Genomic DNA, 55,306 nt, shown 5'->3' on the forward strand with positions numbered 1-55,306 from the left:
TCGCTGCGCCGCGCGCGCTGTACTTCAGCACCGGCTACATGGCGAACCTGGCCGTGCTCACCGCGCTCGCGGGGCGCGGCACGACGATCTTTTCCGATGCGCTCAACCACGCCTCGCTGATCGACGGCGCGCGGCTCTCGCGTGCCGACATCCAGATCTATCCGCATGCCGACATGGCGGCGCTCGCCGCGCTGCTCGAAGCCTCCGACGCGAGCGCAAAACTGATCGTGAGCGACACGGTGTTCAGCATGGACGGCGATGTCGCGCCGCTCGCGCGTCTCGTCGAACTGGCTGAACAGCATGGCGCGTGGCTTGTGGTCGACGACGCGCACGGCTTCGGCGTACTGGGCCCGCAAGGCCGCGGCGCGCTCGCGCAAGCCGCGCTGCGCTCGGAACATCTCGTGATGGTCGGCACGCTCGGGAAGGCGGCGGGTGTTTCGGGCGCATTCGTTTGCGCGCATGGCACCGTGATCGAATGGCTCGTGCAGCGTGCGCGGCCGTACATCTTCACCACGGCTTCGTCGCCGCCGGTTGCGCATGCCGTGTCCGCGAGCCTGCGTTTGATCGAAGGCGAGGAGGGCGATGCGCGCCGCGCACATCTCAAGCATCTGATCGCGCGCACGCGTGCGCTGCTCAACGATACGTGCTGGCAACCTGTCGATTCGCATACCGCCGTGCAGCCGCTCGTCATCGGCGCGAACGAGGCGACACTCGCGCTGCAGGCCGCGCTGGAGCGCGACGGCCTGTGGGTGCCCGCCATTCGTCCGCCCACCGTGCCCGAGGGCACGTCGCGCCTGCGCATTTCGCTCTCGGCCGCGCATTCGGACGCCGACCTCGACCGGCTCAACGCATCGCTGCAGCGCGCGAGTCTGGAAGCACGCACAAACGCGCCGGAGTTCGCGCAATGACGGTTTCGCTTTTCGTCACCGGCACCGATACCGAGATCGGCAAGACCTTCGTGAGCGCGGCGCTCCTGCGCGGCTTCGCCCACGCGGGGTTGCGCGCCACGGCGCTCAAGCCGATCGCCGCGGGCGCTTACGAGCGCGACGGCGTCTGGCACAACGAGGACGCCGATCAGCTCGACGCCGCCGCGAGCGTGCTGCTGCCGCCCGAGATCCGCACGCCGTTCCTGCTCAAGGAGCCCGCCGCGCCGCACATCGCCGCCGCGCTCGAAGGCGTGACGCTCGACATGGCGCGCATCGTCGATTGCTACGAGGCGGCCTGCGAGCGCGCGGATGCCATCGTCGTGGAAGGCGTGGGCGGTTTTCGCGTGCCCCTCACGGCGACCGAAGACACCGCCGATCTCGCCGTCGCGCTCGCTCTGCCCGTGGTGCTCGTGGTGGGCATGCGCCTCGGCTGCATCAGCCACGCGCTGCTCACTGCCGAAGCGATTGTCGCGCGCGGATTGACGCTCGCGGGCTGGGTCGCGAACCGTATCGACCCGGCCATGACGTTCCCCGAAGAAAACATCGCCGCGCTGCGTGAGCGCCTCGCCGCCCAGTACGGAGCGCCGCTCGTCGGCGTCGTGCCGCACATGCGCGGTGCGAGTGCCGACGACGCAGCCGGACATCTGAACATCGACGCGTTGCTCGCACGCCTGCGCGCCAACGCTTAATGCACACTCAAGCACAGTCAAGCACAGTCACGTAAAGAAGGACCCCGACACCATGACGCAAACCCACATCGACATCACAACGCTTAAGGCCACCGCGCCGAGCGCCCAGGCCGCCGCCGAAGCCGCCGCGCGCTGGAAGGTCGCCGACGTCGCCGCGCTCTACGAGCTGCCGTTCAACGACCTGATGTTCCGCGCGCAGCAGGTGCATCGCGAGCATTTCGATGCGAACGCCGTGCAGCTTTCCACGCTCCTCTCGATCAAGACCGGCGGCTGCGAGGAAGACTGCGCGTACTGCCCGCAATCGGCGCATCACGACACGGAACTGGAGGCGGGCAAGCTGATGGAAGTCGGCGCCGTGCTGGACGCGGCGCGCGCGGCCAAGGCGAACGGCGCGACGCGCTTTTGCATGGGCGCGGCGTGGCGCAATCCGAAGGATCGCCACCTCGAGCCGATCAAGGACATGATCCGCGGCGTCAAGGCGATGGGTCTGGAAACCTGCGTGACGCTCGGCATGCTCGAAGATCACCAGGCGAAGGCGCTGGCCGACGCGGGCCTCGACTACTACAACCATAACCTCGATACGTCGCCGGAGTTCTACGGCAAGATCATTTCGACGCGCACCTACGAGGACCGCCTCGAGACGCTCGAGCGCGTGCGCGACGCGGGCATCAACGTGTGCTGCGGCGGCATCGTCGGCATGGGCGAATCGCGCCGCGAGCGTGCAGGCCTGATCGCCCAGCTCGCGAACATGGAGCCGTATCCGGAGTCGGTGCCCATCAACAATCTCGTGCAGGTCACGGGCACGCCGCTCGAAGGCACGGAACCGATCGACCCGTTCGAATTCGTGCGCACGATCGCGGTGGCGCGCATCACGATGCCCAACGCGATGGTGCGCCTCTCGGCGGGCCGCGAGCAGATGGACGACGCGCTCCAGGCGCTGTGCTTCATGGCGGGCGCGAACTCGATTTTCTACGGCGACCAGCTGCTCACTACGAGCAACCCGCAGGCGGAAGCCGACCGCAGGCTGCTGCAGCGTCTGGGCATCACGGCGCAGGCCGCGCAGCATCTGCCCGCCGACGACCACGCTCATCACGACCATCACGGTCATTCGCACGGCGGCTGCGGCCACTGCGAGTGACGTTTCGCACGTCGCCAGAAGCAAAAACGCCAGGCTGCGAAGCCTGGCGTTTTTTATTGTCCGACAGAAGTAAGGCGGGTTACGCGTAAGCCGCGCGCCGGCGCCCCGCGAGCACGAGATAGCACAGCGCGCCGATCACGAGCGAAGGCAGCGTCGCGCCGAGATTCGGCAGCCACTGGTTGAGCGCCTGATACGCGCCGAAACCGACCACCCACGCGACGAACGCGCTCACGTGCCAGCCGCCCGAATAGCCATAGGCGCCATTCAGATCGGCGAGGGCCTGGGTGTCGATGCGGCGGCGGCGCACGATGAAGTGATCGGCGAGCACCACGCCAAAGAGCGGCGCGAACACCGAGCCGATGAAGAGCAGGAAGTTCTCGTACTTCGCCATCGGCACGACGAGGCCGATCAGCGTGCACAGCGCGCCGAACGCCGCCGAGAGCCAGGGCACGCTGGCGCGCGTCCAGAACGTGCCGGTCGAGACCGCGGCCGAATGGATATCGGCGAAGGCGTTGTCGATCTCGTCGATCAGCACGAGCAGCAGCGCGAGGCCGCCGCCGGCCTGCGCGAGCGCCGTGGTGAGGAGCGCGTCGCCGCCGCCCGCGGCGAGGCCATAGATGGCGCCGAGCGCATAGAACCACAGGTTCGCGATGCCATAGCCGAACAGCGTGCCGCGGAAGGTTTCGCCCGCCTTGCGGCCAAAACGCGTGTAGTCGGCGATCAGCGGCAGCCACGAGAGCGGCATCGCCACCACCAGGTCGATGGCGCTGCCAAACGGCATTTCGCCCGTGCCGGGGCGGCGCATCAGCGCGCCCAGGTCCTGCTTCACGAGCAGGCTCCACGTGAGCCAGGCCGCGCCCGCGAGCAGCAGCCAGATGCCCCACGTGCGCAGGAAGCGCCGCACGAACGAGAGCGGGCCGCTCACGGCGAGCAGCGTGGCGAGCACGCCGAAGATCACGGTCCAGACGAGCGGCATCGACAGGCCGAAGGCTTGTTTGGCGAGCGCATCGGCGGAATCGCGCATCACGATGATCTCGAACGAGCCCCAGCCCACGAGCTGCACCATGTTGATGACGGCCGGCACCGACACGCCGCGCACGCCGAGCGTCGGGCGCAGCGACGACATCGCGGCGAGGCCCGTGTCCGTGCCGATCACGCCCGCGAGCGCGAGCAGCACGACGCCGATCACGCTGCCGATGACGATGGCCATCAGCGCGTGGGGCAGCGAGAGGCCCGGCACGAGCAGCGCGCCCGCCTGCGCGACGAGCAGGCCGATGCCGAGTGAAAACCATAGCGCGAAGGCGTCGCCGGTGCGGAACTGGCGGCGCGCGTCGGGCACGGGCACGTTCGGCGCGTAGGTGGAGCCGGCCTCGCCGGCGTGCGAATCTTGAGTCATGTGGAACGCTTTCCTCTGTATCGTGTGTTTTGTCTGTTTTGTCCGGGTGCTTCGGCTCGAGCGGCTCTGCCCGCGCTTCGCGCCGCGGCGCACGCTGTCATAATGCACGACTGCATCCGGAGCGGCGGGCCGTTTTGTGGTGTCGGGCGCTGTGTCCCCGGATCTGCCACCGAATTTGCCACACACGTGCGGCCAGCCGGTAAGCCGTCATTATCGCGAAAACGTCATGTTTGAAGAAACCCGTGCCAACGTCCCGCTCGCCGAACGGCTGCGCCCGCGCTCCATCGACGAGGTCATCGGCCAGAAGCATCTGCTCGGGCCCAACAAGCCGCTGCGCGTCGCGTTCGAGTCCGGCGAAGCGCATTCGATGATCCTCTGGGGGCCGCCGGGCGTGGGCAAGACCACGCTCGCGCGCCTCATGGCCGATGCCTTCCACGCCGAATTCATCGCGCTCTCGGCGGTGCTTTCGGGCGTGAAGGATATCCGCGAGGCCGTAGAGCAGGCTCAGCTGCATCGCGCGCATGGCCACCAGACGCTCGTGTTCGTCGACGAGGTCCATCGCTTCAACAAGAGCCAGCAAGACGCCTTCCTGCCGCATGTGGAGTCGGGCCTCTTCGTGTTCATCGGCGCGACGACGGAAAACCCGTCGTTCGAGGTGAACAGCGCGTTGCTGTCCCGCGCCGCCGTGTACGTGCTCAAGAGCCTCGACGAGGAAGAGCAGGGCGAACTCCTTGTCCGTGCGAGCGAGGAACTGGGCGGCCTGACCTTCACCGACGAAGCGAAAAAGGCGTTGATCGGATCCGCCGACGGCGACGGTCGCAAGCTGCTGAACAACCTCGAAATCGTTGCACGCGCGGCCGCTCAACAAAAGAAAACCGAGATCGACGGCGAACTGCTCGGCAGCGCGCTGGCGGAAAACCTGCGCCGCTTCGACAAGGGCGGCGACGCGTTCTACGACCAGATCAGCGCGCTGCACAAGTCGGTGCGCGGCAGCAACCCGGACGGCGCGCTCTACTGGTTCTGCCGCATGCTCGACGGCGGCGCGGACCCGCGTTATCTCGCGCGGCGCATCGTGCGCATGGCGTGGGAGGACATCGGCCTCGCCGACCCGCGCGCCGGACGCATCACGCTCGACGCCGCCGAGACCTACGAGCGCCTCGGTTCGCCCGAAGGCGAACTCGCGCTCGCGCAGGCCGTGATCTATCTGGCCGTCGCGCCGAAGTCGAACGCGGGCTACAACGCGTATAACGAGGCGCGGCGCTTCGTGAGCAAGGACCAGTCGCGCGCGGTGCCGATCCATCTGCGCAACGCGCCGACCAAGCTCATGAAGGAGCTGGGCTGCGGCCACGAATACCGCTACGCGCACGACGAACCCGACGCCTACGCGGCAGGCGAGACCTATCTGCCCGACGGCATGCGCGATCCGCGCTGGTATCAGCCCACGCCGCGCGGGCTCGAAGGCAAGATCGGCGAAAAGCTCGCGCGCCTGGCCGACCTCGACGCGCAATGGCGCGACGAGCACCGCGAGGAACTCCGCGAGAGGAAGCGCAAGGGCTGAATCGCCCCGAACAACGGCGATGCCCGCCGCGCCGGGCTGCCCCGGCCGGTGCGCTAAAATCGTCCCTTCACACAACGACACTGCGTCTCACAATCCCATGCTCGACATCCAGCTGCTGCGCAAAGACCTCGACGGCGTCGCGAAGCGCCTCGCCGACCGCGGCTACACCCTCGACGTCGCGGCCTTTTCCGCGCTCGAAGCGGAACGCCGCGCCATCCAGACCCGCACCGAAGAGCTCCAGGCGCGCCGCAACAGCCTGTCGAAGCAGATCGGCGCGATGAAAGGCCGCGGCGAGGACACCTCGGCGGTCATGGCCGAAGTGGGCGGCATCGGCGACGAGATGAAGACGTCGGCCGCCAAGCTCGACGAGATCCAGTCGAAGCTCTCGGACCTGCTGCTCGGCGTGCCGAACCTGCCGCACGAAAGCGTGCCCGCGGGCAAGGACGAGGCCGACAACGTGGAAGTGCGCCGCTGGGGCACGCCGCGCGCGTTCGACTTCGAGGTGAAGGATCACGTGGACGTCGGCACGCCGCTGGGTCTGGACTTCGAGACGGGCGCGAAGCTCTCGGGCGCGCGCTTCACGATGCTGCGCGGCCAGATCGCGCGCCTGCACCGCGCGCTCGCGCAGTTCATGATCGACACGCACACGCTCCACCACGGCTACACGGAAACGTACACGCCCTACATCGTCAACCCGGAAATCCTGTACGGCACGGGCCAGCTGCCCAAGTTCGCCGACGACATGTTTCGCGTGGAAAAGGGCGGCGGCGAGAACACGGTCACGCAGTACCTCATTTCGACCTCGGAAATCTCGCTCACGAACACGGTGCGCGAGAGCATCGTGGAAGGCAGCGCGCTGCCGATCAAGCTCACGGCGCACTCGCCGTGCTTCCGTTCGGAAGCCGGTTCGTATGGCCGCGACACGCGCGGCATGATCCGTCAGCACCAGTTCGACAAGGTCGAGATGGTGCAGATCGTTGCGCCCGAAACGTCGTACGACGCGCTCGAGCAGATGGTCGTCCACGCAGAAACCATCCTGCAGAAGCTCGGCCTGCCGTATCGCGTCATCACGCTGTGCACGGGCGACATGGGCTTTTCGGCCACCAAGACCTACGACCTCGAAGTGTGGCTGCCCGCGCAGAACACCTATCGTGAAATTTCGAGCTGCTCGAACACGGAAGCGTTCCAGGCGCGCCGCATGCAGGCGCGCTATCGCAACGCGCAGGGCAAGCCGGAACTCGTGCACACGCTCAACGGCTCGGGCCTCGCCGTGGGCCGCACGCTGGTTGCGGTGCTCGAGAACTATCAGGAAGCGGACGGCTCGGTCACCGTGCCGGAGGTGCTACGGCCATATATGGGCGGCGTGGCGCGTCTCGAAGGGTCGGCCTGAGCGCGGGAGATTTGCTTGCCCTCGAAACTTTTTGCACAAGAGGGCTTGCGGAACTCAAAAAATGTTCTATAATCTTCGCTTCTCCGGTTGCCGACCAACACCGGGGAGGCAGTAAAAAAGCAGTACACCGGAGAGGTGGCAGAGTGGTCGAATGTACCTGACTCGAAATCAGGCGTACGGTTTCCCCGTACCGTGGGTTCGAATCCCACCCTCTCCGCCAAATTCAGAAAACCCCTGCATGCTTGACCGCTGCAGGGGTTTTTGCTTTTCTGCTCTTGTTCCGGTGTGCATACCGGAGCGCATTTTCACTTGCGCAGGTGGCCGCGCATCTCCAGCGCATGCAGGTAGGTGCCCGAGATCGACGATCCTCCGTGATGCACGATCTTCTCGTCGATGAGCGCCCACACCGACTTGCCCGCCGCGCGCACGCGCCGGCAAAACGATAGATCTTCCGAGAGGTACACGCCTTGCTCGCCAACGGTGTCGAAGAACGCGTGGAACTTGCCGTCCGGCAGGTAGCCCGCGTACTGCGCGGGCGGCCGGTAAAGCGCCGTATGCGCCGCGGTCGCCTCCAGCGCGTCGCGCCGCACGAGGAAGATGCCCGTGCCGACGTGGCTCACCTCGGCCCAGCCGTCGGACACGACACTGCTGCCCGCTTCATCCGCGAGAATCGCCGTGTTGTAGTCCACGGTCTTTTCCTGCCATTCGCGCAGCGTGAGCCCCACGTCGGCGCTCGTGATGCGCTTCTCGCGGTCGAAATAGCGGTACGGGCAGGCAATGCCGGCCACGGGCTTGTTGCCGGCGAGCAGGCGCAGAACCGCTTCGCGCGAGAAGTCCATGTCCGTATCGAGAAAGAGGACATGGCTGAACTCGTGATGGCTCAAAAAATAATTCGCAAAGAAATTGCGCGCGGGGATGATGTGCGACGAGGCCGTATGGATGTACTCGTAGCGGACGCCGCGTTCCTTGAGCGCCTCCATGAGGCGCGCGAGGGCCATGGCGAAGTCGAAATGCACCGAGTTGTCGTAAGTGGGCAGCGCGATCAGGAGGTGGGGCGCCGCGTTCGGCGTGGAGGAGGTGGGGGCGGGATTACTTGGGGTCATGATCGGACTGCCTGCGCGCGATGTAAGATATTTCTCATTCTTGACGGCGGCTTGTGCTCGAACAATCGGAGATCTCTGAAAATTCCGCGTCCGGCGTCATCGGGATGACATGGTTTGCGGGTTGCTGCGCTAGCGACGCCGCAGCGCCGGTACAATCGCTCCTTTGAATTTGCGGCGCAGGGTTCTCTGCCACCGCCGCGCCCACTTCGGTCCATCGATGCCTATCACCTACAAGTCTGCCGACGATCTCGCCCGCCTGCGCATTTCGGGCCGGCTCGCCGCCGACGTGCTCGCGATGATCGGAGAGCACGTGAAGCCGGGCGTCTCCACCGACGACCTCGACGCGATCTGCAACGACTACATCGTCAACACGCTCAAGGCCGTGCCGGCCAATGTCGGCTACCTCGGCTTTCCGAAGACGATCTGCACGTCCGTCAATTCCGTGGTCTGCCACGGCATTCCCGATCGCGGCGAGGTGCTCAAGGACGGCGACATCATCAACATCGACGTGGCCGTGATCAAGGACGGCTATTTCGGGGACACGAGCCGCATGTACTGCGTCGGCACGCCGAGCACGGTCGGCCGCCAGCTGATCGACACGACCTACGAGGCGATGCTCGCGGGCATCCGCCAGGTGAAGCCGGGGGCGACGCTCGGCGATGTCGGCAACGCCATCCAGAAGCGCGCCCAGGCGGACGGCTTCTCGATCGTGCGCGAGTATTGCGGCCACGGCATCGGCAAGGTCTACCACGAGGAACCGCAGGTGCTGCACTACGGCCAGCCGGGGCAGGGCGTGCGCCTGAAGCCGGGCATGGTCTTCACGATCGAACCGATGGTCAACGCGGGCCGCGCCGGCACGTCGGTGCAGCGCGACGGCTGGACGGTCGTCACGAAGGACCGCTCGCTCTCGGCGCAGTGGGAACACATGGTCGCGGTCACCGACGACGGCTACGAACTCCTCACGCCCTGGCCGGACGGCACAGGCCCCTACGAGGCCCCGTGAGCGTGGCTGTGCGGCCTCTGGGGCCGTCTGTCAAGGCTCGCGCGCAGGGCGTCGCGTGCCGGCAATTGTCAAATAAGGATTTGACTCTCAAGCCAGTTCGGTTAAAGCTACGCGTTAGCGCTTTATTGGGGTTTACGACTGCATGAGTCCGTCACTGACCGTTCGCCGTATCGCCGCCGATCAGGGTGCCGTGCTCCGCGAGCTTCGAACAGCTTCGCTGCGCGACGCGCCTTATGCATTTGGCGACACGCTCGAAGACGCGCTATCCGCCGATGCCGCCGTTTTCGACGCCGCGGCGGCCCGGCATGCGGTTTCGCACACGGGCACGTCGTTCATTCTCTACACCGAGGGCCATCCGGCCGGTCTGATCGGCGCGAGCTTCGAAAGCGCGCCGGCGCGGCGCGCGTTCGTCTCGGCGCTGTGGGTCGCGCCTGCGGTGCGTCATCTGAGCGGCGGCGAACTGCTGCTGAACAGCGCCATCGAATGGCTCGTGAGCGAAGGCGCCACGCAGGTCTACGCCTGGATCACCGACACGAACACCACGGCCATGCGCTTCTACGAGCGCCTCGGCTTCGTCGCCACCGGCGACCACGCGCGCAGCCAGCAGCAGCCCGAGCAGTGGGAAACGCTGCTCATGCGACCGCTCGGCGAGCACACGAAGTCCGCTGCCTCGCCGTAACGCCCGACGTTCGCGTTGCCGCGCGCGGCAGCGCCCGCGTTTCGTTTCCCTCCGTACGACACACCGAACCCGATCGTCTATGCACGCGCGGCGCACTCGCGCTTCGCGCGCTTTTTTGCGCCATTTTTGACGGTGCGTTGGTGCGTATCCGGCAGCGAATTTGGCCGAATACACCATTAAAAATAATGGCCGTGTGCGTCCGCGCCTGTAAAATACGCAAAATTTTTAGCCGAACGCCATGTCGCCCAGGAAATCGCCATATTTTGAACTGAAGAGCGGTTCAGTCGATACGCTTCTGTTCGTGGTCAAGACGACCGAGCTCGATGCCATGCGCGCCGAGCTCACGCGGCGCTTCGAGGCGACGCCCGAATTCTTCGCCAACGACACCGTCGCGATCGACGTGCGGCGTCTCGCCGACGGCGAGCAGATCGCGCTCGGCGACATCGCGCGTCTGCTCGAAAGCGTGCGCATGCGCCCGATAGGCGTGGTTGCACAACCTGAACAGCACGGCTGGGCCGCTGCGGCAGGCATGCCGTTCCTCGAGGCCCGCGACCGCCGCGGCGCGGGCGCGAAGCAGGCCGCCGAAGAAGGCGCAGGCGAAGGCGAGGCATCGAATGCTTCGGCCGCCGCATCTGCCGCCGCCCCGGCCGCGCCGCAAGCCACTGCTGCACAGCCCGAACTCTTTACCACCGAAACGGACCCGGCCGCCGCCGAAGCGGGCGCTGCGGCAACGGTCAACGCGGCGGCGCTCGACGCCGGCGCATCGGGCGCGCGCGCGGAACCCACGCTCGTGATCGACCGGCCGCTGCGCTCGGGCCAGCGCATTTACGCGAAGGGCGACGTGGTCGTGCTCGGCCTCGTTTCCAACGGTGCGGAAGTGATCGCCGAGGGCAACATCCACATTTACGCGCCGCTGCGCGGTCGCGCGCTCGCGGGCGTGCACGGCAACCACGACGCACGCATTTTCTGCACGAGCCTCGAGGCGGAACTGATTTCGATTGCGGGCATCTACCGTACCACGGAAGTTCCACTCGCCGACGACGTGCGGGGCAAGCCGGCCCAGATCCGGCTCGAGGAAGAAAAGCTGTTGATCGAACCGTTGAGGCTCACCTGAGTCGCAGCTCGAGCGTCGTGCGCAGGCGAGCAGGGGCATGAGCGGCACGCGATGAGACCAAACTGAGAAACTGACGAACGCAAGGTAAGGGAATGGCAAAAATCATTGTGGTGACTTCGGGCAAAGGTGGTGTCGGTAAAACGACCACGAGCGCGAGTTTCGCATCGGGCCTCGCGTTGCGCGGCCACAAGACCGCGGTCATCGACTTCGACGTGGGCCTGCGCAATCTCGACCTCATCATGGGTTGCGAGCGCCGCGTCGTGTACGACCTGATCAACGTGATCCAGGGTGAGGCGAACCTCAATCAGGCGCTCATCAAGGACAAGAAGTGCGAAAACCTCTTCATCCTGCCGGCCTCGCAAACGCGCGATAAAGACGCGCTCACGAAAGAAGGCGTGGAGAAGGTGATCGAGGACCTGCGCAAGATGGACTTCGAGTACATCGTGTGCGATTCGCCCGCGGGCATCGAGTCGGGCGCGCTGCTCGCGATGCACTTCGCCGACGAAGCGCTCATCGTGACGAATCCGGAAGTGTCTTCCGTGCGCGACTCGGACCGGATCCTCGGCATGCTGTCGTCGAAGACCAAGCGCGCGATCGAAGGCAAGGACCCGATCAAGGAGCACCTGCTCATCACCCGTTACAACCCGAAGCGCGTGAGCGAAGGCGAGATGCTCTCGCTGAACGACATTCAGGAAATCCTGCGCATCGAACTGATCGGCGTGATCCCCGAATCGGAAGCGGTGCTGCACGCTTCGAACCAGGGTCTGCCGGCAGTGCATCTGGACGGCACCGACGTCGCCGAGTCGTACAAGGACGTCGTGTCGCGCTTTCTCGGCGAGGACAAGTCGCTTCGCTTCACCGATTACCAGAAGCCGGGCCTCTTGCAGCGCCTCTTCGGTAGCAAGTAAGGGAGGCGAACGTCATGTCGTTTCTTTCGTTTTTTCTCGGCGAGAAGAAGAAATCCGCCTCGGTAGCGAAGGAACGCCTGCAGCTCATCATTGCTCACGAGCGCGCAGGCGGCCACCCGCCCGCCGACTATCTGCCGGCCCTGCAACGCGAACTGGTCGCGGTGATCTCGAAGTACGTGAAGATCTCCGATGAAGACATTCGCGTGAGCCTCGAACGTCAGGACGATCTCGAAGTGCTCGAGGTCAAGATCGAGATTCCGCAGGCTTGAGTTTCTACGCGCGCAGCCGCTGCGCTGCGCGCGTCGTTCGTCGTATCGCTTCGTTGTTCCTTCGCGCCTTCCTCTCTCGCGCCGCGCTTCGGCCCGCTCGCCTGCCTTACCGAAATATTCCGTTTCACTTCACCCCGCGCCGTTACACCGCCGCTGTCAGCGCAACCCCGTGCTCGCGCATTGATCGGGTAACGCCAATCATGGCGTCCACATTCAAGGGTGATCAACATGAACAACTCCATTCGCCTCTTCATCGCCAAGGCCGCGATCGTTGCCGCTGGCACCTGCGCGGTCGCGGCGCCGGCGCTTGCCGAAATCGTCGTGGTCGAGCCGAGTGCGCCGCCGCCTGCCGAACGCGTGGAAGTCGTGCCGGCGCCGCGCGTGGGCTACGTGTGGGACAAGGGCCACTGGCGCTGGGACCACGGCCAGTACGTGTGGATGAGGGGCCACTGGCAGGCTGAGCGTGTCGGCTATCACTGGGTGCCGGGCCACTGGATCGCCCACGGCCCGAACTGGCGCTGGGTCGAAGGCCACTGGGCTGCCTGATCGTTCAAGCCTGAGGGGAGCCCTATCATGAGTAAAAAACTGCTCGCGGCGGCCGTGCTCGCGCTTATGCTGGCGGGCTGCATCGTCGTGCCGGCGCGGCCCATGTACGTGAGACCCGCGCCGGTCGTCGTGTACTAGTCGTCGACCGCTTTTATCGATCCATCGACGGATCGTCCCGACCGGGCCCGGCGCGCATTGGCGTGTCGGGCCCGGCGCGTTTTGCGGCGTGCATTGTCGATGCCCCGCGCGGCTTCGGTAACAAAGGGACAGATTTCGCTCATCCAGGATCGCTGATTCGCAGGCCGGCGCAAGGTTCGTCCGCTAAAATCCCGGCTAATCCCTTGAAGACTGGAATATCGGGCCCTGTGGTCCGCAGCACAATGAAACGAGTTTTGATTGTCAAAGTGACTTCGCTCGGCGACATCGTCGAGGCGCTTCCGGTCGTGGCCGACGTGCAGCGCGCCTTCCCCGGCGTCAAGGTCGACTGGGCCGCGGACGAGGCCTTTGCCGATATCGTGCGCTGGAACGCCGGCGTCGACCGCGTGCTCTGCGCGCCGCTGCGCCGCTTCAAGAAGGCGCGCCGCTGGAGCGATTTCAAGGCGATCTGGGCGTCGATTTCCGAGTTGCGCGCCTACCGCTACGACGCCATCGTCGACATTCACGGCGTGTACAAGAGCGCCATCATCGCGTTTCTCGCCCGCGGGCGGCGCCGCTTTGGCTATCTCTCGCAGGACCTCGGCGAACGCGGCGCGGCCTTCGCGTACAACGGCCGCTTCGGGCCGCGTCCGAAGTGCGATGCGTGGCACGGCATGCGCATCAGCGCGGGCGAGGCGCTCGGCTACACGGTCGACACGCCGCCCGAATTCCAGATGCGCGTGCCGCGCGACGGCACCGCGCTGCCCGCGCCCGACGCACCCACGGCGCTGCTCTTTCACGCGACTTCGAAAGACGAGAAGAAGTGGCCGGTCGCGCATTGGGGCGAACTGGGCAATGCGCTGATCGCCCGTGGCCTGCGCATCGAACTGCCGTGGGGTTCCGATAACGAGCTCGCCACGGCGCGCGAGATCGCGGCGCTCATCCCGGGCGCGACGGTGCTGCCGCGCCTCACGGTTTCCCAGGTCGCACAGCGCATCGAGGATAGCGCGCTCGTGGTCGGCACCGACACGGGCTTCGTGCATCTCTCGCACGCGCTCCTCAAGCCGACCGTGATGGTGTTCGTTTCGACCGACGCCGAACACAGCGGCGTGCGTGCGCCCAATCGCTCGATCTCGATCGGCGACGGCCATCACGTGCCGCCCGTGCAGGTGGCGATCGATGCCGTCGATCGCATCTACCCGGCGCGCGACGGCGGCGCGTCTATGCAGTCGTCGCGCGTTCACGCCGCTTGAGTTTTCGCGGGGCGGCACGCGCGTTGCGCCGTGCTTTCCCCGCCGTTTCCCATTACGAGCTTGTTAAAAGTGTCGTGCTTGTATTGCAGGCGCGCGCCTCGCAGCGCATGCAAAAGGCTTTGCGCGCCGATGCTGTTACACGGGCCACACCGCTGCTTACAAATTGCAACGCCTCATGCCTTCGCCGTCGTGTTCAATCGTAACCGTCCAGCCCGATGTCGCGTGGCCGGACACAGACACTGACTTGAAGGGAGAGACCACTGTGAAACGATTGACGCTTACCCTCATCGCCGGCGCATTGCTCGCGGCTTCGCTGGGCGGCTGCGTCGTGGTGCCGGCCGGCGGCTACTACGGCGGCGGCTACCATCACGGCTACTACTATCGCTGATCGCCGCCGGACGGTGCCGCACCAGCGGTACCCGCGGTACGGCGGCCTTCAGGCAAGCAGCATTTCAATCGCGACGACCGCGGCAATTGCCGCGGCGTTCGCCGCCAGCGCTTCGAGCAGGACCGCACGCCAGGTCGCGGTGCGCAGTCGAAACGCCAGCAGGAGCGAGATGCCCAGGGCGAGGCCGATGATCAGAACAATGTCGGCGTTGCTCACATGCAGGTTCATCGTCGGCTCCCCCAGGAAATCGCTCCCCGCTTGTTGATCCGAGTATAGACACGCATCGCGCATACCCAAAGCGATCAAAAAGGGCATTAAAAAAGCGGAGACCGCCAGGCGGCCTCCGCTTTTTTTATTGATGCGGCGATGCGTTACGAGAGCGACGTATGGCGCGTCTCGCGCATGCACAGGACGCCGAACAGGCTCACGCAGGCGGCGATCGACACATACGCGCCGACCCACGAGAGTCCGCCGCGCGCGGCCAGCACCTGCGCGATATACGGCGCAACCGATGCGCCGAGAATGCCGCCCAGGTTGTACGCCACGCCCGCGCCCGTGTAGCGCACGCTGGTCGGAAACAGCTCGGGCAACAGCGCGCCCATCGGCGCGAACGTGGCGCCCATCAGGAACAGCTGGATCACGAGGAAGAGCAGCACGAGCGGCGTCGCACCGCTGCCGAGCAGCGGCTCCATCGTGAAGCCCGAGAGAATCGCCAGAATGCAGCCGACGATCAGCACGGGCTTGCGGCCGAAGCGGTCGGACAGCCAGGCCGAGATCGGCGTGGCGATGCCCATGAACACCACCGCGATGCACAGCATGCCGAGGAAAGTCGGGCGCGGAATGTGCAGCGCCGTCACGCCGTGCGAGAGCGAGAACACCGTGGCGTTGTAGAAGAGCGTGTAGCACACGACCATGGCGAGCGCGCCGAGCAGCGTCGGCCACCAGTACTGCGAGAGCAGCGTCGCGACCGGCACCTTGACGCGTTCCTCGCGCTCGACGGCGGCCTTGAAGGCGGGCGTTTCGGCGATCTTCAGGCGCACGTACAGACCGAGCGCGACGAGCACCGCCGAGACGATGAACGGCACGCGCCAGCCCCAGTCGCGGAATTGCTGGTCGGAGAGCGTCGAGGCGAGGCCGAAGAACAGGCCATTCGAGGCGAGGAAGCCCACCGACGGCCCGAGCTGCGGGAACATGCCGAACCAGCCGCGCTTGCCTTGCGGCGCGTATTCCGTCGCGAGGAGGGCGGCGCCGCCCCATTCGCCGCCCAGGCCGATGCCCTGGCCGAAGCGCAGGATGCACAGCAGGATCGGCGCGAGGCTGCCAATCGCGTCATAGCCGGGCAGGAAGCCGATCAGCGTGGTGGACAGGCCCATGACGAGCAGCGACGCCACCAGCGTCGATTTACGGCCGATACGGTCGCCGAAGTGGCCGAAGATGAACGAGCCGATCGGCCGCGCGACGAACGCGATGCCGAAGGTGACGAACGCCGAGAGCGCCTGCGCCGTGGCCGAACCGTGCGGGAAGAACACGGGGCCGATCACGAGCGCCGCGGCCGTTGCGTACACATAGAAGTCGTAGAACTCGATTGCGGTGCCGATAAAGCTCGCAAAGATCACACGCGCGGTGCTTTGCTGCTTCGCTGCGTCTGCCTGATCGGCGCGCGCGGGCGAAATGGGTGAGGTGGACATCCAGGGGTCTCCAGTCGTTGTGACGCGCTCGCGCCTGAGTCTTGCGGGGCTAGCGCGGGCGTCTTTGTTCAGGCTCGCAGCGTGAGGGGGCGCGTAGCTGGCGCTCGACGCCGCGGCAGCGTCCGTCAGGCGGCGACGCTTCGCCAGTATGCATCGCACGGCGCGAGCCGTGCGCGTCGATTCCTGACCGGCCAAAGCGCGCGCCGATAGGCGCAACAGGGCGAAAGCGCGGTCGAAGCCTCGCGCGGCCGCGCGGATGGCGCGTGGCAAGAGGCATGGCCGGCGGGCGCCGGCTGGGGATAGCGAAAAATTATAACGACCGTGCGCGCCGTGCAGCAAGGTGGGCGTAAGCAGGCGCGCGCGTCAGGCATCGGCACGAAGCGTGTGGGTCACTGGTAGTTCTGCGCCTGCGGCGAGGCGAGCGTGCGCAACTGGAACTTGCCGTTGTCGTTGAAGAGCCAGTCCTCGAACATCTCGAGCTGGCCCGCGGAATTGAGCAGTCCGCCGGGCGGCGGCGGCAGCGGCGCGGCGCGGCGCAATGTGGCGAGGGCGGTGGCTTCGGCTTCGTCGTCGCCGTTGGTCCGGTACACCGACGACTTCACGATCTGGCCACTGCGATTGACCGTGAACGACACGACCACGAGCGAGCGCAGCATGGCCTGGGGCGCGCCGTGCAAAACGTAGGACGGGTTGTGCTCGACGATGTGTTTCGCGACCGTGGTGCGGTAGTCGTCGAGTGTGGCGCTGTTGATCGCCGCGGGGGGGATGACGAGAAGCGGCCTTGGCGGCGGCGTGATCGTGCAGGCGCCGAGGCACCCGAGCATCGCGAGCAGCAAAACCAGACCGAGGCGCCGTGCGAGGGAGGCGCTGTGTGCGGATGAACCGCAAGACCACTGGACGCGGATGAGCATGTCGAACAAGCTCGGAAGCGGAACCTGAATCGAGCTTAGACGATACGCAGCGGGAAGCAATCAGAACTGTCCCGCGTAGTCACGGGACGGGCGAAATGGCGGGTGCCTGAGGCTGCTTATTCGACCGGGAACTGCGCGCAGGGATCGGCCGCGGTCGTTGCGCAGGCGTACGAGTATTCGCCGCTCTTCAGGAACAGCTCCTTGCCGACCTGGAAGTTGTCACGCAGGTTGGGCGAGCTTTCCCACGCGATGTAGCTGGAGCACATCACGGCGAACAGGACGACGAGCGAAAACGCGAATTTTTCGAGCAGTTGGTATTGGTGCGGCATGGCGATCTTTCCCATCTCAATGGGCAGGATTTTACCTTATGGTTAGGGTTTTCACCTAGTGAATTGAGCGTAATTTGCTGAACCGGTTTTTGGGTTTGACCCTTTAATTGCGATTGGCGTGTCGATACGCTCTGCGCGAGCACGATCTGCCAGTGCCAATTAACTCGCAGTCCTGATTATTTGTGACGCGATGTCGACCACGCATTTTCGCGTAGCGCAGGGACGGAATTGCGTTGATCTGTGGCGCTTCGGCCTGGCGGCCGGCACTTTGACGACACGCTGGCGCTGGGACGCGCCAGGTTTCACGAATTGGCGGAGGCGGTGTCCGCCATAATTGGCGTTCGGCACGGTTCACGCCGGTTCCATCAGGCCCCGCTGGAAGCCTTGTACAGCGGCGTTATACAGCCCTTCGGTGGTTCGCATCAGTCCGCCGTGATACCCTCTGGTTTTACCCAAAAACATGGGGCGATGATCAGAGGCCACGATGGCAACACGAAAGCTGAACCGACTCAATCCGCTGGCCGTCAAGCGGGCCACCAAACCGGGCTACCTGGCCGACGGCGGGAACCTCTATCTGCTCATCGGGCCGGGCGGTACCAAGAGCTGGGTGATGCGCTACACCCTCGCGGGGCGCACGAGAGAGATGGGCCTGGGCGGCTTAAATGACGTGAGCCTTGGCGACGCGCGCAAACGCTGCGCAGAAGCCCGCCGCCAGCTGCTCGATGGTGATGACCCGCTCACGCTGCGCCGGGCCATGCTGCGCGAGAAGCGCAACGCGCAGACGCAGGCGCGCACCTTCAAAGAGTGCGCCGAGGCCTACGTCAAGGCGCATGAGGCCGGATGGCGCAACGCCAAACACCGCGCGCAGTGGAGATCGACCCTGGAGCGGTACGCCTATCCGGTGCTCGGCTCACTCGACGTGCGCAGCATCGACACATCGCACGTCATGCGCGCGCTTGAGCCGCACTGGCTCACCAAGAACGAAACCATGTCGCGGCTGCGCGGGCGCATCGAGTCGATTCTTGGCTGGGCGGCCGTGCATGGATACCGGCCCGGTGGCGAAAACCCGGCACGCTGGAAAGACCACCTCGACAAGCTGTTGCCCAGCCCTGGCAAGGTGCAGCGCGAAACCTCACGGCACCATCCCGCACTTCCGTACAGCGAGATCGGCGCTTTCATGCGCGAGCTGCGCGAACGCCACGGCATGGCGGCGCGGCTGCTCGAATTCGAAATCCTCACGACGACGCGACCGGGCGAAGTGCGTGGCGCGACGTGGGGCGAGATCGACCTTGAAGCGAAAATCTGGACCATCCCAGGCCTGCGCATGAAGGGCGGGCAGGAGCATCGTGTGCCGTTGAGCGACGACGCCGTGAAGCTGCTCGAAGCGCTCCCACGCCGCAATGATCTCGTTTTTTTCGCCCCTCGCGGCGGAGCGCTCAGCGACATGGCGCCGGGCGCGGTACTCAAGCGCATGGGCCACGGTGACGTAACGGCGCACGGCACGGCGCGCTCGACGTTTCGCGATTGGGCTGCAGAGTGCACCAATTTCCCGCGCGAGCTGGCCGAAAAGGCATTGGCGCACGCGCTCAAGTCGGAAGTGGAGGCGGCCTATCAGAGAAGCGATTTGCTCATGAAGCGCCGGGCAATGATGGAGGCGTGGGCGAAGTTTTGCGCGACGGTGCCGCGCGTTGCGGACGTGCTGCCGATGAACGGCAAGCGCCGCGCGAAGTGACCGGAGCGGCGCTGCACGAGGCGGGCACCTCATGCAGCGCCTGACCATCCACCTGATCTACCGAGGATCACGGCAATGGCTAGACGCAAACATACCACCGACCCGTTCAAGGCGATCAGGGACGGCAACACCATGCTGCGGGACAGGCTGGCCGGGCCGCTTGGCTCGGACGAAGCATTCCGCCAGTTTGTTGAGGAAACGCGGCGCTCGACGGCGTTAGCCGAGCGTCTGTCCGCATCGCTGCACGACGGCACGGGCGACAGCATCAGCGAGCTGCTGGGCGCCAGCCACCTCGATGAGGTCGGCTTGCTCGCGCTCCTGATTGCCGAGCGCAAACGGATGAGGTCCGACAACGCCAGCAGGGCGGGCAAGGGCAACGCAGTAAGGCCGAACCAGCACAAGGACGAGTGCCGACGCCTTTGGCTTGCCTGGAGAGTCAGCAACCCTGGCCAGTATGCGGGTAACAGGGCCTTCGCGAGGGCAGTGGCGCAGACCGTACATCACTCGCCGGGCACCATCCGCAACTGGTGTGCGGAATTCGAGCGCGAGGTTGAAGGTGTCATGACAACGCCGTTGTCGTGACAGCGCAGACTGTTTTTTGTGCCAGTCTTGTTTCGTGAACCGTCGCGAACAGGTACAGGAGCGCCGCCCATGAGCACCCTCGAAGAAACGGAAAGCCCCGCAGCCGCGCTGCGCCCGATGCCTGCGGCGCGATACATCGGCGTAGGCAAAACGACGTTGTGGCGCTTTGTGAAAGAGGACGCGGATTTTCCGCAGCCAATCCACGTTACGCCCAAGCTGGTGCTTTTCAGGGTCGATGCACTCGACGCATGGCTCGCGGCCGTCGCGGCGCGCAATGTGGCGGCGAAAAAGAAGCTGCTGCGGGATGCGCAGGCATAACGCGAGGCAAAGCGCGCGGTCGCTAGGTAGCCTGGATCATCAGGACTCCGAGGCATGCTGAGCAGCGCGAACGACGAAGAAAAAGGCCCGCGCCATTGTGGTCGCGGGCCAAAGAGATTGAGGATATGAATTCTAACTCCCATGGCCATAAGGAGCCAACGCAAGCAGAAATCGACGCTGCGCGTGAGGCGTTTTTCGCCAAAGCACCGCCCGACCTGCGTGAGTCGCGCACGCCCCCGAACGGCCACAACGAGAGCAAGCCTGCACCGCAGCGCCGCCGAAAAGCAGCGCGCCCGGACGATGCCGATGTGCCCACCATCTTCCCGTCGCTCGATGATCGACCGTGCTGGCGACTCTATGATGAGCCGTTCCAGCACGCAGGCCGCGCATTCGCGGCCGGTGTCTATTTTCACGGTATCCGGCACGTTCGCAACGACAGCACACCGCTGCCGATTGACCGCTGGATCTGTTCACCGCTGCGTGTGCTGGCCGTGACACGGAACCGCGAGGATGACGAACATGGGCGGCTGCTCGAATTCCGCGCACCGTCGGGCCGCTGGCGCAAATGGGCCATGCCGATGCCGATGCTTGCAGGCGATGGAAACGAGGTCCGGGCCGTGCTGTTGAGCGGGGGGCTGACGTTCAACATGGATCGTCGCGGCGACGTGCTCCAGTACATCGCAGCCCAAATGCCCGAGCACACAATGCGCGCGGCGACAGCAACGGGCTGGCATGACGGGTCGTTCGTGCTCCCTGCCCAGGTGCTGGGAGCCGAGGACATTTGGTTCCAGGCAATGGGCCGCACTGCACCTTATGCGAGCGCCGGGACGATAGCAGGCTGGCGCGAGATGGCCGCGCTTGCGCGTGGAAACCGGCTACTCATGCTGTCCATCGCTGCCGCCTTCGCGGGAACACTGCTCAGGCCGCTCGGCATGACAGGCGCGGCGCTACATCTGTTCGGTGACAGCTCGACCGGCAAGACCACCGCGGCGAGAGGCGCGGCGAGTGTGTGGGGTGGCGAAGCCTTCGTGCGCACCTGGCGCGCGACAGCCAACGGGCTGGAAGGCGCTGGACAGCTTCATACCGACACGATGCTGCCGCTTGATGAAATCGGGGAAATCGACCCGCGCCATCTGTATGAGGTCGCCTATGCGCTCATCAATGGCACTGGCAAGAGCCGCGCGAACCGGTACGGCGAAGCAAGGCAGGCCGCGCACTGGCGCGTTTTTGCGCTTTCGACCGGAGAGACGACGCTGGCCGCGCGTATGCAGACGGGCGGTTTCTCCGTGAAGGCGGGCCAGGAGCTGCGCTTTCTCGATGTGCCTGTCGCGGGCCGGTATGGCGTGCTCGATGAGCTGCACGGTCGCACATCGGCTGGCGTGCTCTCCGACGAAATCCGTGCACTGGCGGCCAGGCACTACGGGCTTGCCGGGCCGCTTTTCGCGGAGGCGCTGGTGCGCGAGCTGGCGAGCGGTCTGGACCTGCTTGCGCTGCACGCACCAGTGCTCGCCAGATTCAGCGCGGCAGACGGACAGCAGCGGCGCGCCGCTCAGACGTTCGCGGCCTGCGCGCTGGCAGGCGAGTTGGCGGTGCAGTGGGGCGTCGTGCCGTGGGAGGCAGGCGAGCCGACTGACGCGGCCCTGCACGCGTTCAGGCTGTGGTACGAGCGCCGACCGGACGAGGGGCGGGGTTCGGAGCACGCCGCGATTCTCCGGGCAGTCGCGGATTTTCTCGACCGGCATGGTGACAGCCGGTTTTCCAGCATCGAGGGGAGCGGCGACCTGATCCGCGACCGGGCGGGTTATTACCGGTTCGACGGCGGCAGGCGGCTGTATCTGCTCACCGCGGGCGGCATGCGCGAGGCAACGAAAGGGTATGACCTGATGCGCGCGCTCCGCGCGCTCGATGAGGCGGGGGCGATCACGGAACGAGGCAAGGGCGGGGAGGTCGCCAAGGTGACACACACCCCGGATGGCAAGAAGCGCCTGTACCACATTGAACCTGAGGCGCTGGACAAAATTGTGACGTAACCGACGTAACCAACGTAACAAGCCCGTCTGGTATGGCTTTGCCTGGTTACGTCTGGTCGAAGTGAGACGTAACCGACGTAACCATGTCATCGCCCAAAAGGCCAAAAGTTACGTCGGTTACGCCGTTACGGCGAGGCCCGTAACCGCGCAAAGCCCCGCCAGATAAGGAAGTTACGTGGTTACGCCGGTTACACCCGAAAAAGTAATACCCGGCGCGCGAACAGAAAATTGTGTTGCGACCGGTGAGTGCATGGCGGAGCCTCCTTCCGCCATCAGGCACCGCCACACAGGCGTTGTAAGCGGTAGCGTGCTGTTTTCCAATGCTTTATCCCATGTTTTGCGTGTGCGCTGTCGCGGAGACTGGAGGGTGAAATGATCGACGGATTGATAGCCGGACAGCTCGTGGGCGAACCTCAGCACCGACGCTCCGGCAACGGCAACCCGTACCTGCTTGTGCGCCTGCGCGTCCCACAGGGCGACGCGCCCGCGCTTTTCGCGGCTGTGTTCGTGTTCGATGCGGAGGCCCGCGAACAGCTCATGGCCTGCGGGCCGGGCGACAGCGTATGTGTAGCGGGTTCGATCAAGGTGGATATCTGGAAGCCTGACGATGGCGAGCCGCGCGTGAATCTCACGGTCACGGCTAACGCGCTCGTGACGCCCTACCACGTTAGGCGACGGCGCGCCGCGATGCACACGAGCACGGGTGGACGACGCGAGCCCGTCTTGCAGGACGACACCCTGGATTTCTAGGCCGCGCGCCGTTTGGGCGCGCTCAACAATGGGAGAGTGAGCATGCAATTTCGAGACACCTTCGGCTTGCGCGACTGCGATTGTGCTGGCCGCCGCCTCACCGACGAAGAGGGCATGAGCGCTCCGGAAAAGGTTGGCGAGATTTCGCGCCTGGTCAGCACCAGCATGTCGGCAGATAGCATCCTCAACGCCGTCGCCAGCGTGCTCGCGCTGCCGACGTTGCCGCCGCCCGATGCGATGGGCAAAGTGGGCGAGCCGACCGATGGCGTGGAGGACAGTGCCATGCGCGCCGCGTTTGCTGACGCTGAGGCCAGGCACGCCGCGCGACGGGCCGAACATGAGGCGACGATTCGACGCCCGCAGGGCGACACTGCAGCAGTGGCGGGCGTGGACGCCGCTCGCGCAAAGTGGCTCGCGGACCTTTCTGGAGGTGCAGCATGAAAAACGCAGACGAAGGCATGGTCTATGTGAAAAACAGCGGCTCGCGGCCCGTGGTCGTGCGCGCCGGCCGGGGCGACACAGATGCGAGTGACGCGGTGCGCGTATGGTCTGCCGACAACTTCATGATCGAAGCCTTGCCTGACCGCGCGCACGTCACGCGACTCCCGGCCGACGCGTGGGAGCGTTGGACGCGCACGGAGTTCGGCAAGGCGCTGCTTGCCACGGGCGCGCTCACGATGGCGACGCGCGCCGAGTACGAAAGCCAGCCGCGCTTGCCGTGGGAGGCCGTCGAAGCGGAAGAACAGGCGGAGCTGGAAGCAATGCGACAGGAGGCCGATCACGCGGCGAGTTATCGCCAGGTGCCGGTTCGCTGACGGGCAGGAAACCGACCAGCCGCCCGTGTCGGGTGCCGTGGCGCGGGTGTCCACCTTCGCGCGCCGGGGCACGAAAAACGGCGGCCGTCGCTGCCCCGTAACCACAACGACGGGGCGGCGGCACTCTCCTGAGGGCCGTCCGATTTTCGGGTGCATAGCGGGGCGGTCCCCTCCTTTTCCCTCCAGGGGGTGCGCCTCCAATATGAACGCACCCAACCTCCATTAGGTGCCTTGGCATCGAAATCCCGCGCGGCCCGTCAGGGGCGGCTGTGCGCCCAATCTGAAATTAAAACCGCTCCCATGGAAGGTACTAAATTCCCCTCCACCCGCAAGCGTGAGCGGCACCACGGCCCGATTTCGACCATTTCCGGCGATTTTTTCAGCACAAATTGATGCGAAAATCCCCTTCACCCTTCGCACCTGTTCGCCTTCGGGGGGCAGGTGTCTGAACGCGTGACGTTCTGGGGAAGCGCCTTTGCGAAAGCGCGGGCGACAAGCAATACGCGCGCGCATCACAGTCCACGTGGTCTTTGAGGCGTTCATGTTGCGACGCGGTGGCCGGGATAGTTGACGACGTGATCGAGAGCCGTCCCCAATCCATCAAACTCTCATAGAATTGTCGAGCAGTCTCGCCATATGCATCTAATAAGACCGAGGGTCCGCTGTGTCCAAAATAGCTATCAATACCATTGTGACGGGGATCGTTGCAGCTTTTTTATCCCTGATCTTAAGTGCAATTTCGGCTTATTTCAGTGGCAATGGCGGCACGATAAGAATTAGCCGTCCGGTGCCAATCGGAGGAGCGGAGACCACGCTCGTTTCCATCGAAAACGAATCGCAGCGAGTAGTCAACGGCGTAACATTCGAGTTGCCTTCGAGCGTGCAACCTTCACAGATAACCGCAGACGCGGCAGTAAAGATCGTTGACAACGGTACGGCAGGCAACCAGGCGTTACGCACTGTGACAGTCGGACTGATTGCACCGCGCCGCGTGACGACCCTCGCCTTTTCTTCAAAAGAACGTACCGACCTTGAAGCGATTCGAGTTCTTAACGCGCGTGACGTCGGGTTGCGTGAGCAGCCATATGACGGTTTACGCCCGCCAGTATTTGACGCGATTGCGCTTTCTGGATTGTCGGCATTGACCCAAGGATTGATCGTTGCATTGGGCGCGTTCGTAATGATGCGTACTCAGCAACACTTCAAAGAGAAGCTAGAGGAAGCAAAAAAAGACATTGACAGCGTCAACGCCAAACTGGTGCGGGTCGATGCATCAGGCACGAAGCTCCGCATCCTGTTGCTTTCGCGGATAAACGACTATGCCAAAGAACTCGAGTTCTGGCGAAATGCCATACGAAGCATGATGCCTAAATCCGATGCGGAGCAGATCATCGGGAGCGTCACCGACACCCTCAAAACATACGGGACACGGCGTCAGTATTTCGACTTTGAGGCGATTAAAGTCGCCGCCGCAATACTCCGGGAGGGGGGGAAGGAGCTGGACGAAGCTAAGAACAGCGATAGCGCTAGCGCCGAAACGCAAAATGCAAAGACCAAAACGTAGCGGTGTCGAAAGTCGCTGTTCCCGAACGGCGGTAGGCAGCAGACAGAACCGGGGGGCATCGAGTCTGGCCCTGTGAACTAAATTGGGTCGGCAAGCGCCGTCCAATTTTCGGACTCCCCTTGTCTTACCTGGGAGTGTGCCTGCTTCAGACCAGAACGCAAAACGCGCGCACGTCCGTGACAGTGCGCGCGTCGCATATGGGGCAAAACATGGGAAATCGGCCGCTGCTTCCAGCAAAGCCTTATCCCGAAGGGATGTATGGCGGAGGCGGTGAGATTCGAACTCACGGAAGGGTTACCCCTTCGCCGGTTTTCAAGACCGGTGCATTCAACCACTCTGCCACACCTCCGAAGCCGCGCATTGTAACCCGAAACGCACACGCGACGGCAGTCGCCCGGTCGATCCAGGTCGACCTCAGTGCGGGTCCTTGAGGAACAGCGCCTGCAAGTCGTTGAGGAAGCGCTGCCCCAACTCGGTCGGCGCGATCTTTTCGTAGTCGCGCGTGATGAGTCCGCGCCGCTCGGCTTCCTGCAGCGCGGGTTCGATCGTCGTGATCGGCAGTCCCGTGCGCTCGATGAAACGATGCACCGGAAACCCTTCCACGAGTCGCAACGCATTGAGCATGAACTCGAACGGCAAGTCGCGCGCGCTCACTTCGTGCTCTTCCTGGACCGGTGTGCCCGCCCGCGCTTGCTCGATAAAGGTCGCCGGATGCTTGTAGCGCGCCTGGCGCACGATGCGGTTCGGAAACGAGAGCTTCGTATGCGCGCCGGCGCCGATCCCGAGATAGTCGCCGAAGCGCCAGTAGTTGAGGTTGTGCCGGCATTGGCGATCCGGCTGTGCGTAAGCCGAGACCTCATAGCGCCCGTATCCCGCGCCCGACGTGCGCTCGTGAATCCAGTCCTGCATGTCGGCGGACTGGTCGTCGTCGGGCAGGGCCGGCGGGAACTTGGCGAACAGCGTGTTCGGTTCGAGCGTCAGGTGATACAGCGACAGATGCGGCGGCTTGAACGAGAGCGCCGTCTCGATGTCGGCCTGGCATTCGGCGAGCGTCTGCTGCGGGAGCGCGAACATCAGGTCGAGGTTGAAGTTGTCGAAAGTCTTCGCCGCGACCTCGACCGCATGGCGCGCCTGCGCCGCGTCGTGAATGCGTCCGAGCGCCTTCAGATGCGCCTCGTTGAAGCTCTGGATGCCCACCGAAAGCCGGTTCACGCCGCTCGCGCGAAACTGCGCGAACTTCGCGGCTTCGAAGGTGCCTGGATTCGCTTCGAGCGTGATCTCGGCGTCGGCGTCGAGCGGCAGCAGGGCGCGCACGTCCGAAAGCAGTCGATCGAGACCCGCTGCGGAAAGCAGGCTGGGCGTCCCGCCGCCGATGAACACCGTATGCACCTGGCGGCCCCAGACGAGCGGCAGCGCTTGTTCGAGATCGGCGCGCAGCGCGTCGAGGTAGTCGTCTTCGGGGAAGCGCTCGCCCTTCCACTCATGCGAGTTGAAATCGCAATACGGGCACTTGCGCACGCACCACGGGAAATGCACGTAGAGCGCGAGCGGTGGCAGCGAAGTCAGGCGAATGCTGCCGGGCATCGTGAACGACTGGACCACCTCGATGCCAATTCGATGCTGCTGGCTCACGCTTCCTCCTGGAGTCGCGCGAGCAGTTGGCGCAAGGCGATGGCGCGATGGCTCGACGCGTTCTTGAGCGCCGGATCGAGCTCGGCAGCCGTGGCCTCGAGCTCCGGAACGTAGAAGTAAGGGTCGTAGCCGAAGCCGTTGTCGCCGCGCGGCGCGTCGAGCACCACGCCGTGCCAGCGGCCTTCGGCGATGAGCGGCTCGGGGTCGTCGGCATGGCGCACGAGCGCGAGCACGCAGTAGTAGTAGCCGCGGCGATCCGCGTGATCCTTCAGGTTCGCGACGAGCAGCGCGTTGTTCGCCGCGTCGCTCTTCTCGCCGCCCGCGAGCTGTGCGTAACGCGCCGAATACACGCCCGGCGCGCCGCGCAGCGCGCGCACGCACAGGCCCGAGTCGTCGGCGAGCGCGGGCAGGCCCGTGAGTTTCGCCGCGTGGCGCGCCTTGGCGAGCGCGTTCTCCACGAAGGTAGGGTGCGGCTCCTCGGCCTCAGGCACGTTGAGCGCGCCTTGCGGCACGAGCTCGATGCCGGCCGCGCCGAGCAGCGCCGCGAACTCGCGCAGCTTGCCTGCGTTGTTCGAGGCGAGCACGACGCGCGAGAGCGCGCGAGCTGCGCTTTTAGCCGTCGAATCCGGCTGCAGATCAGCCATGCGAAATCTCCAGCGCCGCCTTCTGCTTCTCGATCAGCGAGCGAATGCCGCTTTGTGCCAGATCGAGCAGCGCGTTCAGTTCGTCACGCGAGAACGGCGCGCCTTCCGCCGTGCCCTGGACTTCGACCATGCCGCCCGAGCCCGTCATGACGATGTTCATGTCGGTGTCGCACTGCGAGTCTTCGTCGTAGTCGAGGTCGAGCACGGGCACGCCCTCGTACACGCCGACCGAAATCGCGGCCACGTAGTCGGAGATCGGCGAGCGCTCGATGCGGCCCGTGGCCAGCAGCTTCGAGACGGCGTCGTGGGCCGCCACGAACGCGCCCGTGATGCTCGCCGTGCGCGTGCCGCCATCGGCTTGCAGCACGTCGCAATCGAGGTTGATGGTGCGCGCACCCAGCGCTTCGAGGTCGAACACGGCGCGCATCGCGCGGCCGATCAGGCGCTGGATTTCCTGCGTGCGGCCCGTTTGCTTGCCGCGCGCGGCTTCGCGGTCGCTGCGCGTGTGCGTGGCGCGCGGCAGCATGCCGTATTCGGCGGTGAGCCAGCCCTGGCCCTTGTCGCGCAGGAACGGCGGCACGCTTTCGGACACGCTCGCGGTGCACAGCACCTTGGTGTCGCCGAACTCGACGAGGACCGATCCTTCGGCGTACTTCGTGTAGTTGCGGGTGATGCGGACTTCGCGAAGCTGGTCGGCGGCGCGGCCGGAGGGGCGCTGGATGGATTGGGTCATCGTGAAGGTGCGCGAGGGCACGAGAGGGAAGGGGAAACCATCATTTTACCGCCTCCGCGCGCCACGCGACGGGCGCGGCCCGAAGGCGGCGCAAGGGCGGCAGGAGGGCAGAAAGGCGGGCGCTCCGGCCAGAAGCGGCGCGCAGCCCGCGCTTGCGAAGGCGCGCCCTCAAAAATGGGATAATGCGGTTTCTCCGCCCCGCGCTTTTCGTCCATTCGCGACAACACGCCGGGCGCCTCGATTTCCCCGCCGTGACCCGCGCGCGCAGCGCACGACGCCACGGCTTTCTTCGCGAGACGAACCATGATTTACAGCATGACCGGCTATGCCAGCGCCACGCGCGAGCTTGCTGCGGCTTCGGGCACGGGCGGCGCGAGTGTCTCCGTCGAATTGCGCACGGTGAATTCGCGCTTTCTCGACCTGAACTTCCGCATGCCCGAGGACGTGCGCGTCTGTGAACCCACGCTGCGCGAAATGCTGATGACGAAGCTCTCGCGCGGCAAGGTCGACATCCGCATCAACATCCAGAAGAGCGAGCAGGGCGCCAACGCGGGCGCGCTCAACCGCGACGCGCTCGATCAGCTCGCCGGGCTCGAGCGCGCCGTGCTCGAAGCGTTTCCCGACTCGGGCCGTCTGCGCACGGGCGAGATCCTGCGCTGGCCCGGCGTGCTGGCGGAAAGCGGCGTGGCGCCCGAGGTGCTGCGCGACGCGGTGCTCGGCTGCGGCAAGCAGGCCATCGCCGACCTGATCGAAGTGCGCGCTCGCGAAGGCGCGCAGCTCGCCAACATGCTGCTCGCGAACGTGACCGAAATGGAAGCGATCGTCGCGCGCATCACGCCGCTCGTGCCGGAGCTGATCGCGAAGCACCAGCAGAAGATCGTCGAGCGTCTGCAGGAAGCGCTCGGCATCGCCGCGCCGGACAGCAACGGCAACGGCGGCAGCATCGGCAACATCTCGCGTGAAGAAATCGCCGAGCGCATTCGCCAGGAAGTGACGATGTATGGCATTCGCATCGACATCGCCGAAGAGCTCTCGCGCCTCACGGCGCATCTGAACGAAACGCGTCACGTGATCGAGAAGGGCGGCCGCGTCGGCAAGCGTCTCGACTTCATGATGCAGGAGCTCAACCGCGAAGCGAACACGCTCGGCTCGAAGGCGGCGGCGAAGGAACTCGCGGACGCCTCGATGACGCTCAAGCTGCTCATCGAGCAGATGCGCGAGCAGGTCCAGAATCTCGAATGAAGGAAGCAACGAACATGACCGACCAAAGCAGCACCCCCAAAATGGACGCGAAGCAGGACAAGAAGCGCAATCCGTACGCGGGCATGTACCCCGGCAACCTCTTCATGGTGGTGGCGCCTTCGGGGGCGGGCAAGTCGACGCTCGTGAACGCGCTGCTCGCCGAAGACAGCGCGATCCGCCTGTCGGTTTCGTACACGACGCGCGCGCCGCGTTCGAAGGAGCGCGACGGCGAGCACTATCACTTCACGACCGTCGACGACTTCCTCACGCGCCACGCCGCGGGCGAGTTTCTCGAGAGCGCGGAAGTGCATGGCAACTACTACGCCACGTCGCGCGTGTGGATCGAAGACCAGATGAAAATCGGCCATGACGTCCTGCTCGAAATCGACTGGCAAGGCGCGCAGCAAGTGAAGAAGCAGTTCCGCAATGCGGTGGAAATCTTCATCCTGCCGCCGTCGCTCGAAGCGCTCGCCGACCGACTGAAAAAGCGCGGCGAAGACGAGCCGAACGTCATCACGCGACGCCTGCTTGCAGCGGGCAGCGAGATCGCGCATGCGAGCGAATCGGAGTATGTCGTGATCAACGAGAACTTCGATCGCGCGTTGCAGGAGCTGCGTAACATCGTGAGCGCCACGCGCCTGCGCTTCGCTTCGCAATACGCGCGGCATACCGAGCTCTTCGTGCAGCTCGGTATCCACCACCCGCAGCCCGGCGCGTCGGGCACATAAGGTAGAATAAGAACCTGCTGAGAATGAGAAGGAACCCGACATGGCCCGCATCACCGTCGAAGATTGTCTGAAACAGATTCCGAACCGCTTCGAACTGGCGCTCGCCGCGACGTATCGCGCCCGCCAGCTCGCACAAGGTCACACGCCCAAGATCGAGAGCCGCGACAAGCCAACCGTTGTCGCGCTGCGCGAGATCGCGGCTGGCCAGGTCGGCCTCGAAATGCTGAAGAAGGTGCCCGTCTAAGGGCGCGTTCCGAGGCATTGTCGATCGCCATGTAGTTCGTAGCGCCGCAGCCGCCTAACCGTCAACGCCAAACCTGATACGGAGGGGAACATGAGCATCACGCCCTCGCCGGCCACCGAGGTGGACCAGGAAGCCGAGACTGCGAGCCCTGCGCGCAATTACATCGACGCGGTCCTCGAACAGTCGTTTCGCCATCTGTTCGGTCCGACCGCGACGCCGGAGCAGCCCCGCAAGCACGGGGTCGTCTCCATCGCCAATCTGACCGCCGCGCTCTCCGGTTACCTCACTCCCGAGGAAATCAAGGAGGTCAAGGCGGCGTTCCACTTCAGCGATGAAGCCCACCTCGGGCAATATCGCCAGAGCGGCGAACCCTATATCACCCATCCCGTCGCCGTCGCGGAAATCTGCGCCGGCTGGAAGCTCGACGCGCAGTCCATCATGGCCGCGCTCCTGCACGATGTGATGGAAGACCAGGGCGTGACCAAGGCGGAACTCGCCGAGCGCTTCGGCGCGAAGGTCGCGGAACTGGTCGATGGCCTGTCGAAACTCGACAAGATGGAGTTTCGCAACCGCGAAGAAGCGCAGGCGGAGAACTTCCGCAAGATGCTCCTCGCGATGGCGCGTGACGTTCGCGTGATTCTGGTGAAGCTCGCCGACCGGCTGCACAACATGCGCACGCTCGGCGCGGTGCCGCCCGAAAAGCGCCGCCGCGTGGCGCGCGAGACCATCGACATCTACGCGCCCATCGCGCACCGTCTCGGCCTGAACAACACCTATCGCGAACTGCAGGACCTGAGCTTCGCGAACTTCAATCCGAATCGCTACGCCACGCTCGAAAAGGCGGTGAAGGCCGCGCGCGGCAATCGCCGTGAGGTGGTGAGCAAGATTCTGGAAGCGGTGCAGCGCGCGATTGCCGACGCGAAGCTCGACGCCGAAGTCACCGGCCGCGAGAAGACCATCTTCAGCATCTACAAGAAGATGCGCGACAAGCAGCTGTCGTTCTCGCAGGTGCTCGACGTGTACGGTTTTCGCGTCGTGGTCGAGTCGGCGCTCGAGTGCTACACCTGTATCGGCGCGCTCCATGCGCTCTACAAGCCGGTGCCGGGCAAGTTCAAGGACTACATCGCCATTCCCAAGGTGAACGGCTATCAGTCCCTGCACACGACGCTCGTGGGCCCGTTCGGCGCGCCGATAGAGTTCCAGGTGCGCACGCGCAAGATGCACGAGATCGCCGAAGCCGGCGTGGCGGCGCACTGGCTCTACAAGAACGGCGGTGCCGATCTCAACGACGTGCAAAAGCGCGCGCACCAGTGGCTCAAGTCGCTGCTCGACATCCAGAGCGAGGTGGGCGACTCGAGCGAATTCCTCGAACACGTCAAGATCGACCTGTTCCCGGACGCCGTCTACGTCTTCACGCCGAAGTCGAAGATCATGGCGCTGCCGCGCAGCGCCACGGCGCTCGACTTTGCCTATTCGATCCACAGCGACCTCGGCAACCAGTGCGTGGCCGTGAAGATCAACAACGAGCTACTGCCGCTGCGTACGGAACTGAAGAGCGGCGACATCGTCGAGGTGATCACGGCGCCGTACTCCAAGCCGAATCCGGCGTGGCTCGGTTTCGTGCGTACCGGCAAGGCGCGCTCGGCGATCCGGCACTACCTGAAGACGATGCGTCTCACGGAGTCGGTGCAGCTGGGCGAACGGCTCGTCGATCAGGCACTCAAGGGTTACGGCTACCAGCTTTCGGAAGTCACGCCGGAAGTGTGGGAGAAGCTGGTCCTGTGGACCGGCAACAAGAACCGCCAGGAAATTTTCGCCGATATCGGTCTTGGCCGGCGCGTGGCGGCGGTCATGGCCAAGCGCATCGAAGTGCTGATGAGCGGCCAGGACGCCGACGACGCCGAGCATCACCATCCGCCGCGCGACCCGAATGCGCCGCCGGCGCCGCCGGTCGTCATCACGGGCACCGAGGGCATGTCGGTGCAGCTTTCGGCTTGCTGCCGCCCGATTCCCGGCGACGACATCATGGGCTACATCGGCATCGGCCTTGGCATGGCGATCCATACGACCGACTGCCGCGTGGCGCAGCGCATCCACCGGCGCGACCCGGGCCGCTGGATCGACGTGGCGTGGGCGCCGCAGCCGGGGCGTCTGTTCGACGTCGCCGTGAAGGTGCTGGTGAAGAACACCAAGGGCGTGTTCGCGCGCGTGGCGGCCGACATCACGTCGGCGGACGCCAACATCGTGCACATCGCGATGGACGACGATCTGGCACAGGAATCGAACATGTTGCGCTTCGTGATCCAGGTGAGCGATCGCGTGCACCTCGCGAACGTCATGCGCCGCGTGCGCACGAATCCGGACGTGATGCGCATCGCGCGCGAGCGTTCGAGCGACGACGGGCATCATCGCCACGACGGCGGCATGCGCATCGAGCGCGAGCGCGCGGATTATTGACGGCAACGCTGTTGCGTGGCACGGAGCGCTCCCATCGCGCGTCCCGCGCGGTAATCTATCGTTATCTCATCGGCCGCATCTTCGCGGCAGCCTGACCGCGCCTGCCGGTCACGTCGCCATCTTCCTTCGAACCGAAACGAGGGACTCGCAATGAACGTAGCTGAACTAACCGGCCTCGCACTCGACTACTGGGTGGCGCGCAGCCTTCCGGACTTCGTGCGCGAAATCTATTTCACCGACAGTGGCGAGACGGTCGCCGTGCGCGGCAACGACCGCGGGCGTCCGTGGGATGGCCGCTTCATGCCCACTGATTCCTGGGAGGCGGCCGGCGTGGTGCTCGACCGCACGAGGCGCGTCGAGCTGCGCGAAGGCGAGCCGGCTTCCTGCGTGGCCGAGTTCGAGGGGGAGGCGGGCGCAGTCCTGGAGGCCTACGGAGAAACCACGCGCGAGGCGCTGCTGCGGGCGTTCGTCGCGAGTCGCTTCGGTAAGACGGTAGGGGAGATGCTGCGGCAGCCCCAGGCGTTGCTGGGCATGGGCATGGAGCCTGTGGCGGAGCCTAGCGCGATCGGCGACGTGGAGGATCTGCCGCGCCCCGATGCCCAGATCGGCGACATCGGCACGCCGCCGCGCTAGGGTGCCGCTTCTCGCGCGACACCTGGAGCCCCCAATTCTGCAGCTGAAAAGACAAAGGGCCTTTCCATTCGGAAAGGCCCTTTATTTGGTGGCGCGGCTGGCAGGATTCGAACCCACGACCCCTTGGTTCGTAGCCAAGTACTCTATCCAACTGAGCTACAGCCGCACGCTAAAACGATACTACTTACAACACTATACTGCTTGAAACCCTTCCCGGATCAACAGACGGGAAACGCTTCGAATGAATGGCGCGGCTGGCAGGATTCGAACCCACGACCCCTTGGTTCGTAGCCAAGTACTCTATCCAACTGAGCTACAGCCGCACGCAGAAAAGAGATTATAGCAGGGCTTCAAAAAAAGGGAAGGCCCTTTTCGTGATTTGTCTTGGGGCGAGGTTCGTGTACGCTGGTAGTCGTGAGTCAATCAGTACAGGTAACGCAGTGATCCCATCATGAACAAGGCCTTTGTCAAAGAATCGACCGACGACGACGACGATCTCGAAGCCGGTCTCCCGGAGATTCCCGCCGGCACGAAGAACTACATCACGCCGGCCGGCTATGAGCGCATGCGCAGCGAGCTGCTGCACCTGATAGACGAGGAACGGCCCGAAGTGGTCAAGCTCGTCTCGTGGGCGGCCTCGAACGGCGACCGTTCCGAGAACGGCGACTACATCTACGGCAAGCGCCGGCTGCGCGAAATCGACCGGCGCATCCGCTTCCTCACGAAGCGACTGGATCTGGCCGAGGTCGTGGACAGCAGCCGGCAGGAAAGCGTGGATCAGGTGTTCTTCGGCGCGACTGTCGAGTATGGCACCGAAGACGGCGAGGCGCATACGATCACGATCGTCGGCATCGACGAGGTCGATCTCGACCTCGGTCACGTGAGCTGGGTTTCACCCGTCGCGCGGGCGCTCCTGAAGGCGAAGATCGGCGATCAGGTCACGCTGCACACGCCGGCTGGGCCGGAGCCGATCGACGTGCTGGACGTGCGGTATCCGTCGCCGCACGCCTGAATGAACCCCTTGTCGCAGAAATAAAAAAAGGCACCCGAGGGTGTAATGCCGTTCAGTTAAGGTCCCGTTTCAGGTACCGAACGGTGTAGCGGAAAGGTCTGGACTTGACGGCCCGTGCGCAAGAGCGCCCGGGCCGTTTTTCGTTGGCGAGCTGCTTGAGCCGCTGGCGCAGGCGCACGAGCAGCGCAGGAAGTTTGCCGTACGAGCGGGTCACGGCTGCCCATGACATCTCATACTGAATCGTGTGAAACGCGCGGATGAAGCTCAGGTCCCCGGGGGCGCGTCCGGCCTCAAGCGCGGCCTTCGCCACCTCCAGCCGGATCAGGTTGTAGGCAATCAGGGCGCCCCAGAACTCCTGGTAGACGCCGTCAACGGTCTGGCTGCGCAGGGTCAACTCCATGCCCAGCATCGACTGCTTCAATTCCCGGTAACTGGTCTCGATCTGCCAGCGACGTGCGTAGCAGGACACGATGTCCGTTGCCTCGAACCGCTCTCGATCACACAGGGAGCTGAGCAATACCCGCTGCCGGCCACGCGCATCGACGGCAAGCACGGCACGGGCTTGCCAGAACTCAGGCAGTTCCGGACAGGCCTTTCGCGCCTGGGGCGATACACGCATGCGCACCATCTGGTCGCCGGGTTCGCCGCTGAGCACCTCCCAGCGCGTATTGGACTTGGCTGGAATGATGAAATGCCGGTTCGCGCCGCCCGAGACCAGATTGCACAACAACTGGGCCGACAGAAACCCTTTGTCAAACACCGTAATGGAGTTCTCCGGCACGCGCGGAACAAGCTGGCGCGCCGAGATCATCTCGTTGACGTCGTAAGGGCCGAATTCGGCGTCGCGCACCAGGTGCGTGGGAATGGCAGTCAGCGTGACGGCGCGCAACTGGGGGTAGCTGCCCAACCGGTCATGTGCGGCCACGGACGCCCCGAAGTGCCTGCGGTTGGCGGCACTGTCGGCCGTGCGCAGCGTGGTGCCGTCCATGGCGAACAGCGAGAATCCCTTGAAGAGGTAGTGTGCCTGATCCTGGGTAGTCCAGTTCCTGGCGCATTCGTGAAAGAGCCACGCCAGCGGCGCGGCGCCAGTGCGCTGTCGTGCCTGGGCGATGGCACTCTTGCTGACAAACGACGCATCGGGTGCGGGAAGAGCAAGCTCCAGGGCGTCAACGACCTCACTGACCGACTGATGCCGGTACAGCGCCAGCGCGATCACCAGCCACACCACCTGCTGCGCTGGCAGGCGGCGCCGCCGGATGCTGGCGCTGCCGCTGGCCTGAACTGCCTGTTCAATCCATTCATATGGCAGATGCTGGCCCAGCCGATCCCATTCGAACGGCGGGTGCGCATCGACAAGAAGAGGAAGGTCGTCAACCAGCATGGCGACGAAAGTTAACACCGTCGCGCCCTGTTTACAACAGGCGCTCGCCACAAACAAAAATGCCGTTCAGTTGCTTAACTGAACGGCATTACACCCGAGGGTGCCTTTTTCAGCTGCAGTGCTGGCCGAAGTGGCCAGCAGCATGCCGCTTAGAAGCGGTGACGCATACCAACCGTCACAGCAACCTGGTCTTGACGGGTCGATGCCGAACCGAGACCGTTCAGGTAAGCGCCGATGTTCTCCGGGTTCGACGACACGTGCTGCCAGTCGCCTTGCAGGTAGACGTCGGTGCGCTTCGACAGTGCGTAATCCGACTGCAGTGCGACCGTGTTGTAGTTCGGGTTCACGCCGCCGCCGAGGTTCGCACGGGTGTACGTGTACGCGCCAGCCAGGCTCAGAGCCGGGGTCAGAGCGTAACGGATGTTGCCTTCAAAGTTTTGGAAGCGTGCGCTGTTCGCGTTGAAAGCGATGCCGCCCGTCGTGGCCGAACCCGTACCCGATTGCGTACCCGAGATGCCGCCGCCGTTTGCGTTGCTCAGGTTCGTCTGCGTGTACACGAAGCCAGCCGTTGCCGGGCCGAACGTGTAGTTGATGCCGCCGCCGAACGTGCGCTGACGGCCTGCCAGGAACGTCCACTCACCCGTTTGTGCGCCTGCTGCGCTCGAGGTCGGCGAGTTTGCTGCCGTGCCGAGTGCGCCGTGGAACGTAGTCGACGTAACGTCGTTGTTCAGTTGCAGGTAGGCTGCGGCAAAGTTCAGGCCGCCCCAATTGTAGTTTGCGCCGAAGCTGTATGCACGGTTGTTCGCGAAGTTCGTGCTGTTCGAGAACGAGTACGTACCGCCGAATTTGAAGCCAGCGTAGTTGACGCTCGAGTACTTGATCGTATTGTTGAAACGAACCGAGTTGTTCAGGTTGTCGTTGTCAAACGGGTGAGCGGCGATCGTGCCACCGTATTGCGTGCCGGTGTTCGACAGCGGTGCAAGGTAGTCGACCACGGAGTCGTACTGACGACCGAGGGTGACAGCACCGTACTGGTCGCTCGCGAGACCGACGAATGCCTGACGGCCGAACATGCGAGCCGACTGGCTAGCCGTGCCGTTCATGATGTTGAAGCCGTTTTCCAACGTGAAGATGGCCTTCAGACCGCCACCGAGGTCTTCAGCGCCGCGCAGGCCCCAACGGCTGCCGTTGACCGTGCCGCTCGATGCCTTCCAGAGGCTGTGGCCGCCGGAGTTGTTTGCGTAGGTGATGCCGGCGTCGATCAGGCCGTACAGCGTAACGCTGCTTTGCGCGTGTGCAGCCGTTGCAAAAACGCCCGTCAGGGCGGCGACCATGAGAGTCTTTTTCATCTTTGTAAACTCCGAGAACAGAGGTGGGTTTCGTTGAACCCCGTTTGGGAAACCGTCCATACGAAGCGCAGCGAGAGGCAAGTTCGCGTGGTACGAATTAATCCGTCCGAGACAATCCGTCCGAGTCGGTTTCCAGACAGGCAGAGTGTAGAGAGGGTGCTCGAAGAGGGGGTATTCCGAAATCCGCAATAAAGTATTGCGCTATCGGAAATGATTATCTCGCTCGTCTTAAGCCCTGCTGGTAAAGGCTTTGAGCGGATTTCCGGGGAAGGGGGCGAAACTGTCAACCGCTCGAGCGTTGTGCAATCGCTACAACAATTGATTGCGAAAAACGCCTTAAAACGGTCTCAACTGATTATTGCGCCCAGCGTAACAGATGATTGTGCGCCGCAAGCTTAATCGTCAGACGTGGGTGCGGCTATACTTCAGTCGCTGCTTTCCGAAGCAGACTTTTTCGTTGACGAAAAAGATCTCCAAACCTTTGTCGGCGCGGCCTTTTCAGCCGCGCTTTTTTTTGCCTGTCATCTGGCCACGTGCGGGCCACGCGCGCGACGCGTACCTTATTGGGTACCCGCTTGCGGCGGCTCAGGCTGCAGGCTCCAGTCTTCCATTACGTAGTGCCTTGCGTCCATAGGGGAACACAGCAGGTTGTGCCAGTGATCCCCGTGCCATGCGCCATAGGCTTCGGCTTCTTCAGCCGTGGGCGCAATCCCGTCCGTTTGTACGAGCCAGTGAATCCATCGCCGCAGAGCTGTCAGCATGATGACCTCCGATGCCGCTAACAATATGGATCATGAGTTGAATGTATTACTCGAACAACCGGGAGAAACACTTACGTTTGACACGGATTGTTACATTTCGGGAAAACTTCCCGGTAGAAATGACGTGAGCGAGATAATCGGGTAAAAATGACGCAGGGCTATATATCGATTCGGTTGGCATATGATTTTTTTGCCGCTTTTTGATGCGTACCGCTTTTATTGCTGAATCGGGAATGCTGTTATAAAAAATTCGCTTGACTGGCGATTGACGTTCCCCGTATAACGGCAAAGCTGATTTTCGTTCCGCTGCAATTTCAAAACGTGGAATTCGCTGAAGCGGGACAGCGGGAATTGGCTGGATACGGCGTGAGGGTGATTACCCGCGTCATTAAAATCTCGAGGGAAACTGAAACATGGAAACCGGTATCGTCAAATGGTTCAATGATGCGAAGGGCTTTGGCTTCATCACGTCTGACGCCGGCGGCGACGATCTGTTCGCGCACTTCTCGGAAATCCGCGCCGACGGCTTCAAGTCGTTGAAGGAGAACCAGCGTGTGTCGTTCGACGTCAAGGTCGGCCCGAAGGGCAAGCAGGCCGCGAACATTCAGCCGCTGTAAGTACAGCGTGCGAGCGCTCGCTACGCGAACGCTCATGCGACACCAGGCCCCGGGCAAACCCCGGGGCTTTTTTATTTTTGACATATTGATATTTAGTTAGATTTACTGGTCATGTTTTTACTCGCGGAATTAATCGGGAAAACCCTGGGAATCCGTGATTTGCCTGTTTCGGGTTTTCACTAAAAGCCAAAAGTCGCACTTATACTGCCGGAACCGTCGGCGCGTGGCGTCCAAACGGTGCATACTTGGTCCGTTTTCCATTTCCCCTGTCGTTTTCCCATGTTTGAATCCTCCTTGAGCGCCGCACAGCCCGCCGGCGACCTTCCCATCGTCTTCGTGGACCTCGAGACGACCGGCGGTTCGGTAGGCGAGCACCGCATTACCGAAGTTGGCGTCGTGGAGGTGGCGCAAGGGCAGGTGACCCGATGGAGCACCCTCGTCGATCCCGGTCAGCCTATCCCGCCCTTTATCCAGCAGCTCACCGGTATTACCGACCAGATGGTGCGCGGCGCGCCGCGCTTCGCCGAGATCGCCGCGGAACTCCATGGGCGGCTCGCCGGCAAGCTCTTCGTCGCGCACAACGCAGCCTTCGACCGCGGCTTTCTGCGCGCGGAGTTCGAGCGTGCCGGTTATTCCTTCAACCCCGATGTGCTGTGCACCGTGCGCCTGTCACGAGCGCTTTTTCCGGGCGAGAAGCGCCACGGGCTCGACGCGCTGGTCGAACGCCACGCGCTCGTGCCGTCGGATCGCCATCGCGCGCTCGCCGATGCCGATCTCCTCTGGCAGTTTTGGCAGCGCCTGCCCGCGCTGGTGCCCGGGGAAGCGCTGGCGTCGCAGATCGAGCGCACGACGCGCCGTCACGTATTGGCCGGCGACATTACCGACGAACTGATCGACACGGCGCCAGCGGGCCACGGCGTGTATGCGTTCTACGGAGAGAACGATGTGCCGCTCTACGTGGGGCGCAGCGTACGGGTGCGCCAGCGCGTGCGCGCACATCTTTCGGGTGAGCGGCGCTCGTCGCGCGAACAACGGATGGCGCAACAGGTCCGCCGCGTGGAGTGGCGTGCGACCGGCGGCGAGCTTGGCGCGCTGCTGGTCGAGGCGCAATGGATCGCCACGCTCAAGCCCTCGTTCAACCGCGTGCCGCGTGTGTCGAAGCGCGACCCCGCCGACCTTGGGGCGGCGCCCTGGCCATTCGGCGGCGCTGTGGTCGTGCTCGAGCAGGACGCGACGAATGGCGCCGACGTCTATCACCTGATCGATCGCTGGTGCTATATCGGCGCCTTTCCGAGCACGGCCGAGGCCGAAGCGCTGGTGGACAGCAGCGCCGAGCGCGTGTTCGAGCTTTCGACCTGGCGCATTCTGCAAACGCACTTCGAACGCGGTCTGCGTGTGCAGGTGCTGCAGCTCTCCGAGGCCGACGGCCTCACGAGCGCGGCATAGCAGCGCTTAGGCAGTTCCGCCTACGCCGCCCGATTCGCACACATGCTCCAGCGCCTGATTCATCGCATTCGTGCGCGCGGAGTCGTAGCGCGTGAGCTCCTTCCAGTTCGCGACCGTTCTTGCGACGCGCGCCGGGCAATCCGGTGCGCCGCGCAGCGGTTGTACGCGTGCGAGCGCACCGATCAATTGTCCGGTGAGTCTGTCGAGTTGCGGGCGCGTCGCCGTGGCGAGATCCGGTGCCGGGTCGCTGGGCGCCTGGGAGGCGCGCCACGTGTCGAATAGCGACTTCTGCATTTGCGTGCTGGCATCGATCTGATCGCGGAAGAACGCTCGCGCAAACGCGGGATCGACGCCGGCTGCCGTGGCGCGCTTCTGCACGTCGGCGAGCAGGGCGTCTTCGCGGGGCGTGTCGGTGATCGGCTTGTGATGCTGCCACTTCCAGTGCGCGACCGGCTCGGCGAGCGCCAGCCGCTGCGAAACGAGCGCGACGAGGTTGGTCAGGGCGGTGTCGTCACCGTCGGCGTGGACGGATGCGATCGGCAGGGCGAAGAGCAGCGCAGCAGCGCAACGTGCGCTCGCGCGGGTCAGCAAAGTCATCGAGTGGAAGAAAGACGCCGGCATGGAAAACCGCAGCATAGCCGGTTATGGTGCGCTTGCGTCTAACGGGTGCTGAGGTCGATTCGAGATGGCCGCATCGAGGCGCGCGATCGAGCGCGCCGAATGCCAACGGCTACGGTGCAAAACTGCGCGCGCAGCATGACACGCGCGTCCCCGAACTACGCGTGTCGAGATGCACACGAACGTCTGCAGCGCGTGTGAGCCCGCGAGCGCGTACGTGTGCTCTTCCCCGTCACTTCTGTTCGTGTGCCTTGCGTTGCTCGTCGAGAAATGCGCGCACGTGAGCGGGCAATTCATCGCCGAGAAACTCGACGGCCACCGGTTCCGGATCCGGGCTGAAAACTTGGTCCGGGGTCGGAATCCTTGGCGGTTTGGCATCCATGATCTTTCTCCTATGTAAGCCGATTATCCGGCTCGGCACTTCTGCTGCGCTAGTCCCGCTTACGGTAACAGTGCTTTTCTCGCACGCGTGTTGCTTTCTTCGCACAGCGATACAAATGATTAACGGCGCGGGAATATAATTGTTGAGATGTCCTTCGCACTGCCACATGCTGCGTGAATCGCGTACGCTCCACGTTTCTCCAACTCTCCAGCGCAGCGTCTGCTGCAGTCGCACAACGCCTCGATCGCGCTTCCCCCGGCTCTGGGCACCGCGCAGACCGTACAGTCTTGCCGCGTTCGTATTGCGCGGCGCCGCACGCGCGGGCCGCTCCCTCCGGCTTCAGCTTCAGCGTGCAGACACCATTCATCTACAACGGTCGATTATGCTTAGCCGTTGACGTCGAAACGTTAATAAGAATTAAAACTATGTAAGCGACCGTTTCTATCCGATTGGGTGATTAATACTTTGTTGCGCGTCATTTAGCCGCGATTTAATGACCGAACGTGCGTAAATAGCCGCGCATTCGGGCGCGGCGTATTGATGCACACCGATAATTCGTTACGTTTGGGCCTCCGGCGGCGCCGGCACACGCTGCACTTGAGCATGGTTCGCGGGCGTCGCGCGCACGTCCACCTGGCCATGAATGCGTGACTGGTGGCCGTCCGCGAACATGTAGTACGGAAACGGGTGAGCGGGCTCGGAGGCCGCGTCGAGACGCGCGACCAGTTCGGGGGCGAGCGTGAAGTCGAGCGCGCCCAGCGACTCTTCGAGTTGCGCGGCTTTGGTTGCGCCCACGATGATGCTCGCCACGCCGCGCTTCTGATACAGCCAGTTCAACGCCACCTGGGCCATGGGGCGGTTGGCCTCCTGCGCGACCCGCTCGAGCTCAGCGACGATCGCAAAGTTGCGCGCCGAGAGCTTGTCGAAGCCGGGCGGCGGCTTTGCCCCCATCGTCTGCAAGCGGCCCGCACCGCTCACGCCTTCGCTGGCCTGCGACGGCCGATACTTCCCCGACAGCACCCCCATGCCGAGCGGACTCCACGGCACGAGCCCCATGCCGAGTTGCGTCGCGAGATCGGCGAATTCGTGTTCCGCGTTGCGCTCGATCAGGGAGTATTCGAGCTGCATGGCCGCGACCGGCTCGAAGCCGCGCCAGTCGGCCAGCGTCTGCGCACGGCCCGCGTACCAGGCGGGGACGTCGGAGAGACCCACGTAGCGGATCTTGCCCGCGCGCACGGCGTCGTCCATTGCGCGCATCACTTCGTCGACGGGCGTCATGCGGTCCCACGTGTGCAGGTAATAGAGATCGATGTAGTCGGTCCCTAGGCGCTTGAGCGAGCCGTCGAGCGCGCGCAACAGGTTCTTGCGATGGTTGCCGCCGGCGTTCGGATTGCCCGCTTGCGCGTTGTACGAATACTTGGTGGCGATGACGAGCCGCTCACGCAGACCGCGCGCCGCCGCGAAGCGCCCCACCCAGGTTTCGCTCGTGCCTTCTGTATAGAGGTCGGCGGTGTCGATGAAATTGCCGCCTGCATCGACATAGAGGTCGAAGAGTCGCTGTGCGGTGGCTTCGTCGGCGCCCCAGCCCCATTCGGTGCCGAACGTCATCGTGCCGAGGGCGATGGGGCTGACGCGCAGGCCCGAGCGGCCGAGCAGGGTGTAGCTAGCGAGTTTCATGGCGGTTTCCTCAAAGAGTGAATGGCGAACGCGAACTCATCTGGCGCTATTCCTTTTTGTGGAAAAATCGGGCTCAGCTGAAAGCACTGTGAAGCCAGGCTTCACAATGGAGGCAACATGGACCCGGTTTCCACGCCACCGTTCGCGCCGCCCGCCACGTCGGGACTGGCGGGACGCCTGCCCGCACTGCTGGCGGTGGCTGCTGTCGCTCGCCATGGCAGCTTCACGCGTGCGGCCTCCGCCGCGGGCTTCTCGACTTCGGCGCTTTCGCAAACGGTGCGGGCGCTCGAAGCGCAGCTCGGCGTGAGGCTCTTCAATCGCACGACGCGCCGAGTCGCGCTGACCGAGGCGGGCGCGCAGTTGCTCGCGCGCGTTCAGCCCGCACTCTCACAGATCGAGGCGGCGTTCGATGCACTCGACGCCTCGCGCGACGCCCCGGCCGGCACGCTGCGCATCAACCTGCCGCGCGTGGCGAGCGAGTTGCTCGTCATGCCGCACCTCGCGGAATTCATGGCGCGCTATCCGCAGATCAAGCTCGAACTCGCGCTCGACGACGGTTTCGCCGATCTGGTCGGCGACGGCTTCGATGCCGGGATCCGCCTGGGGGAATCGGTTGCGCCGGGCATGATGGCGGTGCCGATCGGCGGGCCGATTCGCATCGTCGTGGTGGGCTCGCCGGCATACTTCGAGCGTCGCGCTCGGCCCGTCACCCCAGACGACCTCGCCGCGCATGATTGCCTGCACTATCGCTTCGCGCCGGGCGGCGTCTACCGCTGGGAGTTCGCGCAGCCGGAGGATCCTGGGCGCGTGTTCGATGTGGTCACCGAGGGCCGCTTCGTGACCAACGATCTGCGTACGATGGTGCGTGCCGCCGAGCAGGGCGTGGGTCTGCTGCACGTGATCGAAGATTACGTGCGTGCGCAGCTGGAGGAAGGCCGGCTCGTGCCGGTGCTCGAGCCGTGGGGCGCATCGTTCCCGGGGTTCTATTTGTATACGGCCGGGCGTGCGCAGTTGCCGCCCAAGCTGCGTGCGTTCATCGACTTTCTGCGCGAGAAGCGTGAGGGCGCCTAAGCTCATCACGTAGCGCGAGGTGGGGCGATGGGATCAGATGATCGAAGGGGTTAGGCACAGCGCACGGAGTGCCGTGCGCCGACGCCACAAAGCAAAAAGCCCAGTCCGAAGACTGGGCTTTTTGCTTGAATCCTGGTGCCGGAAAGAGGAATCGAACCCCCGACCTTCGCATTACGAATGCGCTGCTCTACCGTCTGAGCTATTCCGGCGTGCATCAGAGAAGAAAGATTATAGGAAGTCCCCGCGAACTATGCAAGCCCTTCCCTCCTCTTTTTTCATTTTTTCGCTTCGTGGTGGTAGCGCGTGACGCGCTCGACCTCGTTCTTCGAGCCGAGGAATACGGCGACGCGCTCATGCAGGCTCTTCGGCTGGATCTCGAGAATGCGCTCTTCGCCGTTGGTCGCCATGCCGCCCGCCTGTTCGACGATGAACGACATCGGGTTCGCTTCGTACATCAGGCGCAGCTTGCCGGGCTTCGACGGATCGCGCTTGTCGGCCGGGTACATGAAGATGCCGCCGCGGTTCAGAATGCGGTGCACATCCGCGACCATCGAGGCAATCCAGCGCATGTTGAAGTTCTCGCCGCGCGCGCCGTCCTTGCCGGCGTTCAGCTCGCCGATGTACTTCTGCACCGGCTCATACCAGTGGCGTGCGTTCGACGCATTGATCGCGTATTCGCGCGTCTCTTCCGGAATGCGCATGTCGCTTTGCGTGAGCACCCACGAGCCCAGTTCGCGGTCGAGCGTGAAGCAGTTCACGCCGTGGCCGGTCGTGAGCACGAGCACCGTTTGCGGGCCGTATACGGCGTAGCCCGCGGCGACCTGCTTCGTGCCGGGCTGCAGGAACGATTCCTCGGTCGCCTGCTGGCCGTCCGGGCAGCGCAGCACCGAGAAGATCGTGCCAATCGACACGTTCACGTCGATGTTCGACGAGCCGTCGAGCGGATCGAACACGAGCAGGTATTCGCCCTTCGGATAGTTGGCCGGGATCGGGAAGAACGTTTCCATTTCCTCCGAGGCCATCGCGGCGAGGTTGCCGCCCCATTCGTTGGCGTCGAGCAGGATCTCGTTCGAGAGGATGTCGAGGTTCTTCTGCACTTCGCCCTGGACGTTCTCGCTGCCGGCCGTGCCGAGGGCGTCACCGAGCGCGCCCTTGCTGACGTTGAAGCTGATCGCCTTGCACGCGCGCGCGACGACTTCGATCAGGAGACGCAGGTCGGCGGGCAGGTTGCTGTGCTGGCGCTGCTGCTCGATCAGGTACTTGGTGAGGGTGGTGCGACGTTGCAAAGCCATTGCAGTACTCCGGATACGCTTGGGAATAGCGCAATTCTACCCGCTCGACTGTGACCGCCCGCCGCACAGCCGCGCAAAATAAAGCGCCGGGGCCCGGCCGGGTTGGCTGGCGCGGCTTTGGGCGCGGTGCCCGGTCGCGGCGCACCGCCAAAATAATCGTGAAAAAAATGCGCAAAAAAACCGGCGCGCCGGCCGGTTCATGGGTCGCCGCGCGGCGCTGCTCAGGCGCCGCGCGTGGTGTGCCGCTTCGTCCGGTTTCGTCTGATCAAGCCAGCGCTTTTTCGACGATCTCGCGTACGTCGCGCGATTTGGCCTCAGCGGCGACGCGCTCGAGCGCCGTGCGCATCGCGTCACGCAGCGCGGGCGTGAAGCGGCGCCATAGTTCGAGATTGCGGGCGAGGCGCGCCGCGACCTGCGGATTGAGCGCGTCGAGCGCGATCACCTGGTCGGCCCAGAATGCGTAGCCCGAGCCGTCGGCGGCATGGAACTGCGCGGGGTTCGCTGCGCAGAAGCTGAAGATCAGCGAGCGTGCGCGGTTCGGGTTCTTGATGTTGAACGCCGGGTGGCCCATGAGCGCGCGCACCGTCTCGATGGCCGGGCGTTGCGCCGTGCCCCGTTGCGTGGCTTGCAGCGCGAACCACTTGTCGATCACGAGCGGTTCCTTCTCGAAGCGTACGTAGAAGTCTTCGAGCGCGCGGCGAGCGACGTCGCCGCCCGTGGCCGCCTGCACGTTCAACAGCGCCGAGAGCGCCGCCGAACGGTCGGTCATGTTGTTCGCGGCGTCGTATTGCGCCGTGGCGAGCCGCACCGCTTGCGCGGAGTCGTCGAGCTCCGAGAGATACGAGAGCGCGAGGTTCTTCAAGCCGCGGTGCCCAGCCCCCTCGGGCGTCGGCTCGTACGCGCCCGGCGTGATATTGCGCTCATAGGCGGCGAGCCATTCACCTTGCAGCGCCGTTGCCAGTTGCTTGCGCACGAACTGGCGCGCGGCATGCACGGCGGCCGGATCGGATTCGGTCATCTGCTCGGCGAGATACGTTTCCGAGGGCAGCATGAGCGCCAGCTCGCGGAACGACGGCGAGAGCGATTCGTCGGTCAGCACGCGGCGGAACGCATCGACGAGCGCGTCGTTGATTTCGAGCGGCTGGCCCGCGGCGGCGCGTCCGGCGAGCGCGAGCAGTTCCCGCGTGGCGAGGCGCTGGCCCGCTTCCCAGCGATTGAACGCATCGCTGTCGTGCGCGAGCAGGAACGCGAGTTCGTCGTTGCCGTAGTCGTAGTCGACGATGACCGGCGCCGAGAAGTTGCGCAGCAGCGAGGGCAGGGGCTTGGCCATCACGTCGGCGAACGTGAAGGTCTGCTGCGTGTCGGTCAGCTCCAGCACGCGCGTCGTGCCGTGCGCGGCGGCTTCGCCTTCGAGGCGCAGCGGCAGGTCCGCGCCGTCCGCGCCGATCAGGCCGATTGCAAACGGAATGTGCAGCGGGCCCTTCTGCGTTTCGCGCGCGGCGGGCGAGCCGTTGGCGTAGCCCTGCGTGAGCGTCACGCTGTAGCAGCGCGTGCCTTCGTCGTAGCTCGTGCTCACGCTCACGCGCGGCGTGCCCGCCTGGCTATACCAGCGTTCGAATTGCGCGAGGTCGCGGCCGTTGGCGTCGGCCATCGCGGCGCGGAAGTCGTTGCAGGTCACGGCCTGGCCGTCGTGGCGCTGGAAGTACAGGTCCATGCCCTTGCGGAAGCCGTCGCGTCCGAGCAGCGTCTGATACATCCGCACGACTTCCGCGCCTTTTTCGTAGACGGTCATCGTGTAAAAGTTGTTGATCTCGACGTAGCTCTCGGGGCGCACCGGATGTGCCATCGGGCCTGCGTCTTCGGCGAACTGCATCTGGCGCAGCACGCGCACGTCTTCGATGCGTTTGGTCGCGCGCGCCGCCTCGTTCTCGTCGCCGCCCGACATCGCCGCCGAGAACTCCTGGTCGCGGAACACCGTGAGGCCTTCCTTCAGGCTCAGCTGGAACCAGTCGCGGCAGGTCACGCGGTTGCCGGTCCAGTTGTGGAAGTACTCGTGGCCGACCACGGCCTCGATGTTGGCGAAGTCGACATCGGTGGCCGTTTCCGGATTCGCGAGCACGTACTTCGTATTGAAGATGTTGAGCCCCTTGTTCTCCATCGCGCCCATGTTGAAGTCGCTCACGGCGACGATCATGAAGCGGTCGAGATCGAGTTCGAGGCCAAAGCGCTGTTCGTCCCAGTGGATCGAGTGGATGAGCGAGTCCATCGCGTGGCGCGTCTTGTCGAGATCGTGCGGCTCGACCCAGACCTGCAGCAGCTTTTCCTTGCCCGAGCCGCTCTGGATGCGCTCTTCCAGCGCCACGAGCTTGCCCGCCACGAGCGCGAACAGATAGCTCGGCTTGCGGAACGGGTCTTCCCATTTCGCATAGTGACGGCCATCGGGCAGCTCGCCTTCGGCGATCAGGTTGCCGTTCGAGAGCAGCACCGGGTACGCGGTCTTGTCGGCGCGCAGCGTGACCGTGTAGGTCGCCATCACGTCGGGCCGGTCGAGGAACCAGGTGATGCGGCGAAACCCTTCGGCCTCGCACTGCGTAAAGAAGTTGCCGCTCGACACGTACAGGCCCGAGAGCGTGGTGTTGGCGGCGGGCGCGCACGCGCCGGTGAGCGTGAGCTCGAAGGCCTCGGGCACGTTCTCGATCGTGAGCCCGTGTTCGTGCGCGCGGACATTCGCGTAAGGCTTGCCGTCGATCGCCGCGCCGATGAATTCGAGCTGCTCGCCCATGAGTTCGAGGTGCGAGGTGGGTTGCGCGTCGGGATTGCGACGCACGCGCAACGTGCTCTTGACGATCGTGCGCTCGGGCACGAGGTCGAATTCGAGGTCGACGGTATCGATCAGAAACGCGGGCGGCGCGTAGTCTTCGCGGCGGATCACGGTGGGCGTGGCGGTATCGGACATGGTCTGGATAGGGGCGTGTCGGATCGGGGTGGATCGATCGGTGTGGATCGCTCGGTGTGGATCGAATGGGCCGGCCGCGGCGGCGTGTGCGCCCGCCGGGCGCTGCCTGCCGTCGCGGGAGCGCGGCGGATCGCCCCATTGTACAAAGGCTCGGGCCGCTTTGTCCGTCGGGGCCCGGTCGCCGAACTTTCGCGCCGCGCCACGAGTCAGTATGATCAGGCCCTGCCGCGCAGCTGGCTGAACGCAAAACAGGACACGACCGGCGTGGAATGCGCACGGATCGGACACGGAATAAGCGCGGCGCAAAGATCGTATCGGAGAGAGCGGCCCCCACGACTGCACTTTTCCAACTGAAGCAACCCTGCTACGAGAAGACCATGATGCACGACAGATGGACCCGCCGCGCCCTCCTGATGCTGGCGGCGCTCGCCCTCACGCTCTCCGGCTGCACGACCTACGTGACGAGCCAGGTGACCGCCTTCTCCGCATGGGACGGCGGCAGTGACGCCACGCGCACCTTCGCGTTCAAACGCAGCCCCGAGCAGAACCAGAGCATCGAGCAGAGCACCTACGAGCAGTTCGTCGCCAACGGGCTCGCCATGCACGCATTCCGCCTCGTGGCCGAGCCGCAGGCGCGCTATCTCGTGGGCCTCGCCTACGGCAGCCGCACCGACACGGTGACGGTCGCGCAGCCCGTGTTCTACAACCCCTGGCCGGGCCCGTACTGGGGGCCGTGGAACCCGTGGGGCGCATGGGGACCTTATCAGCCCGCCTACGTGAACCAGAGCTATCCCGTGTATTCGCATGCGCTCGCGATTCGCATCACGGAAAAGGCGAGCGGCAAGGAGGTCTATAACGTGCAGGCGCGCACTTCGGGCGACGATCCCTCGCTCGTACGCGTGATGCCCTTTCTCGTGCAGAGCGCGCTGGGGAATTTCCCGCTGGCCAACGGCACGGTCACGGAGGTCAAGATTCCGGTCGGCAAGAATGGCGGCGCGCCGAACGAGACAGCTGCGGCTCCGGCGGGTGCGGGGCAGGGCAGTGCGGCCGCGACGGGGAACGCGCCGGCGAAATAGGCACGCATCGTCGTGCCCGCCCACCAGGCGACGCGTCGGAACTTCTGTCCGGCGCGTTTTTTTATGCCATGCGCGACGGCACGTCAGAACCCCACGCCCAGAATCGCGAGCACGCCGAGTACGACGAACAGCACCGCCGCAACGGCATGCACGAGTTTCGTCGGCAGCTTGTGGGCGAAGCGGTCGCCGAGCAGGATCGCGGGCACATTGGCGATCATCATGCCGAGCGTCGTGCCCGCCACCACGCCGAAGAAGTCGTGAAAGCGCGCGGCGAGCGCCACGGTCGCGATCTGCGTTTTGTCGCCCATTTCCGCTAGAAAGAAGGTCACCACCGTGGCGCCGAACACGCCGAGCTGCGAGCGGTTCACGTTCGCCTCGCCTTCATCGAGCTTGTCCGGTACGAGGATCCAGAGCCCCATGGCGACGAACGAGGCGGCGAGCGCCCAGCGCATGACGCCAGGCGTCACGAACGCGCCGAGCCACGTGCCGAGCGCGCCCGCGCCCGAGTGATTGACGAGCGTCGCGACGAGCACGCCGAGGATGATCGGCAGCGGTCTGCGGTAGCGCGCCGCGAGCACGAGCGAGAGCAACTGCGTCTTGTCGCCGATTTCGGCGAGCGCGACTGCGCCGGCCGAGACCAGGAAGGCTTGGTTCACGTTCTGATGGATCCTCGGGCCGTGTGTCTGCGAGCGACGACCCACGAACCGCCGGGCCCTGTTGCGGCGGACATGGGTCATCGGTCTCGCCAGGCCCGGGACAAAGGCCGCGTCCGCCATGGCCGTACAAGCCAGGTCTGTTGACGGACGCCCCCGCGAATTCGCGCGCGGCAAGCCCCGGATCCGAAGACCGGCGCTGCGGCGCGATGCGAGGCGGCTACTCCCCAATGAAGCGCGGATCATAGTATCGCGCTTTTGCCTGCAACCCCGCGCTGGGCGGGGCTTTCAGCGGCGCGTGCCGGCGCGGCTGTGCACGCGCTTGCCTGCCGCGTAGGTCTCGAACACGGCGCGGTCGTCGCCGAGCAGGGCGAGCGCGAACAGCAATTCTTCCAACGATTCGGCGCGTGCCGTGCGCCGCGCGAGCAGCGGCGTGGCCTGCGCGTCGAGCACGACGAAGTCCGCTTCGCTGCCGGGCGCGAGCGTGCCGATCTTGTCGGCGAGATCGAGCGCCTGCGCCGCGCCCGCTGTCGCCAGCCAGAACATGCGCGTGGCCGTGAGGTGGTGGCCGCCCATGCGCGCGACCTTGTGCGCCTCGTTCATGGTTTGCAGCATGGAGAACGAGGTGCCGCCGCCCACGTCGGTGGCGAGCGTCACCGGCATCGACGATTCGCCGGCCTTGTCGAAGTCGAACAGGCCGCTGCCGAGGAACAGGTTCGAGGTCGGGCAGTGCGCCGCGACCGTGCCCGTATCTGCCATGCGGCGGCGGTCTTCATCGTCGAGCCAGATGCAGTGGCCGTACACGGCCCGCTTGCGCAGGAGTCCGTAGTGATCGTACACGTCGAGGTAGCTGCGATGGCCCGGGAACAGTTCCTTGACCCACTTCACCTCGTCCGGGTTCTCGGCCACGTGGCTCTGGATGAAGATGTCGCCATGCGCCTTCGCGAGCGCGCCGCACGCTTCGAGCTGCGCTTCGGTCGAAGTGGGCGCGAAGCGCGGCGTGAGCGCGTACATCTGGCGCCCGCGGTTGTGCCAGCGCTCGATCAGCTCGGCGCTGTCGTCGTAGCCCGTTTGCGGCGTGTCGCGCAGGAACTCGGGGCAATGGCGATCCATCAGCACCTTGCCCGCGACCATGCGCAGGTTCTTCGCTTCGCTCGCGGTAAAGAGCGCGTCGGCGGACTGCTTGTGCACGGTGCAGTACACGAGCGCCGTGGTCGTGCCGCAGGCGAGCAGCTCGTCGACGAAAAAGCGCGCCGTGTCCTGCGCCACCGCTTCGTTTTCGAAGCCGCGCTCGGTCGGGAACGTGTACGTGTTCAGCCACGGCAGCAGACCCGGCGCGGGCGAGGCGATCATGTCAGTCTGCGGATAGTGGATGTGCGTGTCGATGAAGCCAGGCACGATCAGCTTGTCGCGCAGATTGTGGACCGTCGCGTTTTCATCGACGCGCGACTTGAGCGCGGACCACGCGCCCGAGGCGACCACGTGGCCGTCTTCGACGATCACGACGCCGTCTTCGTCAAAGACAGCGGCGTCGGACGATTGCGCAGGGTCGCCGGTGAACGTCAACAGTTTTGCGCGGTAAGCCGATTGAGTCATGGGAACTTCGTCTCCGATAAATTCAGGTAATCGTCCAATGCATGCCCCGCATCACGCATGCCGCTCCTGAAATTGCGGCGCGCAAGGGCCCACGGTCCGGCGCTCGCGCGCTGGACCGGATTCGTGTGACAGCCCGGGCTGGGGCTTGCTGTGCGGACGAGTCCGCGTTTTTAGTTAGCGCCTGGGTGCAGGCCCTAAGCCGTTGCGCGACTCCAGTTCGCGTCGAGCTTCGCGATCAGCGCGGCGCGCTCTTCGGGCGTCACGAACGAAGCCTCGAAGCCGTTGCGCAGGATCGTGTACACCTCGTCGTCGTCGAGCTCGAGCGCTTCGATGATGGCGCGGTAGTTCTCGTTGACGTAGCCGCCGAAGTAGGCGGGATCGTCGGAATTGACGGTCACTGCGACGCCCTTGTCGAGCAGGGCCTTGAGCGTGTGCTGCGTCATGTCGTCGAACACGCACAGCTTGGTGTTCGAGAGCGGGCACACCGTGAGCGCCACGCGCGTGTCGGCCAGACGCGTGACGAGCGCCGCGTCTTCGATGCTGCGCACGCCGTGATCGACGCGGTCGACCTTGAGCAGGTCGAGCGCTTCGTAAATATAGGAGGGCGGGCCTTCCTCGCCTGCGTGCGCGACGAGCTTCAGCCCCAACGCCCGCGCCTTCTCGAACACGCGCTCGAATTTCGAAGGCGGATGACCGCGCTCCGACGAGTCGAGGCCCACGCCGATCAGGCGCGCATAGCGCTCGAACAGCGGGCGCGCGGCTTCAAAGGTGGCGAGCGCATCGGCTTCGCTCAGGTGGCGCAGGAAGCACAGGATCAGCTTGCTCGTGAGGCCGCGCTTTTCGGCGTCGGCAAGCGCGCGGTCGATGCCAGCGACCACGGTTTCGATCGGCACGCCGCGTTCGGTATGCGTCTGCGGATCGAAGAAAATTTCGGTGTGCACGACGTTGTCGGCGAGCGCGCGCTCGCAGTACGCCATCGTCATGTCGTAGAAGTCCTGCTCCGAGAGCAGCACGCTCGCGCCCGCGTAGTAGATGTCGAGGAACGACTGCAGGTCGGTGAACGCGTAGGCGGCGCGCAGCGCGTCGATCGAGTCGTAGGCGAGCTTGACATTGTTGCGCTGGGCGAGCGCGAAGATCAGCTCGGGTTCGAGCGAGCCTTCGATATGGATGTGCAGCTCGGCCTTCGGCGCATTGGCGGCCTTGTCGACGAGCGCCTTTGCGTTGGCGGCGGTATTGGCGGTGGTCGTGATCGTCATGTTCGGTTCGATTAGCTTTCGGGTTCTTCAGTGTTTGACATCACGCGGAATGGGTGGCGGGGGCATGCGCCGCGCTCGCCCGCTTCGCCGCTTCGATCGCCTGCAGCAGTTGCGCGGCGGCCGACACGGCGATGACTTCGGGCGACTTGTCGACGATGCCGTCCACGCCGAGCGGGCAGTTCATGCGCGCGATCTGCAGGGGATCGATGCCGCGCGCGGCGAGCCGGTGCTCGAACTGCTTGCGCTTCGTGTGCGAGCCGATCATGCCGAAGAACACGAAGTCGCCGCGGCGCAGGATGCGCTCGGCGAGATCGAGGTCGCGCGAATGATCGTGCGTCATCACGATGAAGCTCGTGCCGGGCGGGGCCGTGTCGACGGCTTCGTCGGGCGCGTCGTTGGCGTCGATCGCGACGTTGGGCGCGTTCAGCAGCGCGAACGCCTCGGGCGTCGGAAACGCGGCGTCGCGCTCGTCGACCCACAGCACGCGGCAGGGCAGCGTGCCGAGCACGCGCACGAGCGCTGCGCCCACGTGGCCCGCGCCGAACAGCACGACGGGAAAGTCGTTCGGCGCGATGGTTTCGGTGAGGAGCAGTGCGCCGCCCGTTTCCCACAGCAGGCAGTCGGGCGCTTCCACGCCCGGCTCCGGCTCGGAAAGCATGGCCGGATCGGCTGCGGTGCCTTCACCTTCCGGGCTCCCGTTCCGCGAGGAGCGAAATGATACGCTACGCACGGTCGACGCGCCTGCCGCGAGGCGGCGCGCGAGCGTGGCGAGCCAGCCGAGGTCGGCCACGTCGAGGCGCTCGAACGCGAGCACCACGGCGCCGCCGCAGCACTGGCCGAGGCTCGGCCCGAGCGCGAGGCGCTCGAGGCGCCGCGCGTGCGGCGTGCGCATGCCGTCGCGCAGCACCTGACGCGCGATTTCGATGGCCTTCCATTCGAGGTGGCCGCCGCCGATGGTGTGGCGGGCCGCTTCGCGCGTGACGATCATCTTCGTGCCGGCCTCGCGCGGCGCCGATCCCTCGACGCGCGTAACGGTGACCAGCACGGCGGCGTCGCCGTGCGCGAGCAGTTGCTGCAGATCGGAAAGCCAGGTTTGCATCTGGCGCTTCTCCCTACGGGGCGGCACGTTCTCGCCTGTGCCGCCGGTTAATCTTCGTGGCTTCGCGCGGGCTGCGCTTCGCGGTTGGAGTGTGCGAGGCGCCGGCAGGTTCGCGCGCGGTCAGTCCATTTTGCGGTGGTTTTCCCGCAGCGCGTCCAGCGCATCGAGAATTGCTTCAGGCGTCGCGGGCGCGCGCAGCGGCGCGGCCTCGCGCGCCTCGGGCACCGCCGCGCCCACGGCGTCGCGAATCGCGAGAAATACCGAGAACGGCAACAGCAGCGGCGGCTCGCCCACGGCCTTCGAGCGGAACACGGTCGGTTCGACATTGCAGTTGCCGCCGCTGCGATAGAGCTTCACGTCGAACGCCTCTGGCGTGTCGCTTACCGCCGGAATCTTGTAAGTGGACGGGGCATGCGTCATGAGCCGTCCGTCGCGGTTCCACCAAAGCTCCTCGGTGGTGAGCCAGCCCATGCCCTGAATGAAGCCGCCTTCCACCTGGCCGAGATCGATGGCCGGATTGATCGACTGGCCCGCGTCGTGCAGCACATCGGCGCGCACGAGCTTCCATTCGCCCGTGAGCGTGTCGACGACCACTTCGGACACCGCCGCGCCATAGGCGAAGTAGTAGAACGGATGGCCGGTGAGCGTGCGCGCGTCCCAATGCACTTTGGGCGTGGCATAGAAGCCATCGGACCACAGTTGCACACGCTTCATGTATGCGAGTTCGACGCATTCGCCAAAGGCGATCGCCTTGCCGTTCGCTCGCACCAGGCCATCGTCGAACGCGACGTCTTCGGCTGCGCAGCCGTATTGTGCCGCCGCGAACGCGGCGAGGCGCGCGCGGATCGTGAGCGCGGCATCCTCGGCGGCCTTGCCGTTGAGGTCGCTGCCCGTCGAGGCCGCCGTCGCCGACGTATTGGCGACCTTCGAGGTATCGGCGGCGCTCACGCGCACGCGTGCGAGCGGCAAGCCGAGCGTGCCCGCCACGACCTGTGCGACCTTGGTGTTGAGCCCCTGGCCCATTTCGGTGCCGCCGTGGTTCACGAGCACCGAGCCGTCGCGATACACATGCACGAGCGCGCCCGCCTGGTTCAGATGCGGCACGTTGAACGAGATGCCGAACTTGACCGGCGTGAGCGCCAGGCCGCGCTTGAGCACGGGGCTCGTGCGGTTGTACGCGGCGATGGCCGCGCGGCGCTCGTGATAGCGGCTCGACGCGAGCAGTTCGTCGGTGAGCGGCGCGAGCACGTTGTCCTCCACGCGCTGGCCGTAAGGCGTGACGTCGCGCTCGCCGTTGCCGTAATAGTTCGCGCGCCGCACATCGAGCGGATCGCGGCCCAGCGCCCGGGCGATCTCGTCGAGCATCACCTCCATCACGAGCGCGCCTTGCGGGCCGCCGAAGCCGCGAAACGCGGTATTCGACTGCGTGTTCGTCTTGCAGCAGAGCGCGACGATTTCGACGTCCGGCAGAAAGTAGGCGTTGTCGAAGTGACAGACCGCGCGCGTGGCGACCGCGCCCGAAAGATCGGCGGAATAG

Annotated in this window: 53 protein-coding genes, 5 tRNA genes and 1 riboswitch (2 of these 59 cut by a window edge); of the genes, 32 read left to right on the plus strand and 26 right to left on the minus strand. The window is 64.8% G+C overall.

The window, feature by feature from the left end:
- The 3 genes in view from bioF to bioB are tightly spaced (at most 52 nt apart) and all read left to right on the plus strand, a layout consistent with a single transcriptional unit that may run on beyond the window.
- Positions 1–908 carry the 3' portion of an 8-amino-7-oxononanoate synthase gene (gene bioF / locus AB4Y42_RS10695; RefSeq protein ID WP_368694132.1) on the plus strand. 301 nt of this gene lie to the left of the window's left edge, so only the last 908 of its 1,209 coding nucleotides appear in the window; its start codon lies beyond the left edge, outside the window; its stop codon occupies positions 906–908.
- Positions 905–1,615 (plus strand): dethiobiotin synthase, encoded by a 711-nt coding sequence (gene bioD, locus AB4Y42_RS10700; RefSeq protein ID WP_368687738.1) that lies wholly within the window; start codon positions 905–907, stop codon positions 1,613–1,615. Before bioF ends, bioD begins: the two co-directional genes overlap by 4 nt.
- Before the next feature lie 52 nt (positions 1,616–1,667).
- On the plus strand, positions 1,668–2,753 hold the full coding sequence (gene bioB, locus AB4Y42_RS10705) for a biotin synthase BioB (RefSeq protein WP_368694133.1): 1,086 nt from the start codon (positions 1,668–1,670) through the stop codon (positions 2,751–2,753).
- 79 nt (positions 2,754–2,832) lie between these two features.
- Here the strand turns inward: bioB and cytX are convergent, their stop codons facing one another.
- A complete protein-coding gene (gene cytX / locus AB4Y42_RS10710) occupies positions 2,833–4,149 on the minus strand; it encodes a putative hydroxymethylpyrimidine transporter CytX (RefSeq protein WP_368687740.1) in 1,317 nt (438 codons plus the stop codon).
- A 226-nt stretch (positions 4,150–4,375) separates the two neighbouring features.
- On the opposite strand from cytX, the gene AB4Y42_RS10715 reads away from it, so the two are divergent.
- The 3 genes from AB4Y42_RS10715 (at position 4,376) to AB4Y42_RS10725 (ending at position 7,317) form a co-directional block, all read left to right on the plus strand.
- The gene (locus tag AB4Y42_RS10715) at positions 4,376–5,707 is read left to right on the plus strand and encodes a replication-associated recombination protein A (protein WP_368694134.1); all 1,332 of its coding nucleotides are present in this window, start codon (positions 4,376–4,378) and stop codon (positions 5,705–5,707) included.
- 97 nt (positions 5,708–5,804) lie between these two features.
- Entirely contained in the window at positions 5,805–7,097 is a 1,293-nt protein-coding gene (gene serS, locus AB4Y42_RS10720; protein ID WP_368687742.1) for a serine--tRNA ligase, read from the plus strand.
- Positions 7,098–7,226: 129 nt separating this feature from the next.
- Positions 7,227–7,317: transfer RNA gene (locus AB4Y42_RS10725), tRNA-Ser, on the plus strand.
- 85 nt (positions 7,318–7,402) lie between these two features.
- On the opposite strand, the gene AB4Y42_RS10730 is transcribed toward AB4Y42_RS10725, so the two are convergent.
- The gene (locus tag AB4Y42_RS10730) at positions 7,403–8,200 is read right to left on the minus strand and encodes a hypothetical protein (RefSeq protein ID WP_368694135.1); all 798 of its coding nucleotides are present in this window, start codon (positions 8,198–8,200) and stop codon (positions 7,403–7,405) included.
- Between the two features lie 217 nt (positions 8,201–8,417).
- On the opposite strand from AB4Y42_RS10730, the gene map reads away from it, so the two are divergent.
- From map to AB4Y42_RS10770, 8 genes are all read left to right on the plus strand, one after another.
- The gene (gene map, locus AB4Y42_RS10735) at positions 8,418–9,203 is read left to right on the plus strand and encodes a type I methionyl aminopeptidase (protein ID WP_368687744.1); all 786 of its coding nucleotides are present in this window, start codon (positions 8,418–8,420) and stop codon (positions 9,201–9,203) included.
- Positions 9,204–9,345: 142 nt separating this feature from the next.
- On the plus strand, positions 9,346–9,882 hold the full coding sequence (locus tag AB4Y42_RS10740) for a GNAT family N-acetyltransferase (protein ID WP_368694136.1): 537 nt from the start codon (positions 9,346–9,348) through the stop codon (positions 9,880–9,882).
- 238 nt (positions 9,883–10,120) lie between these two features.
- The gene (gene minC / locus AB4Y42_RS10745; RefSeq protein WP_368694137.1) at positions 10,121–10,996 is read left to right on the plus strand and encodes a septum site-determining protein MinC; all 876 of its coding nucleotides are present in this window, start codon (positions 10,121–10,123) and stop codon (positions 10,994–10,996) included.
- Between the two features lie 92 nt (positions 10,997–11,088).
- Positions 11,089–11,904: a septum site-determining protein MinD gene (minD, locus tag AB4Y42_RS10750; protein ID WP_042260914.1), complete on the plus strand. Its 816-nt coding sequence runs from the start codon at positions 11,089–11,091 to the stop codon at positions 11,902–11,904.
- 14 nt (positions 11,905–11,918) lie between these two features.
- Positions 11,919–12,173: a cell division topological specificity factor MinE gene (gene minE / locus AB4Y42_RS10755; RefSeq protein WP_027795398.1), complete on the plus strand. Its 255-nt coding sequence runs from the start codon at positions 11,919–11,921 to the stop codon at positions 12,171–12,173.
- A 228-nt stretch (positions 12,174–12,401) separates the two neighbouring features.
- Entirely contained in the window at positions 12,402–12,719 is a 318-nt protein-coding gene (locus tag AB4Y42_RS10760; protein ID WP_368687747.1) for a YXWGXW repeat-containing protein, read from the plus strand.
- Between the two features lie 380 nt (positions 12,720–13,099).
- Positions 13,100–14,107, plus strand: coding sequence for a lipopolysaccharide heptosyltransferase I (waaC, locus tag AB4Y42_RS10765; protein WP_368687748.1), 1,008 nt, complete (start codon positions 13,100–13,102; stop codon positions 14,105–14,107).
- Positions 14,108–14,369: 262 nt separating this feature from the next.
- The gene (locus AB4Y42_RS10770; RefSeq protein WP_256094537.1) at positions 14,370–14,495 is read left to right on the plus strand and encodes a hypothetical protein; all 126 of its coding nucleotides are present in this window, start codon (positions 14,370–14,372) and stop codon (positions 14,493–14,495) included.
- Positions 14,496–14,543: 48 nt separating this feature from the next.
- Here AB4Y42_RS10770 and AB4Y42_RS10775 read toward each other — a convergent pair whose 3' ends face one another.
- The 4 genes from AB4Y42_RS10775 to AB4Y42_RS10790 form a co-directional block, all read right to left on the minus strand.
- Positions 14,544–14,723 carry a hypothetical protein gene (locus AB4Y42_RS10775; protein ID WP_368694138.1) on the minus strand — a complete coding sequence of 60 codons (180 nt, stop codon included), beginning with the start codon at positions 14,721–14,723 and terminating at the stop codon, positions 14,544–14,546.
- 143 nt (positions 14,724–14,866) lie between these two features.
- A complete protein-coding gene (locus tag AB4Y42_RS10780; protein WP_110388028.1) occupies positions 14,867–16,183 on the minus strand; it encodes an MFS transporter in 1,317 nt (438 codons plus the stop codon).
- Positions 16,184–16,572: 389 nt separating this feature from the next.
- Positions 16,573–17,007 carry a TonB family protein gene (locus AB4Y42_RS10785; protein WP_368687760.1) on the minus strand — a complete coding sequence of 145 codons (435 nt, stop codon included), beginning with the start codon at positions 17,005–17,007 and terminating at the stop codon, positions 16,573–16,575.
- 203 nt (positions 17,008–17,210) lie between these two features.
- Positions 17,211–17,423, minus strand: a complete 213-nt coding sequence (locus AB4Y42_RS10790) for a hypothetical protein (protein WP_028205175.1) — start codon at positions 17,421–17,423, stop codon at positions 17,211–17,213.
- Between the two features lie 484 nt (positions 17,424–17,907).
- Between AB4Y42_RS10790 and AB4Y42_RS10795 the strand changes: the two genes are divergently transcribed.
- From AB4Y42_RS10795 to AB4Y42_RS10830, 8 genes are all read left to right on the plus strand, one after another.
- Positions 17,908–19,155: a tyrosine-type recombinase/integrase gene (locus AB4Y42_RS10795; RefSeq protein ID WP_368694139.1), complete on the plus strand. Its 1,248-nt coding sequence runs from the start codon at positions 17,908–17,910 to the stop codon at positions 19,153–19,155.
- Between the two features lie 75 nt (positions 19,156–19,230).
- On the plus strand, positions 19,231–19,737 hold the full coding sequence (locus AB4Y42_RS10800) for a hypothetical protein (protein WP_368694140.1): 507 nt from the start codon (positions 19,231–19,233) through the stop codon (positions 19,735–19,737).
- Positions 19,738–19,806: 69 nt separating this feature from the next.
- Positions 19,807–20,055 carry a helix-turn-helix transcriptional regulator gene (locus AB4Y42_RS10805; protein WP_368694141.1) on the plus strand — a complete coding sequence of 83 codons (249 nt, stop codon included), beginning with the start codon at positions 19,807–19,809 and terminating at the stop codon, positions 20,053–20,055.
- A gap of 125 nt (positions 20,056–20,180) precedes the next feature.
- Complete coding sequence (locus AB4Y42_RS10810; RefSeq protein WP_368694142.1) at positions 20,181–22,085, plus strand: DUF927 domain-containing protein; 1,905 nt, start codon at positions 20,181–20,183, stop codon at positions 22,083–22,085.
- Between the two features lie 372 nt (positions 22,086–22,457).
- Positions 22,458–22,835 carry a single-stranded DNA-binding protein gene (locus tag AB4Y42_RS10815; protein ID WP_368694143.1) on the plus strand — a complete coding sequence of 126 codons (378 nt, stop codon included), beginning with the start codon at positions 22,458–22,460 and terminating at the stop codon, positions 22,833–22,835.
- Between the two features lie 42 nt (positions 22,836–22,877).
- Positions 22,878–23,276, plus strand: coding sequence for a hypothetical protein (locus tag AB4Y42_RS10820; RefSeq protein WP_368694144.1), 399 nt, complete (start codon positions 22,878–22,880; stop codon positions 23,274–23,276).
- Positions 23,273–23,650 (plus strand): hypothetical protein, encoded by a 378-nt coding sequence (locus AB4Y42_RS10825; protein ID WP_368694145.1) that lies wholly within the window; start codon positions 23,273–23,275, stop codon positions 23,648–23,650. The genes AB4Y42_RS10820 and AB4Y42_RS10825 overlap by 4 nt, the downstream gene beginning before the upstream one ends.
- A gap of 664 nt (positions 23,651–24,314) precedes the next feature.
- Positions 24,315–25,214 carry a hypothetical protein gene (locus tag AB4Y42_RS10830; RefSeq protein WP_368694146.1) on the plus strand — a complete coding sequence of 300 codons (900 nt, stop codon included), beginning with the start codon at positions 24,315–24,317 and terminating at the stop codon, positions 25,212–25,214.
- A gap of 259 nt (positions 25,215–25,473) precedes the next feature.
- Here the strand turns inward: AB4Y42_RS10830 and AB4Y42_RS10835 are convergent.
- From AB4Y42_RS10835 to rph, 4 genes are all read right to left on the minus strand, one after another.
- Positions 25,474–25,563: transfer RNA gene (locus AB4Y42_RS10835), tRNA-Ser, on the minus strand.
- Between the two features lie 65 nt (positions 25,564–25,628).
- Positions 25,629–26,798 (minus strand): radical SAM family heme chaperone HemW, encoded by a 1,170-nt coding sequence (gene hemW, locus AB4Y42_RS10840; RefSeq protein ID WP_110855059.1) that lies wholly within the window; start codon positions 26,796–26,798, stop codon positions 25,629–25,631.
- A gap of 44 nt (positions 26,799–26,842) precedes the next feature.
- The gene (gene rdgB / locus AB4Y42_RS10845; protein WP_368687750.1) at positions 26,843–27,490 is read right to left on the minus strand and encodes an RdgB/HAM1 family non-canonical purine NTP pyrophosphatase; all 648 of its coding nucleotides are present in this window, start codon (positions 27,488–27,490) and stop codon (positions 26,843–26,845) included.
- Positions 27,483–28,223 carry a ribonuclease PH gene (gene rph / locus AB4Y42_RS10850; RefSeq protein ID WP_321929957.1) on the minus strand — a complete coding sequence of 247 codons (741 nt, stop codon included), beginning with the start codon at positions 28,221–28,223 and terminating at the stop codon, positions 27,483–27,485. The genes rdgB and rph overlap by 8 nt, the downstream gene beginning before the upstream one ends.
- Before the next feature lie 303 nt (positions 28,224–28,526).
- Between rph and AB4Y42_RS10855 the strand changes: the two genes are divergently transcribed.
- From AB4Y42_RS10855 to AB4Y42_RS10875, 5 genes are all read left to right on the plus strand, one after another.
- A complete protein-coding gene (locus AB4Y42_RS10855) occupies positions 28,527–29,465 on the plus strand; it encodes a DUF1732 domain-containing protein (RefSeq protein WP_324156884.1) in 939 nt (312 codons plus the stop codon).
- Between the two features lie 41 nt (positions 29,466–29,506).
- Complete coding sequence (gmk, locus tag AB4Y42_RS10860; protein WP_368694220.1) at positions 29,507–30,193, plus strand: guanylate kinase; 687 nt, start codon at positions 29,507–29,509, stop codon at positions 30,191–30,193.
- A gap of 40 nt (positions 30,194–30,233) precedes the next feature.
- Positions 30,234–30,437 carry a DNA-directed RNA polymerase subunit omega gene (gene rpoZ, locus AB4Y42_RS10865; RefSeq protein WP_006400783.1) on the plus strand — a complete coding sequence of 68 codons (204 nt, stop codon included), beginning with the start codon at positions 30,234–30,236 and terminating at the stop codon, positions 30,435–30,437.
- Positions 30,438–30,527: 90 nt separating this feature from the next.
- Positions 30,528–32,894 carry a bifunctional (p)ppGpp synthetase/guanosine-3',5'-bis(diphosphate) 3'-pyrophosphohydrolase gene (locus AB4Y42_RS10870; RefSeq protein ID WP_368687752.1) on the plus strand — a complete coding sequence of 789 codons (2,367 nt, stop codon included), beginning with the start codon at positions 30,528–30,530 and terminating at the stop codon, positions 32,892–32,894.
- 150 nt (positions 32,895–33,044) lie between these two features.
- Positions 33,045–33,527 (plus strand): phage protein NinX family protein, encoded by a 483-nt coding sequence (locus tag AB4Y42_RS10875; RefSeq protein WP_368687753.1) that lies wholly within the window; start codon positions 33,045–33,047, stop codon positions 33,525–33,527.
- Positions 33,528–33,616: 89 nt separating this feature from the next.
- On the opposite strand, the gene AB4Y42_RS10880 is transcribed toward AB4Y42_RS10875, so the two are convergent.
- A tRNA-Arg gene (locus AB4Y42_RS10880) sits at positions 33,617–33,693 on the minus strand.
- A gap of 80 nt (positions 33,694–33,773) precedes the next feature.
- Positions 33,774–33,850 (minus strand) — tRNA-Arg (locus tag AB4Y42_RS10885).
- Positions 33,851–33,978: 128 nt separating this feature from the next.
- Here AB4Y42_RS10885 and greB point away from each other — a divergent pair.
- Complete coding sequence (greB, locus tag AB4Y42_RS10890; RefSeq protein WP_368687754.1) at positions 33,979–34,539, plus strand: transcription elongation factor GreB; 561 nt, start codon at positions 33,979–33,981, stop codon at positions 34,537–34,539.
- A 52-nt stretch (positions 34,540–34,591) separates the two neighbouring features.
- Here greB and AB4Y42_RS10895 read toward each other — a convergent pair whose 3' ends face one another.
- The 3 genes from AB4Y42_RS10895 to AB4Y42_RS10905 form a co-directional block, all read right to left on the minus strand.
- A complete protein-coding gene (locus tag AB4Y42_RS10895) occupies positions 34,592–35,920 on the minus strand; it encodes an IS4 family transposase (RefSeq protein WP_368692979.1) in 1,329 nt (442 codons plus the stop codon).
- 149 nt (positions 35,921–36,069) lie between these two features.
- Positions 36,070–37,269, minus strand: coding sequence for a porin (locus AB4Y42_RS10900; RefSeq protein WP_254316083.1), 1,200 nt, complete (start codon positions 37,267–37,269; stop codon positions 36,070–36,072).
- Between the two features lie 560 nt (positions 37,270–37,829).
- Positions 37,830–38,030, minus strand: coding sequence for a hypothetical protein (locus AB4Y42_RS10905; RefSeq protein ID WP_368694147.1), 201 nt, complete (start codon positions 38,028–38,030; stop codon positions 37,830–37,832).
- 413 nt (positions 38,031–38,443) lie between these two features.
- Here AB4Y42_RS10905 and AB4Y42_RS10910 point away from each other — a divergent pair, with 413 nt between their 5' ends.
- Both AB4Y42_RS10910 and AB4Y42_RS10915 read left to right on the plus strand, forming a co-directional pair.
- A complete protein-coding gene (locus AB4Y42_RS10910) occupies positions 38,444–38,647 on the plus strand; it encodes a cold-shock protein (RefSeq protein WP_028205165.1) in 204 nt (67 codons plus the stop codon).
- Positions 38,648–38,926: 279 nt separating this feature from the next.
- Positions 38,927–40,093 carry an exonuclease domain-containing protein gene (locus tag AB4Y42_RS10915; RefSeq protein ID WP_368694148.1) on the plus strand — a complete coding sequence of 389 codons (1,167 nt, stop codon included), beginning with the start codon at positions 38,927–38,929 and terminating at the stop codon, positions 40,091–40,093.
- 6 nt (positions 40,094–40,099) lie between these two features.
- On the opposite strand, the gene AB4Y42_RS10920 is transcribed toward AB4Y42_RS10915, so the two are convergent.
- From AB4Y42_RS10920 to AB4Y42_RS10930, 3 genes are all read right to left on the minus strand, one after another.
- On the minus strand, positions 40,100–40,690 hold the full coding sequence (locus AB4Y42_RS10920) for a chorismate mutase (protein WP_368694149.1): 591 nt from the start codon (positions 40,688–40,690) through the stop codon (positions 40,100–40,102).
- Between the two features lie 253 nt (positions 40,691–40,943).
- Positions 40,944–41,093, minus strand: coding sequence for a hypothetical protein (locus AB4Y42_RS10925; protein WP_027795377.1), 150 nt, complete (start codon positions 41,091–41,093; stop codon positions 40,944–40,946).
- A gap of 558 nt (positions 41,094–41,651) precedes the next feature.
- A complete protein-coding gene (locus AB4Y42_RS10930; protein ID WP_368694150.1) occupies positions 41,652–42,770 on the minus strand; it encodes an aldo/keto reductase in 1,119 nt (372 codons plus the stop codon).
- 117 nt (positions 42,771–42,887) lie between these two features.
- Here AB4Y42_RS10930 and AB4Y42_RS10935 point away from each other — a divergent pair, with 117 nt between their 5' ends.
- Positions 42,888–43,841 carry a LysR family transcriptional regulator gene (locus AB4Y42_RS10935; protein ID WP_368694151.1) on the plus strand — a complete coding sequence of 318 codons (954 nt, stop codon included), beginning with the start codon at positions 42,888–42,890 and terminating at the stop codon, positions 43,839–43,841.
- Between the two features lie 133 nt (positions 43,842–43,974).
- On the opposite strand, the gene AB4Y42_RS10940 is transcribed toward AB4Y42_RS10935, so the two are convergent.
- From AB4Y42_RS10940 to pepN, 3 genes are all read right to left on the minus strand, one after another.
- Positions 43,975–44,050: transfer RNA gene (locus AB4Y42_RS10940), tRNA-Thr, on the minus strand.
- A 66-nt stretch (positions 44,051–44,116) separates the two neighbouring features.
- On the minus strand, positions 44,117–45,133 hold the full coding sequence (locus tag AB4Y42_RS10945) for a class 1 fructose-bisphosphatase (RefSeq protein WP_368686701.1): 1,017 nt from the start codon (positions 45,131–45,133) through the stop codon (positions 44,117–44,119).
- A 265-nt stretch (positions 45,134–45,398) separates the two neighbouring features.
- Positions 45,399–48,089, minus strand: a complete 2,691-nt coding sequence (gene pepN, locus AB4Y42_RS10950; RefSeq protein ID WP_368694152.1) for an aminopeptidase N — start codon at positions 48,087–48,089, stop codon at positions 45,399–45,401.
- A gap of 377 nt (positions 48,090–48,466) precedes the next feature.
- Between pepN and AB4Y42_RS10955 the strand changes: the two genes are divergently transcribed.
- The gene (locus AB4Y42_RS10955; protein ID WP_368686699.1) at positions 48,467–49,165 is read left to right on the plus strand and encodes a DUF4136 domain-containing protein; all 699 of its coding nucleotides are present in this window, start codon (positions 48,467–48,469) and stop codon (positions 49,163–49,165) included.
- A gap of 83 nt (positions 49,166–49,248) precedes the next feature.
- Here the strand turns inward: AB4Y42_RS10955 and AB4Y42_RS10960 are convergent, their stop codons facing one another.
- The 5 genes from AB4Y42_RS10960 to xdhB all read right to left on the minus strand — a co-directional run.
- Positions 49,249–49,821 carry a TMEM165/GDT1 family protein gene (locus tag AB4Y42_RS10960; protein ID WP_368686698.1) on the minus strand — a complete coding sequence of 191 codons (573 nt, stop codon included), beginning with the start codon at positions 49,819–49,821 and terminating at the stop codon, positions 49,249–49,251.
- Between the two features lie 54 nt (positions 49,822–49,875).
- Positions 49,876–50,069: riboswitch (yybP-ykoY riboswitch) on the minus strand.
- Between the two features lie 37 nt (positions 50,070–50,106).
- Positions 50,107–51,414: a guanine deaminase gene (gene guaD / locus AB4Y42_RS10965; protein WP_368686697.1), complete on the minus strand. Its 1,308-nt coding sequence runs from the start codon at positions 51,412–51,414 to the stop codon at positions 50,107–50,109.
- A 194-nt stretch (positions 51,415–51,608) separates the two neighbouring features.
- Entirely contained in the window at positions 51,609–52,670 is a 1,062-nt protein-coding gene (locus AB4Y42_RS10970) for an adenosine deaminase (protein WP_368694153.1), read from the minus strand.
- A gap of 40 nt (positions 52,671–52,710) precedes the next feature.
- Positions 52,711–53,769 (minus strand): xanthine dehydrogenase accessory protein XdhC, encoded by a 1,059-nt coding sequence (gene xdhC, locus AB4Y42_RS10975; protein ID WP_368694154.1) that lies wholly within the window; start codon positions 53,767–53,769, stop codon positions 52,711–52,713.
- Positions 53,770–53,889: 120 nt separating this feature from the next.
- Positions 53,890–55,306, minus strand: partial view of a xanthine dehydrogenase molybdopterin binding subunit gene (xdhB, locus tag AB4Y42_RS10980; RefSeq protein WP_368694155.1) — the 3' portion only. Its footprint extends 968 nt past the window's final position; 1,417 of the gene's 2,385 nt are visible here — the last part of the coding sequence; the start codon falls outside the window, past its right edge; the stop codon is at positions 53,890–53,892.

Origin of the sequence: Paraburkholderia sp. EG286B (assembly GCF_040965655.1) — a bacterium.
Lineage (GTDB): Bacteria > Pseudomonadota > Gammaproteobacteria > Burkholderiales > Burkholderiaceae > Paraburkholderia.

What these genes read in the sequence shown, in the direction of transcription:
- bioD (WP_368687738.1), top strand. Translation starts at nt 905, where the DNA reads ATGACGGTTTCGCTTTTCGTCACCGGCACCGATACCGAGATCGGCAAG.
- bioB (WP_368694133.1), top strand. Translation starts at nt 1,668, where the DNA reads ATGACGCAAACCCACATCGACATCACAACGCTTAAGGCCACCGCGCCG.
- cytX (WP_368687740.1), bottom strand. Translation starts at nt 4,149, where the DNA reads ATGACTCAAGATTCGCACGCCGGCGAGGCCGGCTCCACCTACGCGCCG.
- AB4Y42_RS10715 (WP_368694134.1), top strand. Translation starts at nt 4,376, where the DNA reads ATGTTTGAAGAAACCCGTGCCAACGTCCCGCTCGCCGAACGGCTGCGC.
- serS (WP_368687742.1), top strand. Translation starts at nt 5,805, where the DNA reads ATGCTCGACATCCAGCTGCTGCGCAAAGACCTCGACGGCGTCGCGAAG.
- AB4Y42_RS10730 (WP_368694135.1), bottom strand. Translation starts at nt 8,200, where the DNA reads ATGACCCCAAGTAATCCCGCCCCCACCTCCTCCACGCCGAACGCGGCG.
- map (WP_368687744.1), top strand. Translation starts at nt 8,418, where the DNA reads ATGCCTATCACCTACAAGTCTGCCGACGATCTCGCCCGCCTGCGCATT.
- AB4Y42_RS10740 (WP_368694136.1), top strand. Translation starts at nt 9,346, where the DNA reads ATGAGTCCGTCACTGACCGTTCGCCGTATCGCCGCCGATCAGGGTGCC.
- minC (WP_368694137.1), top strand. Translation starts at nt 10,121, where the DNA reads ATGTCGCCCAGGAAATCGCCATATTTTGAACTGAAGAGCGGTTCAGTC.
- minD (WP_042260914.1), top strand. Translation starts at nt 11,089, where the DNA reads ATGGCAAAAATCATTGTGGTGACTTCGGGCAAAGGTGGTGTCGGTAAA.
- minE (WP_027795398.1), top strand. Translation starts at nt 11,919, where the DNA reads ATGTCGTTTCTTTCGTTTTTTCTCGGCGAGAAGAAGAAATCCGCCTCG.
- AB4Y42_RS10760 (WP_368687747.1), top strand. Translation starts at nt 12,402, where the DNA reads ATGAACAACTCCATTCGCCTCTTCATCGCCAAGGCCGCGATCGTTGCC.
- waaC (WP_368687748.1), top strand. Translation starts at nt 13,100, where the DNA reads ATGAAACGAGTTTTGATTGTCAAAGTGACTTCGCTCGGCGACATCGTC.
- AB4Y42_RS10775 (WP_368694138.1), bottom strand. Translation starts at nt 14,723, where the DNA reads ATGAACCTGCATGTGAGCAACGCCGACATTGTTCTGATCATCGGCCTC.
- AB4Y42_RS10780 (WP_110388028.1), bottom strand. Translation starts at nt 16,183, where the DNA reads ATGTCCACCTCACCCATTTCGCCCGCGCGCGCCGATCAGGCAGACGCA.
- AB4Y42_RS10785 (WP_368687760.1), bottom strand. Translation starts at nt 17,007, where the DNA reads ATGCTCGGGTGCCTCGGCGCCTGCACGATCACGCCGCCGCCAAGGCCG.
- AB4Y42_RS10790 (WP_028205175.1), bottom strand. Translation starts at nt 17,423, where the DNA reads ATGCCGCACCAATACCAACTGCTCGAAAAATTCGCGTTTTCGCTCGTC.
- AB4Y42_RS10795 (WP_368694139.1), top strand. Translation starts at nt 17,908, where the DNA reads ATGGCAACACGAAAGCTGAACCGACTCAATCCGCTGGCCGTCAAGCGG.
- AB4Y42_RS10800 (WP_368694140.1), top strand. Translation starts at nt 19,231, where the DNA reads ATGGCTAGACGCAAACATACCACCGACCCGTTCAAGGCGATCAGGGAC.
- AB4Y42_RS10805 (WP_368694141.1), top strand. Translation starts at nt 19,807, where the DNA reads ATGAGCACCCTCGAAGAAACGGAAAGCCCCGCAGCCGCGCTGCGCCCG.
- AB4Y42_RS10810 (WP_368694142.1), top strand. Translation starts at nt 20,181, where the DNA reads ATGAATTCTAACTCCCATGGCCATAAGGAGCCAACGCAAGCAGAAATC.
- AB4Y42_RS10815 (WP_368694143.1), top strand. Translation starts at nt 22,458, where the DNA reads ATGATCGACGGATTGATAGCCGGACAGCTCGTGGGCGAACCTCAGCAC.
- AB4Y42_RS10820 (WP_368694144.1), top strand. Translation starts at nt 22,878, where the DNA reads ATGCAATTTCGAGACACCTTCGGCTTGCGCGACTGCGATTGTGCTGGC.
- AB4Y42_RS10825 (WP_368694145.1), top strand. Translation starts at nt 23,273, where the DNA reads ATGAAAAACGCAGACGAAGGCATGGTCTATGTGAAAAACAGCGGCTCG.
- hemW (WP_110855059.1), bottom strand. Translation starts at nt 26,798, where the DNA reads ATGCCCGGCAGCATTCGCCTGACTTCGCTGCCACCGCTCGCGCTCTAC.
- rdgB (WP_368687750.1), bottom strand. Translation starts at nt 27,490, where the DNA reads ATGGCTGATCTGCAGCCGGATTCGACGGCTAAAAGCGCAGCTCGCGCG.
- rph (WP_321929957.1), bottom strand. Translation starts at nt 28,223, where the DNA reads ATGACCCAATCCATCCAGCGCCCCTCCGGCCGCGCCGCCGACCAGCTT.
- AB4Y42_RS10855 (WP_324156884.1), top strand. Translation starts at nt 28,527, where the DNA reads ATGATTTACAGCATGACCGGCTATGCCAGCGCCACGCGCGAGCTTGCT.
- gmk (WP_368694220.1), top strand. Translation starts at nt 29,507, where the DNA reads ATGGACGCGAAGCAGGACAAGAAGCGCAATCCGTACGCGGGCATGTAC.
- rpoZ (WP_006400783.1), top strand. Translation starts at nt 30,234, where the DNA reads ATGGCCCGCATCACCGTCGAAGATTGTCTGAAACAGATTCCGAACCGC.
- AB4Y42_RS10870 (WP_368687752.1), top strand. Translation starts at nt 30,528, where the DNA reads ATGAGCATCACGCCCTCGCCGGCCACCGAGGTGGACCAGGAAGCCGAG.
- AB4Y42_RS10875 (WP_368687753.1), top strand. Translation starts at nt 33,045, where the DNA reads ATGAACGTAGCTGAACTAACCGGCCTCGCACTCGACTACTGGGTGGCG.
- greB (WP_368687754.1), top strand. Translation starts at nt 33,979, where the DNA reads ATGAACAAGGCCTTTGTCAAAGAATCGACCGACGACGACGACGATCTC.
- AB4Y42_RS10895 (WP_368692979.1), bottom strand. Translation starts at nt 35,920, where the DNA reads ATGCTGGTTGACGACCTTCCTCTTCTTGTCGATGCGCACCCGCCGTTC.
- AB4Y42_RS10900 (WP_254316083.1), bottom strand. Translation starts at nt 37,269, where the DNA reads ATGAAAAAGACTCTCATGGTCGCCGCCCTGACGGGCGTTTTTGCAACG.
- AB4Y42_RS10905 (WP_368694147.1), bottom strand. Translation starts at nt 38,030, where the DNA reads ATGCTGACAGCTCTGCGGCGATGGATTCACTGGCTCGTACAAACGGAC.
- AB4Y42_RS10910 (WP_028205165.1), top strand. Translation starts at nt 38,444, where the DNA reads ATGGAAACCGGTATCGTCAAATGGTTCAATGATGCGAAGGGCTTTGGC.
- AB4Y42_RS10915 (WP_368694148.1), top strand. Translation starts at nt 38,927, where the DNA reads ATGTTTGAATCCTCCTTGAGCGCCGCACAGCCCGCCGGCGACCTTCCC.
- AB4Y42_RS10920 (WP_368694149.1), bottom strand. Translation starts at nt 40,690, where the DNA reads ATGACTTTGCTGACCCGCGCGAGCGCACGTTGCGCTGCTGCGCTGCTC.
- AB4Y42_RS10925 (WP_027795377.1), bottom strand. Translation starts at nt 41,093, where the DNA reads ATGGATGCCAAACCGCCAAGGATTCCGACCCCGGACCAAGTTTTCAGC.
- AB4Y42_RS10930 (WP_368694150.1), bottom strand. Translation starts at nt 42,770, where the DNA reads ATGAAACTCGCTAGCTACACCCTGCTCGGCCGCTCGGGCCTGCGCGTC.
- AB4Y42_RS10935 (WP_368694151.1), top strand. Translation starts at nt 42,888, where the DNA reads ATGGACCCGGTTTCCACGCCACCGTTCGCGCCGCCCGCCACGTCGGGA.
- AB4Y42_RS10945 (WP_368686701.1), bottom strand. Translation starts at nt 45,133, where the DNA reads ATGGCTTTGCAACGTCGCACCACCCTCACCAAGTACCTGATCGAGCAG.
- pepN (WP_368694152.1), bottom strand. Translation starts at nt 48,089, where the DNA reads ATGTCCGATACCGCCACGCCCACCGTGATCCGCCGCGAAGACTACGCG.
- AB4Y42_RS10955 (WP_368686699.1), top strand. Translation starts at nt 48,467, where the DNA reads ATGATGCACGACAGATGGACCCGCCGCGCCCTCCTGATGCTGGCGGCG.
- guaD (WP_368686697.1), bottom strand. Translation starts at nt 51,414, where the DNA reads ATGACTCAATCGGCTTACCGCGCAAAACTGTTGACGTTCACCGGCGAC.
- AB4Y42_RS10970 (WP_368694153.1), bottom strand. Translation starts at nt 52,670, where the DNA reads ATGACGATCACGACCACCGCCAATACCGCCGCCAACGCAAAGGCGCTC.
- xdhC (WP_368694154.1), bottom strand. Translation starts at nt 53,769, where the DNA reads ATGCAAACCTGGCTTTCCGATCTGCAGCAACTGCTCGCGCACGGCGAC.